The sequence below is a fragment of the Comamonas squillarum genome, assembly GCF_025309455.1.
GTDB classification, from domain to species: domain Bacteria; phylum Pseudomonadota; class Gammaproteobacteria; order Burkholderiales; family Burkholderiaceae_C; genus Comamonas; species Comamonas squillarum.
This window is the reverse complement of sequence record NZ_CP104377.1, coordinates 114,601-170,576: the sequence shown is the minus strand read 5'-3', so window position 1 is coordinate 170,576 and position 55,976 is coordinate 114,601. Positions and strand designations below refer to the sequence as shown.

The following is a 55,976-nucleotide window of genomic DNA, read 5'->3' as shown; positions in this document are numbered from 1 at the left end:
CAGCAAAGCGATGCGATGCGTGCCGTGATCTAAGCCGCGCCCCGCAGACACAAGAACATCGGCCCGCTCATAAGCGGGCCGATGGCTTTTGGTGGGCCACCACCGCCGCGGTGGATGAGGCGGCAGCAGTGTCTGGGGCAGAGCCCTTAGTCGTTATCGGCCACCGTCTTGGCAAACGCAATGCCAATGAGCGAGATGACCGCCGTGCCCACGATGTACCAGGCCACCGGCACCCAGGAGCCGTTGTATTTGTTGAGCAGCCAGGTGGCGAGCAAGGGGGCAGTGCCGCCTGCCAGCGCCGCGCCAATCTGGTAGCCCAGCGTGATGCCGGTGTAGCGCACGCGGGTCGAGAAAATCTCCGAGAACAAGGTGCCCAGCACGGCCGTGATGGGCGCCCAGACGAGACCCAGACCGACGACGGTGGCGATGACCAGGCTGGTCATAGTGCGCTGCTCGAGCAGCATGAAGTACGGGAAGGTGAAGGCGGCCATCACGAAGGTGCCAGCGATAAACATGCGCTTGCGGCCAATGCTGTCGGACAGGCGCCCCATGATGGGAATCATCACGGTCGTCAGCAAGGTGGCAATGGTGACCGCATTGAGCACGGAGATGCGCTCAAAGCCCAAGGTGGCCGTGGCGTAGCTGACGATAAAGGTCGAGAAGATATAGAACGGCGCCGTTTCGACAAACTTGATGGCGACGGCCACCAGCACCGCGCGCCAGTGGTAGCGCAGGGTTTCGACCAGCGGGATCTTGGCGACATTGCCGCTGGCCTTGGCCTGCTTGAACGCAGGGGTCTCATCAATGCCCTTGCGGATCCACAGGCCCAGGAACACCAGGATGGCGCTCAGCAGGAACGGCACGCGCCAGCCCCAGGCCAGAAACTGGTCATCGGGCAGGGTGCTCATCACGGTGATGGCCAAGGTGGCCAGCACCATGCCGATGGTCACGCCCATCTGCGGCACGCTGCCAAACAGACCCTTGCGGTTCTTGGGCGCGTATTCATAGGCCAACAGCAGCGCGCCGCCCCACTCGCCACCAATGCCCAGGCCTTGCACCAGGCGCAGCACGATCAGCAGGATCGGCGCCCATATGCCAATTTGCTCATAGCCCGGCAGCAGGCCGATCAGCACGGTGGCGCCGCCCATCAGCGACAAGGTGATCACCAAGGTCTTCTTGCGCCCGATGCGGTCACCGATGTGCGAGAAAATAAAGCCCCCCAGCGGCCGGATGAAGAAGGTCAGCGAGAAGGTCAGGTAGGACAGCATCAGCCCCACGACCGGGTCGGTGGTTGGGAAGAACACCTTCCCGAACACCAGCGCCGCCGTGGTCGCATAGAGGAAATAGTCAAACCACTCGATGGAGCTACCCATCAGACTGGCAATCAGTACTCGCTTGTTGGTGGCCGCAGACGCTGCTGGCTCGGTCGAAGAGGTGCGCATGGAAGGGATGTGAACAGATAGCAAAAGAAAGGGAGAACACTGGCCCGGCCCGCACTGGGCCAGGCACAGCAGATCAGGTGGCCGAGGCGCCCGAGGTGCCCGCAGCGCTAAAGGCGTCAAAGGCCAGCGATGCGGCGGCCAGGTCCTCCAACGCCGTGCCCACGGCCTTGAACAGCGTGATCTCATCGGCGCTGCTGCGGCCCGCATGCTGGCTGCGGCACAGCTGCTCCAAGGTGGCAGCCAGGCCGCTGGCCTCCCAGGCGCCGCTGGCGATGGGCGCCAGAATATCGCCCGCCTTCATCAGCGCTTCGGGCGTATCGACAAAAACGGTGGCGCGGGCAAAGCAGGCGTCATCGCTCTCGCGCATCGCCGGGGTAAAGCTGCCGATCAGGTCCAGGTGCACACCTGGCTGCAGCCATTCGCCACGCACCAAGGGCGCGTTGGACAAGGTGGCGCAGCTGATGATGTCGGCCTGGCGCGCCGCCTGCTCCAGGTCGGTGGCGACTGCGGCTTGCAGGCCTTGCGCCTGCAGGCGCGCCACCATCGCTTGCGCGGCCTCGGGGCGGATGTCCCAGACCTGCACCTCCTGGATATCCCGCACGCAGCGGTAGGCATCGGGCAGCAGGCTGGCCACGCGGCCGGCGCCCAGCACCAGCAGACGGCGGGCATCGGGGCGGCTGAGCCAGCGCGCGGCCAAGGCCGATGCCGCAGCGGTGCGGCGCGAGGTGATGGCATCACCATCGAGCACCGCCAGCGGGGCGCCGGTGGTCGCGTCGTACAGGATAAAGACCGAATGCAGACCCGGCAGGCCGCGCGCCTGGTTGCCTGGGAAGATGGAGACCGTCTTGACCCCCATGCGCTTGCCGGTTTGCCAGGCGGGCATCAGCAGCAGGATGCCGTCTTCAGCGCTCGTCTGGCCGGCGATCTGGTGGTTGTGGCGCAGTGGCACTTCGCAGCCGGCGATGAACATCTGTTCCAGACAGTCGATCAAGGCCGCCATGGGCAGGTGTTGCGTGGTGTGGGTGGAGTCCAGGATCTGCATGTGGCGCAATAAATCTACTAAAGAGAATTAATTTTCGTATACGAAATTTAATGCAGTTTGAGACAATAAATTTCTTAAATCCGTTCTTTCTGTCTAGGGTTTACCCGAGAATTAGGCCTAAAACGCGGCCGCCACGGCTTCGCTGTGCCACGGGCCAGCGCAGCGCCCCCTACACTGGCGAGCACCACAAGAGCCTGCCATGCCCCACGCCCCACCGCCCCACCACAACGCCGGCGCCGATGCCACCACCGATGTGTTGGCCACCAAGCTGCGCCTGCTGCGGCGCGATGCCGATCTGACCTTGCAGCAGCTGAGCCAGCGCTGCGGCATCTCAGCGTCTGCACTGTCCAAGATCGAACACGGCCAGCTCTCGCCCACCTATGAAAAAATCGCGGCGCTCGCGCGCGGGCTGGAGGTGGACGTGGGCGAGCTCTTCAGCCCGCTGCAGCAAACGGGCCTGCGCGCGCGGCGCAGCATCACCCGCCAGGGCGATGGCCTGGTGCACCGCACGCCGCAATATGTCTATGAGCTGCTGCATGCCGACCTGGCCGACAAGCGCTTTATTCCGCTGCTCACCACCATCAAGGCCCATGAGCGCAGCGCCTTTCCGCAGTTGCTCAGCCACGATGGCGAAGAGATGCTGTATGTGATGCGCGGCAGCGTGGTCATCCATACCGACAGCTACGCGCCGCTGGAGCTGGCCGCCGGCGACTCCTGCTATTTCGACAGCGCCATGGGCCATGCCTGCATCTCGGGCGGCGATGAAGATGCGCAGGTGCTGTGGATCTGCTCGCACACCACGATCAAGCCCTGAACCCGCTGCCCAGCAATCGGTGGCAGACATGAAAAAAGCGCCTTGGTGGCCAAGGCGCTTTTGCGGATGCGGGGACTGTCTGGATCAGACCGCCGCTTCGTCCAGATCGCCGGTACGGATACGGATCACGCGCTCGATCTCGGTGACGAAAATCTTGCCGTCTCCGATCTTGCCGGTGCGGGCCGCGTTGACGATCGCGTCCACACAGCGGTCCACATCCTCGTCTTTCACGGCGACTTCGATCTTCACCTTGGGCAGAAAGTCCACGACATATTCCGCTCCGCGATAGAGCTCGGTATGGCCCTTTTGGCGGCCAAAGCCCTTGACCTCACTGACCGTCAGACCGGTCACACCCACATCCGCCAGAGCTTCACGCACCTCGTCCATCTTGAAAGGTTTGATAACGGCGGTAATCATTTTCATAAAGCTCTCCTGGGATGGGCATATACACGCTGCGCAGGCGATGCGCGCAGCAACTGGGGCTATTGTGCGTCAAGATTCCGGCTTCGGCACCTCCGGGGCCAAATCTCCAGGCAATGGCAGCCCAAGCCATGGCCCATCCGCCCGCTAAACGCCGTCCAGCCGCAGGTCCAGACGGGCAGCCAGCGCCTGGCTCTGGGCGTTGAGCCCTGTCACCTGCACGGCGCTGCCATGCTTGCGCAACCGTGCGCAGACCTTGGCGAGCGCCTGCACGGCCGTGATGTCCCACAGATGCGCCTGCGCCATGTCGATGCGCACCGGCCGGCCCTCGATCTCGCGCACATCAAAGGCATCAACCAGCAGATCGGCCGAGGCAAAGAACAGCTGGCCACGCACGGCGTAGACCAACTCGGCATCGCCGCTGCGCTGCACCTGCAGCAGCCTGGACATCTTGAACATGAAGAACACGCCGCTCAGCAGCACGCCCACCGCCACGCCAGCGGCCAGGTTGTGGGTGGCGATGGTGACCACCACCGTGGCGAGCATCACCAGGCTCGACAGCTTGGGATGTTTGAGCAGCGCGCGGGCCGATCCCCAGTCCAGGGTCGAAGCCGACACCATGACCATGATCGCGACCAGCGCCACCACCGGCACCTGGGCCACCCAGGGCTTGAGCAGCACCATCAAGCCCAGCAAAAAGGCACCGGCAAACAAGGTGGACAGCCGGCCGCGCCCGCCATAGCGCACATTGCTCACGCTCTGGCCGATCATGCCGCAGCCCGCTATGCCACCAAAGCAGCTGGCTGCGATATTGGCCAGGCCCAGCCCGCTGCATTCGCGGTTTTTGGCGCTGGGGGTATCGGTCTGCTCATCGACCACGCTGGCGGTCATCAAGGATTCGAGCAGGCCCACCATCGCAATGGCCAGCGCCGGCAGCGCGATCAGCTGCAGGGTCCGCCAGGACAGCGGCACATCGGGCAGCGCCCAGCTGGGCAAGCTATCGGGCAGGTGGCCCAGGTCAGCCACAGTCTTGAGCGGCAGATCCAGCGCATGGGCTGCGCCCGTCAACACCAGGATGCAGATCAAAGGCGACGGGATGGCCGTACTGATGCGCGGCAGGCCATAGATGACCACCAGGCCCAGCGACAGCATGGCCCAGGTCGCGCCATTGGCGCCCACCAGGTGTGGCAGCTGGGCCGCAAAAATAAGAATGGCCAGCGCATTGACAAAACCGGTGCGCACCGAGCCCGAGACAAAGCGCAGCAGCACCCCCAGGCGCAGCCAACCAAACAGTATCTGCATGGCGCCAGCTAGCAGGCCCGCCGCCAACAGGTACTGCAGGCCATGGGCCTGCACCAAGGGCGCTGCGACCAGCGCCACTGAGCCCGCAGCGGCCGACACCATGGCCGGCCGACCGCCCGCAAAGGCAATCACGATGCTGATGACAAAGGAGGCAAACAGGCCCACCGACGGATCAACTCCCGCGACAAAGGAAAAGGCGATGACCTCGGGGATCAGCGCAAACGTGGCGACCGCGCCGGCCATCAGCTCGCGCGGCACGCTCGGCGCCCACTGGGCGCGGAAATAATGAAGAAAAGGGGACATGGCAAAGCGCGCACCCGGCAGCGCCGTGTACAGCTCCAAAAAGACGAAGGAAATGCGGCGGCGCAGGCGGGCCGCGCGATGCCGCGATCAACGAAAGCGAGGGAAGGCGCGCCGCGCTATGGCGGATTGAGCCGCGAGAAGCCCGACTGGCGCGTGGCGACCTGGCGCGCAATGCGTGCGCGCACAAAGCTCTGAAAGCGCGCAGCCCCCAGCCGCCCCGCGTCAGGCGCGAGGGGTGGGCAGGCACAGCGCATCAAGGGCATCAAGGGCATGGTTTGCAGGCGTGGGTCACAGGCACGGGCAGTGGCCGCCGCCGCTCAGCCGCGAAAACCGTTGGTGATGGGGTAGCGCCAGTCGCGGCCAAAACCCCGGGCCGACAGGCGCGGGCCCACGGCGGCCTGGCGGCGCTTGTATTCGTTGATGCGGATCAGGCGCACCACCCGCTCCACATCGGCGCGGGGGTAGCCGGCACCCACAATGCTATCGATGTCAGCGTCCTGCTCCATGTAGCGCGCGATGATGGCATCCAGCACCTCATAAGGCGGCAGGCTGTCCTGGTCCTTCTGGTCCGGGCGCAGCTCGGCGCTGGGCGGGCGGGTGATGATGCGCTCGGGGATCGGGTTGCGGCCGGTTCCGTAGGGGTCATGGGCATTGCGCCAGCGCGCCAGCTCAAACACACGGGTCTTGGGCACATCGCGCAGCACCGCAAAGCCGCCCGCCATGTCGCCGTACAAGGTGCAGTAGCCAGTGGCCATCTCGCTCTTGTTGCCGGTGGTCAGCACAATGGAGCCGAACTTGTTGGACAGCGCCATCAGCAAGGTGCCCCGGATGCGGGCCTGCAGGTTTTCCTCGGTCGTGTCTTCGGCGCGGCCAGCAAAATCATGCGCCAGCGCGGCCTTGAAGGCTTCGAACTGCGGCGCAATCGAGATCTCTTCATAGGCCACCGACAGGCGCTCGGCCATCTCGCGCGCATCGATCCAGCTGATATCGGCCGTGTAGGGCGAGGGCATCATCACCGTGCGGACCTTGTCAGCCCCCAGCGCATCGACCGCAATCGCCAGCACCAGGGCCGAATCGATACCGCCGGACAAACCCAGCACCGCACCGGGGAAACCGGTCTTGCCCAGGTAGTCGCGCACCGCCACCACCAAGGCCTGCCACAGCTGCTGGTTGGTGTCGCCAGGCTGGGCGATGGGGCCGGACAGCTGCAGGCCTGTGGCCGTGGCCTCGACCTGCACGGTCAGCAGATGCGCGTCAAAACCTGGGGCGCGGGCGGCCACCTGGCCATCGGCATTGAGCGCAAACGAGTGGCCGTCAAACACCAGCTCATCCTGCCCGCCCACCAGGTGGGCATAGACCAGCGGCAGACCGGTCTCGCGTGTGCGCTCGGCCAGCAGGGCCTCGCGGTGGCCGGGCTTGTCCATCTGGAATGGCGAGGCATTGATGACGGCCAGCAGCTGCGCACCGGCCGCCTTGGCCGCCCGCGCGGGCTGGCTGGCCCAGGCGTCTTCGCAGATCAGCAGGCCAATGCGGCTGCCCGCCACCTCGAACACACAGGTCTGCGTGCCTTCGACAAAGTAGCGGGTCTCGTCAAATTCACGGTAGTTGGGCAGCAGCTGCTTGCGGTAGCTGGCCAGCACCTGGCCGGCGCGCAGCACGCTGGCGGCGTTGTAGCAGCGGCCATGGGCCGCATGCTGCGCCGCCTGCGGGTGGCCCAGCACCACCGTCAGATCGGGCCACTGCCGGCTGGCCTCCAGCACCTGCGCCACGGCGGCATCGCAGGCCGCCAGGAACGAGGGGCGCTGGAACAGGTCCTCGGCGGCATAGCCGCAAATGCCCAGCTCGGGGGTCAGCAGCAGCTGGGTGCCCTGGGCCGCGGCCTGCGCCGCCGCATCAATGATCTTGCGGGCATTGCCCGGCATATCGCCCACAACAAAGTTCAGCTGGGCGCTTGCAATGGAAAAATGGGACATGGATGGTTCGATGGCAGTGAGCAGTGCACCAGGGCCACAAGGAGAGTGGGCAGGGCCCGTGCCTGGCGCAGCCAAAGAGTCTAGCCTACAAACCCCAAGGCCTGCGCAGCGGCACGCAAATCCCGCCAGTCCGGGTCCGCTGGCGCGCGGTTTGCGGGCAAAATCGGGCTTTTGCACCACCACCTGCAGCGTCCCATGAACTTTGGCAGCGACAACCAAGCCGGCGTCTCCCCCCGCATCCTGCAAACCCTGGTAGAGGCCGCCAGCGGCATCCAGTCCGCCTACGGCAACGACGAATGGAGCCAGCGCGCCGAGCAGATGCTGGGCGAGGCCTTTGGCGCGCCCGTCAAAGTGTTCTTCGTCACCACCGGCACAGCGGCCAATTGCCTGGCGCTGTCCACCATCGCCCAGCCCTGGAACGCCGTGGTCTGCCACCACATGGCCCATATCGCGGTCGATGAGAACAGCGCCCCGGCGCTCTTCACCGGCGGCGCCAGCCTGCTGCCGATGGCCACGGACAACGGCAAGATCAGCGCCGAGGACCTGCCCGCGTTTGTGGAGCGCACCCCCCACGACGCACCCCACAACATGGTGATCAGCGGCCTGAGCATCTCCCAGGTGACCGAGAACGGCCTGGTCTACCAGCCCCAAGAGATTGCCGCACTGGCCGCCCAGGCCCATGCACTGGGCCTGCGTCTGCACATGGATGGCGCGCGCCTGGCCAATGCCATCGCCGCGCTGCAGTGCCACCCGGGCGACATCACCTGGCGCGCGGGTGTCGATGTGCTGAGCCTGGGCGCCTCCAAGAACGGCGCGCTGATGGCTGAGGCGGTGGTGTTCTTCGACCAGGCGCTGGCCCAGAACTTCTCGCTGCGCATCAAGCGCAGCGGGCAGCTGGTCTCCAAAAGCCGCACCATCGGCGCCCAGTTCTGCGCCTGGCTGGAGGGCGGCCACTGGATGGAGCTGGCCCGCCATGCCAATGCGATGGCAGCCAAGCTGTCGGCCGCACTCGCCGCCACGCCTGGTGTACGCCTGAGCTGGCCCACCCAGGCCAATGAAGTGTTTGTGCGGATGCCCATTGCGCTCTATGAACATCTGCGCGCCCAGGGCGTGCGCTGCTCTGACTGGTACGCCAGCAGCCTGCCGGCAGGTACCCAGCTGCAGGCGGGCGAGGTGGTGGTGCGCTTTGTCGCGTCCTGGTCCAGCAGCGACGAAGAAATCGCCGCGCTGATGGACCTGGTGCACAGCCACCAGCGCCAAGCCGCATAACCTGCCCCGTGCAGCGGCGCAGCAGGCAGACCACAATCGGGCCATGACCTCGCTGCCCGCTGACCCCACGCCCGCACCCCACCCTGGCCCCAGCCTGGAGCTGCGCATCCTGCCCAGCATCGCCGAGTTCGATGCCCTCGCCTGGGATGGACTGCTGGCCTTGCAAGAGCGCCCCACCCCCTTCATGCGCCACGCCTATCTGCAGGCGCTGGAGGACAGCGGCAGCGCCACCGTGGAGAGCGGCTGGCAGCCTTGCCACCTGAGCCTGTGGCAGGGCGACGTGCTGGTGGGCGCTTGCCCTATGTACCTCAAAAGCCATTCCTATGGCGAGTACGTGTTTGACTTTGCCTGGGCGCGGGCCTATGCCGAGCATGGCCTGGACTACTTCCCCAAGGCGGTCATTGCCGTGCCCTTTACCCCGGTGCCCGGCAGCCGCCTGCTGGTGGCCGATGACAGCTTTCGCGCGCCGTTGCTGCATGCCGCCACCCAGTTTTGCGACCAGCAGCAGGTCTCGTCGCTGCACCTACTGTTTGGCGCTGCGCCCGATCTTCAGGCGGCGGATAACATTGCGCTGATGCAGCGCGAGAACGTGCAGTTCCACTGGCGCAACCGCGATGCGGCCGAGACCGGCGACGCCAGGCCCTACGCCGACTTCGATGATTTTCTGGCTGAGCTGCAGCAGGACAAGCGCAAGAAGATTCGCCAGGAGCGGCGCAAGGTGCAGGCCGCTGGCGTCACGTTCCGCCATGCCAGTGGAGCGCAGATCAGCGCAGCCGATTGGGACTTCTTCTACCAGTGCTATGAGCGCACCTATCTGGAGCATGGCAACGCGCCCTACCTGACCCCGGCGTTCTTTGCCGCGATGCGCACGCAGATGGCCGAGCACTGGCTGCTCTTTATCGCCGAGCGCGAGGGCCGCCCCATCGCCGCCAGCCTGATCGCGATCGATGCGCCGGGCACGGGGCCGCGCCACGCCTATGGCCGCTACTGGGGTGCGATGGAGCGGGTGGACTGCCTGCACTTTGAGGCCTGCTACTACCAGCCCATTGCATGGTGCATACGCCATGGCCTGCAGTGCTTTGAAGGCGGCGCGCAGGGCGAGCACAAGATGGCACGCGCCCTCATGCCGGTGCGCACCCCCAGCGCCCACTGGCTGGCCCATGCCGGCTTTGCCCAGGCGGTAGAGCGCTACCTGGCGCGCGAGTCCCAGGGCATGGCCGAGTACCAGCGTTCGCTGCAGGACCACAGCCCGCTCAAACACCGGCCATAAGCCCGGCCCCGGCTGGTTGATCCCCTGCCCAAGTTGTAATTAATCTTGTCGGTGGTTGCGGCGCTGTGACCGCTGTCGGCGATACCGCACAACAAGCACGACTGCGCACTGACAGGCTCTGGCATGGCCGCTGCGCACAATGGCTACACCTCAACCAAGCAAGGAGTGGCACCATGAACAAGGACCAAGTCGTAGGCAAGATCAAGGACCTCGCAGGCGAAGCACAGGCCGGTGTCGGCAAGGCCATCAACAGCCCCAGCCAGATCGCCAAGGGCAAGGCACTGGAGGCCGAAGGCGAAATCCAGAAAAAGGCCGGTGATGTGAAAGAGAGCTTGAAGGACGCCGCTGATGCGGCCAAGAAGCGCCTCTGAGCCTGATCGACCTCCGGGGTGTAACAGCGGCCTTGATGAACGTCACTAACACATACAAATTACCGACATTGAGGCACTCAATTTAAGGCAATATAAGCCTATTGATTCAACCGAACCCCTCCTTGGCCAGCATTCGTTGCTGGCATTTTTTTGCCCGCAGCAAAAGTGCAGGCAGCGCGAAGACCGCCTGCACGAACCGTGCAGAGATGCCAGATATGGACGCGGAAAAAGAGATCAGGCAGGAGCGAATCAGGCCGCTTGCGCTTGCACCGGCGCCAACGATGCCAAGGCACCCAGCAAGGCCCAGCCCAGCGGCCATTCGCCATGGCCCGATTCCACATTGATATGGCCGGCCGAAGGCACGCGCACAAAGGTGCTGCCCCAGCTTTTGGCATAGGCGCTGGCCATGCGGATCGGACAATAGGGGTCGTTGCTGCTGGCAGCCACAATGCTGGCAAAGGGCAGCGGGTTCGCGGGCACGGGTGTGAAGTCTTCAAACAGCGCGCGGCGCTCCGGATCGGCCGGCGCCACCAGCAAGGCCCCGGCAATGCTGCCGCGTTGCTGGTTGCCTAGTTGCTCGACCGCATGCACGCTGGTGATGCAGCCCAGCGAATGGGCCACCAGGATGACCGGGTGCGGCGCGGCCTCAATGGCCTCCTGCACACTGGCTACCCAGGGGCTGCGGTGCGGTTGCAACCAGTCCTCCTGCTCCACGCGCAAGGCGCCGGCAATCCGTTCAGCCCACAGGCTTTGCCAATGGCCGGGGCCGGAGTTGCGCCAGCCCGGCACGATCACCACCGAGACCTGCGCACCCGTCTCGGCTTCTCCACGCCACCCCGGCTGCACAGGCCGCTGGCCATTACGCTGTGCGACCGCAATGGCCGCAGGGCGTGGCGGGGGGGAGGGATTGATCGTGACAAGACAGGCACCGGACATGCATGCATTGTCAAAGCAGGCTTTTAGATCAACAACGACTATTTTTTAGTATTGTTATTTCTAAAATTAATATGAAGCAGCGCCAGGCATTCAGGTCCCATCGGTTTGGCCAATGCGCTGCAACGGCAGGTTCTCGCCCATGAAGTCCAGAAACGCGCGCTGCGCTGGCGCCATATTGCGGCGCGAGACAAAGGCCGCATGCAAGATGCCTTCGGGGATGCTCCAGCCGGCCAGCAGCTCGACCAGGTCGCCATTGGCGACCTCATCGCGCACCATGGCCGCGGGCATCCAGCAGGCGCCAATGCCGTCGAGCACGGCATATTTCAGCGTCACCAGGTCATCAGCCACATAGCGAGCCTGGTGGTGGATGGTCACATGCTCGCCTTCGGGGCCCACCAGCTGCAAGGTGCTGTTGCCATCGGCACTGGTCAGCGACATCGTCGGGATCTTGCTGCCCAGGTCCTGCGGGGTCTGCGGCACGCCATGCACGGCCAGCAGCTCGGGGCTGGCCACCAGGCGCTGGCGCGTCATGCCCAGGCGTTTGACGACCAGGCTGCCGCTGTCATTGAGGTTGGCACGCACCCGCAGCGCCACATCAATGCCCTCTTCGATCAGGTTGATGGTGCGGTTGGTCACCAGCATCTCGATGCGCACCTTGGCATAGGTACGCAAAAAGGCCGGCAGCAGCTTGCCCACCGCGCCCTGGGCCAGGGTGACAGGGCAGGACACGCGCACCGTGCCCGAGGGCTCGCGCTGGGTCTGCTCCATCTCGGCCTGCGCATTCTGCGCCGCCTCGCGCGCTGTTTGCGCATGGCGCAAAAAGGTCTCACCGGCATCGGTCAACGACAGCCTTCGCGTCGTGCGCTGCAGCAGCCGCACGCCCAGCTGCGCCTCCAGATCGGCAATGCGGCGCGACAGGCGCGACTTGGGCACCCCCAGCGCGCGGCCCGCCGCAGCAAAGCCGCCGCGCTCGACCACTTCGGCAAAGTAGTACATGTCGTTGAGGTCGTATTTCATCGTGAGAGGCAGCGTTAGCGCGGTCTGCGCGGGCACAGGCGGCAAAAAAGTCTGCCCATCATAGTTCTAAAAATAGAACAATCCAACCCAATTCCAGCGCTCAATCGGGCCCGCCAGCAGTGACAGAATTCAGCCATTGGCAAAAATGCTGCGACTGCAGCAAAAGCCGTCACCTGATTGAAGGACTGACCATGAAACTGCTGCATATCGATTCGTCCATCCTGGGCGCCAACTCCGTCTCCCGCCAACTCAGCGCCGAAGCCGTCAAGGCCTGGGTTGCGGTGCATCCCAACACCCAGGTCGAGTACCTGGACCTGGCCGTCAACACCCCACCCCACCTGGGCGCTGACGCACTGGGCTTTCGCACCGGCCAGGAAGCCAAGACCGAAGCCGAGCGCGAGCAAAATGCGATCTCCGAGGCCCTCGTGAGCCAGCTGCTCGAAGCCGATGTGCTGGTCATCGGCGCGCCTTTGTACAACTTCAGCATCCCCACCCAGCTGCGCAGCTGGATTGACCGTGTGCTGCAAAGCGGCCGCACCTTCCGCTACACCGCCAACGGCCCAGAAGGCCTGGCCGGTGGCAAGAAGGTGATCGTGGTCGAATCGCGCGGCGGCATCTACTCGACCAGTGAAGGCGGCCGTGCGATGGAGCACCAGGAAACCTACCTGCAAACCATCTTCGGCTTTATCGGCATCACCGATGTGCACTTTGCCCGCGCCGAAGGCCTGGCCATGGGCCCTGAAGCCCGCGCCGCTGCCATCAGCAAGGCCCAAGCCGAGATCGCCCAGGCCGTGGCCACGCCGATGCAGCAGGCCGTCGCGGCCTGATTGCCGCGCACCTGAACAGCAGGAGGCCGGGAGCCCAACGCCCCCTCCGACTGCGGCCTGGCACCCACCACCCAGTGCCGAGCTTTATCGCCGATCTGAAGAAGAGCCTTCCGATCGGCTTTTTTGCGTCTGCATGACAAGGCAAGCCACTGAATCAGCCTATTGATGCGGCGACTGAAAAGTGCTCAACCCGTGGTTACAATCGGCCGCCTCTGCTGCGCTAAAACTGCCTCCCATGAGCCAACTCGGTATCGCCTTGCATGTCTGCGGGCTGTGGATTCTCTCTAGCCTGGACGCCAGCGGCAAGCTGCTGGTCCTGGCGGGGGTGCCGGTGCTGATGGTGGCCTGGTTCCGTTATGTCGGCCATGTGGTGCTGATGGGGGTGTTTGTGCTGCCCAAGCGGGGGCTGGGGCTGTTTCGCACGCAGTCGCTGTCGCGCCAGGTCCAGCGCTCGGTGCTGATGATTGCCACCACCTTGCTGTTCTTCCATGTGCTGAGCATGGTGCCACTGGCCGAGGGCACGGCGATGAACTTCATGGCGCCGCTGTTGGTGATGGGGCTGGCGCCCTGGCTGCTGGGCGAGCGCCCGGGTTGGCACCGCTGGGCGGGCGTGCTGCTGGGCTTTGTCGGCATGCTGGTGGTCATCCGCCCGGGCGGGCAGCTGTCCACCGAAGGGGCCATCTGGGGCGTGGTGACGGCCAGCACCTTTGCGCTGTTCCAGATCAGCACGCGCCGCGTGGCGGCAGACGACCCGCTCACCAGCAACCTCTACGGGGGCCTGTTTGGTGCACTGGTACTGAGCGCCTTGCTGCCCTTTTTCTGGAAGCAGCTCGATCTGACGGTGTGGCAATGGCTGCTGCTGGCCTCCACCGGCCTGTCCGGCTTTGTCGGTCACTGGCTGCAGATCACTGCCTACAGCAAGACCAGTGCGACCTTGCTGGCGCCGTTCAACTACCTGCAAATCGTCTCGGCCACCACCTTGGGCTGGTTGATTTTTGGCCAGTTGCCCGATGCGGCGACGGCTGCCGGCATGGCCTTGATCTGCTGCGCGGGCCTGGGTGTGGTGCTGGTGGAAGTGTGGCAACAGCGCCTGCGCCAGCGCCTGTCAGCCTAAAAAGCCAGCGGAAACAAGAGGGAAAGCGCGCAGAGCCTCTGCCCAATACCCCAGCATTTAAGACCAGCTTCACCATTGAAGAAGTACCCCTTCGTCATTCGCGCACACCGGGGAAACCCAAATATCAAATTGATAGCGATATATGCAAACCCAATGAGCATATAGCGCCTATTCCTTGCTGCTGCTCAGGTTGCAAAAACGGACAACTTGGATTGCCGCACGCCTGAGGGGCTCGGGTGACAATTAACAATTTGGCGGCAATGCTATACATTCGGTGATGACCGTCGCACAAGCGACAAAATTCATAATTCCAGTCACCGAGACGACATGCCATGGACGATCCAATCCTGACCCCCGAAGAGCGCGAAGCCATCAACACAGGGCGCTGGTTCAGCACCCTCTCGCCGACTTTGCGCCATGACATTCTGCGCTGTGCCTATGTCAAGCGTTTCAAGGATGGCGGGTTGATCTTCTCCCGTGGCGATGAGCCCGAAGAGTGGGTGTCCGTGGCCCGGGGCTCGGCCCGCGTGAGTTCGGCGTCGCTCACGGGCAAGCAGATCACCTTGACCTATGTCGAGCCAGGCACCTGGTTTGGCGATGTGGGCCTGTTCGATGACGACAGCCGCACCCATGATGTCTATGCCCATGGCGAGACCACGCTGGTCTGCGTCAGCAAGGCCGACTTCCAGCGCATCTTGCAGACGCATGTGGAGTTCTACCAGGCGCTGGCACGCATGCATGCGCGCCGCATCCGCAGCCTCTACGGCATGGTGGAAGACCTCAACACCTTGCCGCTGCGCGCGCGCCTGGCCAAGCAGCTGCTGCACCTCTCGCGCAGCTACGGCGTGCCCGGCAAGGAAAGCAGCGAAACCCGCATCGGCCTGCAACTGGCCCAAGAAGAGCTGGCCCAGTTGCTGGGCGCCTCGCGACAGCGGGTGAACCAGGAGCTCAAATCGATGGAGCGCGAGTCCTCCATCCGCATCGAGCCCTCGGGCCTGACGGTGCGTGACAGCAATGCGCTGCGCCGCATCGCCGCTTCCGAGTAAAAAGATGCGCATTCGCCCACCACCCGCACTGGCTGGTGGGCCTTGTACAGCACGGGCGCAACGCCCGGCTTAAAACACCCCGTAGCGGTAGGCCACATACAAAGCGGCCAGCACACCGACCACTGCCAAAATCCCCATGATGCGTCCCATAGCTCGCGCTCCCTGGTTGTATTGCTAAATTGCCTCAGCCTCGGCCCAGCGCCATCGCCACACCCCGGTTGGCCAGTGCGTCTGCGCGCTCATTGCCTGGGTCGCCGGCATGGCCCTTGACCCAGTGCCAGGTGATGCGGTGCTCGCCGCCATGCACCAGTGCATCGAGGCGCTGCCACAGATCGACATTCTTGACTGGCTCCTTGCTGGCCGTGCGCCAACCCTTGGCCTTCCAGCCAGAGATCCATTCAGTGATGCCTTTGCGAACGTACTGGCTGTCCAGATACAGCTGCACATCACAGGGGCGCTTCAAGGCTTCGAGCGCCTGGATCACCGCCATCAGCTCCATGCGGTTGTTGGTCGTGCCCAGCTCGCCACCAAACAGCTCCTTTTGCGCAGTGCCAGCGCTGAGCAAAGCGCCCCAGCCGCCAGGGCCAGGGTTGCCCTTGCAGGCACCGTCCGTATAAATCACCACTTGGTTCACACCCACTCCTTGGCACTTGCCGCGATTACAGAGGGCCACTATAAGCGCATTTGCTGGCTATTTTTGGGCCCCTGTGCGCGGCGGACTGCAGCCGCTTACGGCCGTGTCATTCCACACGGCGCTGCGTTTCGCTCAGCCGCTCACGGGCGGCCACCGCAGGGCGCGCCACGCCACTGGGCGCCGCTGCCTTCCACGGTGCGGCCAATTTGTGCACGCTGGGCATTTTTTTCACCGCCTCGGCAAAATACACGCCGCCCAGTACCGGCCAGGCCGTAGGCCCGACCCTGTCCATCCATTCCCAGCGGCGCAGCCAGGCATCGCTGCGCATCGCAGGGCGAAAGCAGCCAAAGCTGGCGCTTTGCAGCTCCAGCCCCAGTAGCTTGAGCCAGTCGCGCAAACGCCCGTAGCCGATCAGGTTGTGGTCATCGGGCATCGGCGGGAGCTTTTGCAGTCCCGGAATGCGGCGGCTCCAGGTGTGCATGCCCCAGAGGCTGGCCGGGTTGATGCCGCTGATCAGCACCCGGCCTTCGGGCACCAGCACACGGGCCACCTCGCGCAGCACCGCATGGGGGTCGGCGCTCAGCTCCAAGGTATGGGGCAGCAGCACCAGGTCCAGGGTATCGGGGCCAAAGGGCAGTGCATGGGCATCACACAGCAAGCTCGCGGTGACAGGCTCTGTCCGCGTTGCGGGCAGACCCGGCTCGCTTTGTAAAGGCAGTGCAAAGCTCTGTACATCTGCCAGGCGGCTTTGTTGCCACTGCGCGGCCTGCTCGGTCGAGTCGAGCGCGAGCCAACGATGGGGCGTGCGATTGTTGCGCAGCCCCTGCAGCGGGAAAAGCCCGATCTGCAGGCTATGGAAGCCAAAAATATCGGCCACGGCATCGTCGTAACATGTTTGCTCCCAAGACAGCATGTAGCTGCCCAGCGGCGTCTGCCACCAATTTTGCGTGCCTATAATTTGGTCATTCATGCATCTGTTACCTCTGCCCGCTTTCAACGACAACTACATCTGGCTGCTGCACGACGGACAGCGCGCGCTGGTCGTCGACCCAGGCCAGGCTGCGCCCGCGCTGGACGCGCTGCGCCGCCTGGGTCTGCAGCTGCAAGCCATTGTAGTGACCCACCACCATGGCGACCATACCGGCGGCGTGGCCGAGCTGCGCGAGGCCACTGGCGCTCGTGTGTACGGCCCGGCCACCGAGGACATTCCCCAGCCTTGCCAGCCCATGCAGGGCGGCAACACGCTGGAGCTGCTGGGCCTGCAGTGGCAGGTGATCGATGTGCCCGGCCATACCGCCGGGCATATCGCTTATTACTGCGCCGATGTGGCCGGGCAGCCGGTGCTGTTCTGTGGCGATACCTTGTTCTCAGGCGGCTGCGGCCGCCTTTTTGAAGGCACACCCGCGCAGATGCATGCATCGCTGTCGGCGCTCGCTGCGCTGCCCGCCCAAACGCGGGTCTGCGCCGCCCATGAGTACACGCTGTCCAACCTGCGCTTTGCGCAGGCAGTGGAGCCCCACAACCCGGACATCGCCCGCTACCTGGCGCACTGCGAGCAGCTGCGTGAGCGCGGCGCGCCCACCTTGCCCGCGCAACTTGGCAACGAGCTGCGCATCAACCCTTTCCTGCGCTGCAGCCTGGCCACCGTGGCCCGCGCTGCGCAGCAGTTTGATCCCTCCACCCCTGGCAGCGACCCGGTCGCCGTTTTTGCCGCGCTGCGTCGCTGGAAGAACCAATTCTGATGAAGTATCTGTACCTGTGGAGCCTCAGCGCCCTGCTCGCCCTGACTGGCTGCGCCACGACCGAGACCGGCGGCCCGCCCACCGCAGCAGGCGATGCACCGAAGATCAGCTCGGTACCGCACACCCCCAACTACCCCAGCGGCCCCTTGAGCCCCATCAATGCGGCCAGCCTGCAGGGCAATGGCGCCGTCACCAGCTTGGCCGTGCCCGATGATCTCTGGGACCGCATCCGCCGGGGCTTTGCGATGCCCGATCTGGAAAACGACCTGGTGGGCAACCAGGAGCAGTGGTATTCCAGCCGCCCCGATTACATACAGCGCATGACCCAGCGCTCCTCCAAGTACATGTTCCACATCGTCGAGGAGCTCGAGCGCCGGGGCATGCCCACCGAGCTGGCCCTGCTGCCCTACATCGAGAGCGCCTACAACCCGCAGGCGGTCTCCAGCGCCAAGGCGGCCGGTATGTGGCAGTTCATGCCCGCCACCGGCACCTATTTCGACCTCAAGCAGAACATGTTCCGCGACGACCGGCGCGACGTGCTGGCCTCGACCCGCGCGGCGCTGGACTACCTGCAAAAGCTCTACAACATGTTTGGCGACTGGCACCTGGCACTGGCCGCCTACAACTGGGGCGAAGGCAGCGTGGGCCGCGCCATTGCACGCAACCAAAAGCAGGGCCTGGGCGGCGCCTACACCGACCTGAGCATGCCCGATGAGACGCGCAACTACGTGCCCAAGCTGCAGGCGGTCAAGAACATCATTGCCCACCCCGAGCGCTTCCAGGCCGAGCTGCCGCTCATCGAGAACCACCCCTACTTCCAGGCCGTGACCCTGGACCGTGACATCGACACCGCCCAGGTAGCCGAGATGGCCGGCGTCACGATGGATGAGTTGAAGTCGCTCAACCCCTCGTTCAACCGCCCGGTGATCTTCAAGGCCGGCACGCCCCAGGTGCTGCTGCCCTGGGACAACGCCAATGTGTTCCGCCGCAACCTGCAGGCCCATGAAAAAGGCCAGTACGCGAGCTGGACGGTCTGGACCGTGCCCAGCACCATGACCGTGGCCACGGCCGCTGGCATGGTCGGCATGAGCGAGAACGACCTGCGCGCGGTCAACAATATTCCGCCGCGCATGATGGTCAAGGGCGGCTCGTCGCTGATGGTGCCGCGCTCGGCCGCTGTCAAGCAGGATGTCTCCAGCCACCTGGCCGACAACGCCCACATCGCGCTGACCCCGGAAGTGGTCACCCGCCGCACCACCGTCAAAGCCCGCAAGGGCGACACCGTCGCGCGCGTGGCCCAGCGCTACCGCGTCACCGCCGCACAGGTGGCCGACTGGAACGATATCGGCGTCAAGAGCGCCTTCAAGGTGGGCCACCAGGTCGTTTTGTACATGCCTGTGCGCGTAGGCGCAGCACCCGCCCCCAGCGGCGGCCATGCAGCCCGTGGCAGCCGCAGCAGCAACGCCAAAAAGCCCGCGGTGCGGCAGACGGCCACCAAGAAGGCCCCGTCCAAGCGCAGCACCAGCACCACGAAGAAAAAGCGCTGAGGCAGCCCGCGCCACGCCAGCAAAAGACGCTCCCCGGAGCGTCTTTTTTTATGCGCACAGACTTTGCGGACAAAGGCCTCGCACTATGCTGGGCGCAACACAGAGGAGATGGCATGCGCGAAGGATTGGAAAAACTGCTGGCCAAGGGGCAAGACAGCGCGGTGCTGCGCTTTGGCCTGGGCCAGGCCTGCTTGAAGGAAGAGGACTATGCGGCCGCCGCGCTGCACCTGGCGCAGGCCGTCGCCCAGAATCCGCAGTACTCGGCCGCCTGGAAGCTGCTGGGCAAGGCCCAGCTGGAATCGGGCGTGCCCGATGCCCGCATGCAAGCGCAGGCGAGCTGGCAGCAAGGCCTGCAGGTGGCGGAGCAGCACGGCGACACGCAGACCGTCAAGGAGCTCACGGTGTTCTTGAAACGCCTGCAAAAAGCCGCTGGCTGAGCAGCCTCAGCGGCAAGGACCACCGATAAAAAAACGGCAAGGCCGCCAAGGCGCTTGCCGTTTCTTTGTTTTACCTTGCTTGCACCCTGCCAGGTGCCGAAGGTCAGTTGTCCAGCTTGGGGTCCAGCGCATCGCGCAGGCCATCGCCCAGCAGGTTGAAGGCCAGCACGGTCACAAAGATCGCCAGGCTCGGGAACAGCGCCACATGCGGGGCATTGAGCATGTCGCTGCGCGCCTCGTTCAGCATCGCGCCCCACTCCGGCGTCGGCGGCTGCGCGCCCATGCCCAGAAAGGACAGGCTGGCGGCCGTGATGATCGAGGTGCCGATACGCATCGTCAGGTAGACGACCACCGACGAGACGGTGCCCGGCAGCAGGTGGCGCAGCATGATGACCCGGTCGGGCGCGCCGATGGAGCGCACCGCCTCGATATAGGTCTGCTGCTTGAGCGCCAGCACATTGCCGCGCACCAGGCGGGCAAAAGCGGGCACGCTGAACACGGCGACGGCCATGATCACATTGATCATGCCGTTGCCCAGGATGGCAACGATACCGATGGCCAGCAAGATGCCGGGGAAAGCGAACAGCACGTCGGACATGCGCATCACGCAGCGGTCCCACCAACCTTCGTAATAGCCGGCCAGCAACCCCAGGATGGCACCGATCACCGCGCCGATGGCGACCGACACAAAACCCGCCGCCAGCGAGATGCGCGCGCCCACCAGGATGCGGCTGAAGATGTCGCGGCCCAGCGAATCGACACCAAACCAATGCTTGGCCGTGGGGGGCGAATTCAGCGCGTCGTAGTCGAAGAAGTTCTCGGCATCGTAGGGCACGATCCAGGGCGCCAGGACGGCCACCAGCACCAGTGCGATGATGAAGACGCCAGCAAACAAGGCCAGCTTCTGGCGTTTGAACTTGCGCCAGAACTCGGCCATCGGCGTGCGCATGCGCGTCGATGCGGCCGGGTTGGCAGGCAGGGACGGCGCAGCAGCGCCGGCGGTAGAGACCGTGTGGGCCGCCGCCACAGCGCGGTCGGCAGATTCAGGAGCGTTCGGAGTAGTCATGGCCAAAGCACCTGCTTAGCGGTAACGGATGGTGGGGTTGATCCAGGCATAAAGCAGGTCGACCACCAGATTGATCAGGATGAATTCCAGCGAGAACAGCAGCACCAGGGCCTGGATGATGGGGTAGTCGCGCATCTCGACGGCGTCGACCAGCAAGCGGCCCATGCCCGGCCAGTTGAACACCACCTCGACAACGATGGAGCCGCCCAGCAAAAAGCCGAACTGCAGACCCATCATGGTCACCACCGGAATCATCGCATTGCGCAGGCCATGCTTGATGACGACCACGGTCTCCTTCAAGCCCTTGGCACGCGCGGTGCGCACATAGTCCTCTTTGAGGATGTCGATGAAGGAGCTGCGGGTAAAGCGCGCCATCACGGCCGCCACGGCTGCGCCCAGGGTCAGCGACGGCAGCACATAGTGCTTCCAGCTGTCCGCACCCACGGTGGGCAGCCAACCGAGCTTGACCGAGAAATACTGCATCAGCAGCATGCCCAGCGCAAACGACGGGAACGAGATGCCCGACACCGCCAGGGTCATGCCCAGCCGGTCAGGCCACTGGTTGCGCCAGACGGCCGAGACAATGCCCAAAAACATGCCCAGCACCACCGACCAGGCCATGGCCATCACGGTGAGCCAGAAGGTCGGGCCAAAGCGCTCGGCAATCTCTTGCGAGACCGGGCGCTTGGTCCGGATGGATTTTCCAAAATCGCCCTGCAACGCATTGCTAAAGAAACGCACGAACTGCTGGTGCAGGGGCAGGTCCAGCCCCAGGTCCTTGCGGACCAGTTCGATCGTCTCCGGGCCGGCTTCGGGGCCAGCAGCCAGGCGCGCGGGGTCACCGGGCAGCATGTGCACGAAACCGAACACCAGCACCGCCACGATGAGCAGTGTCGGTATCAGCCCGAGCAAGCGTTTGAGCAGGTAGCGATACATGGATTACTTCAGGTCCAGGTCAACAAAGTTGAAGTTGCCGTCAGGGATGACGTAGAAGCCAGACAGGTTCTTGGCACGCACAGACACCAGTTGCTCGGTGTTCAGGAAGATCCAGGGCGCATCCTTCCAGATCTTTTGCTGGGCATCGGCGTAGATCTTGCCGCGTGCCGCGGTGTCGGTGGTCACCAGCGCCTTGGCAATGTCGGCATTGACTTCGGCGTTGTTGTAGTAGGCGGTGTTAAAGCCCCGTGGAGGCGCGCTCTCACCGGCCAGCAGCGGACGCATCGCCCAGTCTGCCTCGCCGGTGGACGAGGACCAACCCACGTAGTACATGCGCACTGCGGCCTTGGCTGGATCCTGCACCGATTCCACTTCAGCGACGCGCTGGCCCGCTTCGAGCGCACGCACCGTCACCTTCACCCCCACCTGCGCGAGTTGCTGCTGGGCAAACTGGATGACCTTCTGGGCGGTGGAGTGGTTGTAGGCCGACCACAGGGTGCTCTCAAAGCCATTGGGGTAGCCGGCTTCCTTCAGCAAGGCCTTGGCCTTGGCAGGATCGTAGGGCCAGGGGCCCAGCTTGGTGGCAAATTCCACGCCCTTGGGCAGCACGCCTTCGGCAGGAATGGCCGAGCCGGCAAACGCCACCTTGGACAGCGCTTCCTTGTTGATCGCGTAGTTCAGCGCCTCACGCACCTTGGGGTTGTCAAACGGCTTTTGCGTCACATTCATCGAGATGTAGCGATGGATGATGGACGGGGCCTTGGTGACTTCCAGGCTTGGCTTCTTTTCCAGATTGGCCACGGCTTCGGGTGGCACCGGGAACGCGAAATGCGCTTCGTTGGTCTGCATCATCGAGGCACGGGTGTTGTTGTCCACCACTGGGCGCCAGGTGATCGAATCGACCTTGGGCAGGCCCTTTTGCCAGTAACCATCAAACTTGGCAACCTTCATGTAGTCGGATGGCTTCCACTCGACAAACTTGAAGGGGCCCGTGCCCACGGGGTGCTGCACGATGTCCTTGCCATACTGCTTGAGCGCAGCGGGCGAGATGATCACGCCCGAGGGGTGGGCGAGCGAGTTGACGAAAGGCGCAAACGGCTCCTTGAGCGTGAACTTGGCGGTGAGATCGTCCACCGCTTCGATCTTGGAGATGTTCTTGTACAGGTTGTAGCGCTTGAGCTTGTTGTCCGGGTTGATCACGCGCTCGAAGGTCTGCTTGACCGCTTCTGCGTTGAAGGGCGTGCCGTCGTGGAACTTCACGCCGCTGCGCAGCTTGAAGGTGTAGACCAGGCCGTCCTTGCTCACCTCAAAACCGGTGGCCAGCACGGGGACCATCTTCATGTCCTTGTCGAAGCCGTACAGGCCTTCGTAGAAGGACTTGGCCACGGCCTGCGACAAGGTGTCGTTGGCGTCATAGGGGTCGGTGGTCGTGAAGGTGGAAGCCACCGCTACCACCACGTCCTTGGCCGCATGGGCCGAAAACGCAGTACCCGCCAGCAGCATGGCGGCGGCGATCGAAGTCAAACGTCGTTGCATATCAACTCTCCTCTTCAGGTTTTGCATCGGCTGGCCCACCACGGCGGCGACCAGACCCACTACATTCTTGGCGTTACTCAGCTTGGCAATCCTGCGCGGGCTCAAGCCGGCTGCAGATCCTGCACCTGGCCGGCGGGCACCGCGGGCTGCGGCATCTCTTGGGCCACCCAGTGGCCCGGGCCCACCTCGCGCATCGGCAGCACGCGCGGCGGGTCGTCCACCCCGCGCACGGGGCTGGGGATCTCGGCCACATTCAAGGTGTGCTGGCGGCGCTGCGTGGGGTCGGCAATCGGCACGGCCGCCATCAGGCGCTTGGTATAGGGGTGCTGCGGGTTCTCGAACACCGCGCGGCGCGGCCCGATCTCGACGATCTGGCCCAGGTACATGACGGCCACGCGGTGGCTGACGCGCTCGACCACGGCCATATCGTGCGAGATGAACAAAAAGGCAATGCCAAACTCCCGCTGCAGGTCCATCATCAGGTTGATGATCTGCGCGCGGATCGACACATCGAGCGCAGAGACCGCTTCATCGGCAATCACCACCTTGGGGTTCAGGGCCAGCGCGCGGGCAATGGCGATGCGCTGGCGCTGGCCGCCCGAGAATTCATGCGGGTAGCGGTTAGCGGCAACCGGGGGCAGGCCGACCTTCTCCAGCAGCCACTCCACCTTTTTCTCGGCCTGCTCGCGCGGCAGCAGCTTGTGGATCAGCATGGGCTCCAGAATGCTGTAGCCCACGGTCAGGCGCGGATCGAGCGAGGCAAACGGGTCCTGGAAAATGAACTGGATATCACGGCGCAGCGCCTGCAGCTGCGCGCCTTGCAGCTTGGCAATATCGCGCCCGGCCACCTGCACATCGCCGGACTGGAAATCGATCAAACGGGCCAGCGCGCGGCCCGTGGTGGATTTGCCGCAACCGGATTCGCCCACCACCGCCAAGGTCTCGCCCGGCTGCAGGCTCAGGCTCACCTGCTCGACCGCATAGACCTGGCGCTTGACGCCGCCAAACAGGCCTTCCTTGATCGGAAAACGCGTGACGAGCTTGTTAACCTGCAGCACCGGCTCACCGGCTTGCACGGTCGATGTCTCGGGCGCAGTGGTCTCGGCCTGCGCGCTCTGGCCCAGCAGACTGAAGCGCTCGGGCAAATCCTTGCCGCGCATGGCGCCCAGCTGCGGCACGGCGGCCAGCAGGTTGCGGGTATAGGTCTGCTGCGGGTTGGCAAACAGCTGCACGCAGTCCTGCTCTTCGACCTTGTCGCCGCGGTACATCACCAACACGCGGTCGGCCACCTCGGCCACCACGCCCATATCGTGGGTGATGAAGATCACCCCCATGGACATCTCGCGCTGCAGCTCCTGCACCAGCGCCAGAATCTGGGCCTGGATGGTCACATCCAGCGCCGTCGTCGGTTCATCGGCAATCAGCAGCGAGGGCTTGCAGGACAGCGCCATCGCGATCATCACGCGCTGGCGCATGCCGCCAGACAGCTGGTGCGGGTGGCGCGTGAGCACATTGCGGGCCTCGGGAATGCGCACCAGCTCCATCATGCGCAGCGCCTCGGCCATCGCGGCGCTGTTGGGCTTGCCCTGGTGCAAGCGAATCGATTCGGCAATCTGCTCGCCCACGGTGAACACCGGGTTGAGCGAGGTCATCGGCTCCTGGAACACCATCGCCATATCGGCCCCGCGCACCTGGCGCATCTGGGCGGAGGTGGCCTTGGCCAGGTCGATCGTGCCGGCATGGCGGCCGCGCAGCAGCATCGAGCCGCTGTCGATCTGGCCCCCGCCGGTCTCCACCAGCCGCATCAGCGCCAGCGACGTGACCGACTTGCCCGAGCCCGACTCGCCCACCACTGCCAGGGTCTGGCCGGCGTAGACATCGAGGTTCAGGTTTTTGACCACCTGCACCCGCCCCTGCTCGGTCTTGAAGCTCACGGACAGATCGCGCACCTGCAAAACGGGCGGCGTCAGGTCATCGTGGACGGGAGTAGAACTGGGGTTGGACATAGGTAGAAGGGGCAGTGCGGGGCTTCGCGAAGAAGGCACAAGCCGTAAAGCAGGACAGGCACCCGGGTTGGGACAAATCCTTGAGAAAAATCCCCGTGTTGGCAAGAACACTGAGGCATAGATATTCACCTGGGTGACAGTGTTTGCAATTGTAGAAAGCCGGGGGGCGGGTTTGGAGGCAAAACGGCCTATGGTTTTCACCTACGCAATTGCCGCAGAGGCGCGCACCATCGTGGTGCGGCGGCTTGCCCGTTGCAGGCAAGCCACCCCGTCATCGCCGGGGTCGGGTCAGGGCCCGTTGGTGGCCCCCTGCCTCAGCGATGCACGATCACGCTGGAGCCAAGGCGTCGTTGGCATAAATGGCCACGAGCGCCTCGCCATCGATGCCGATCTGGCCCCGGTACATGCCTTCGGAGTTGAAGCACAGCGAGACTTCGCCATCGGCGCCCACCGCAATCAGGCCGCCGTCGCCGCCCAGCGGTGGCAGCACGCGGTGGATGACCTCGGCCGTGGCCTGGGCCACCGACTCGCCCAGCAGCTCCACGCGCGCGGCCACCGTGTGGGCGGCCGAGCCCCGGATAAAGGCCTCGCCCACGCCGGTGCAGGACACAGCCACCACGCCATGCTTGGCATAGGTGCCCGCGCCCACCACGGGCGAGTCACCGACGCGCCCGGGCTTTTTGTTGGTCAGGCCACCGGTCGAGGTGGCGGCAGCCAGCTGGCCATGCACATCCAGCACCACCGCACCGACGGTGCCCATCTTCTTGCGCTCATCGAGCGGCGCGGCCTGGGTCTGGGTCTGGCTTTGCGCGGTGTGGTCCAGCGCCACCTGCTCGCGGCCGGAGGCCAGCGCTGCGGCCTGCACCGTGCGCAGCTGGGTCAGGCGCTGCTCGGTCGAGAACCAGTCGCGCGCCACCATCTCGCAGCCCTGGGCCTGGGCAAAGCGCTCGGCCGCTTCGCCAATCATGAACACGGGCCCGCCCGCCTCCATCAGCGCCAAGGCGGCACGCACCGGGTTGCGCACGGTGCTGACCCCGGCGAGCGAGCCGCAGGCCAGGTCGCGCCCGCGCATCACACAGGCATCCATCTCATGCGTGGCGTCGGCCGTGAACACGGCGCCGCGCCCGGCGTTGAACAGCGGGCATTCTTCGAGCAGGCGCACGGCCTCCACGGCCACGGCTTCGGCAGGGGCACCGGCGGCCAGTTTTTGCTGCGCGCCTTGCAGCACATCGCGCAAGGCCTCCCGGTAGGCCTGATGCTGCGCGGGGGTGATGGAGGCGCGGGTGATGGTGCCGGCGCCGCCATGGATGGCGATCACGGGGCGAAAGGAGGAGGTAGAGATGGTCATAGTGCTTGGGCCGCTCGCGTCGTTGCGCGGCCAGCCGGTTCCAGGTGGTTCAATCAGGAAGAGAGCAGCGGCAGCAGCGTGGCGATAAAGGCCTCGGGCTGCTCATACTGCACCCAATGGCCGCTGTCGGGCAGCCGCACAAAGGCCTGCAGATGGGGCGTGACCGCGCGGTATTGGTGCTCCAGCGCGGGCATATAGCTTTTGTACAGGGCGTCATAGACGCCATAGATCGCAGCGACCGGGCAGGCGATCTGCGGCAACGACTGCGCCAGGATATCGGTGTTGGCCAGGCGCCGGCGCGGCAGGCGGTCCCGCACGACATTGTGCTGGTGCACGGCCAGGGCCTGGTCGTCGATCTTGGCGGCATCCCAGAGCATCAACGCACCCAGGTTGTAGCGGTGCATCTCCAGCTGCTCGGCAGGGTCGCTCAGATGGCGCCAGCCCTTCAAGCTGAACTGCTTCTCCGGCACCACGCCCATGGCAGGGGCCCCCACCAGCACCAGGCGCTCGACCGCCTGCGGGTAGGCGGCGGTCAGCATGGCCGCCGTCATACCGCCAAAGGAGAAACCCATCAGCTGGCAAGGCAGCAGATCCAGCTGCGCCATGCCGGCATGCAAGGGCGCGAGCATCGCATCGGCGTCGGTACCCACCGCTGGCGGGTCGGAGTCGCCAAAGCCCGGCAGATCGGGCAGCCAGAGTTCATAGCCTTGGGCGAGCAGCGCATCGATATTGCGGATCCAGTGGGTCCAGCTGCCGCTGCCGCCATGGAGCATCACCAAGGGCAGCGTGCCAGGTCGGCGCTCGCCCCAGCTATGCCAGACCACAGTCTGGCCTTCAAAAACAGTGGTCCGCCGTGTCGCCTGGGCCAACAGCGTCTCGTAGAGCGCCGGCAGCGGCAGCAAGCCCGCAGTGCGGGTGTCCAGAACATCCGACATCGCAACGCTCACGCGGTCTGTCCGAGCAGTACCTGGGCCACCGCATCGATCGCAATGCTGTAGCCCTGCACCCCCAGGCCGCAGATGACCGCCTTGGCCACCGGCGCAATATAGGAATGGTGGCGGAAGGCCTCGCGGGCATGGACGTTGCTGATATGCAGCTCGATCACCGGCAGCGCCGCGCCCTTGATCGCATCCATCAAGGCCACGCTGGTGTGGGTGTAGGCCGCGGCATTGAGCACCACGCCGGCCAGTTGGCCCTCGCGCTGCAGCTGGCCCGCCTCGTGCAGCCAGTCGATCAACGCGCCTTCATGGTTGCTCTGGTGAAAACGCAGCGCCAGCTGGTTGCGGGCGGCCGCCTGGGCACACAGCTGCTCGACATCGGCCAAGGTGTGGGCACCATAGATGGTGGGCTCGCGCAGGCCCAGCAGGTTCAGGTTCGGGCCGTTCAGTACAAAAACAGTTTTCATCTCAGCTTCCACAACGGACAACAGCTGTGGATTATCCGAGCATTCGGCGCCCCAGCGCACAGCCCAAGCGACAGCTGGGCGGTTGGGCCCCCCGGCAAGCACCCATAAAAAAGCCCTGGCGGGCCAGGGCATCGGTTGCGCAAGCTGCCATGCAGCTCAATAGCGGTAGTAATCGCGGTCGTGGCGATGGTGGCGGTAGTAGCGGCCGGGAGGTGGGCCGTAGTACACGGGCGCTGGGCGGTACACGGGTGCGGGGCGGTAGACCACGGCAGGGGGTGGCGGCGCCACATAGACCGGCTGGGGTGCATACACAGGGGGAGGCGCCACATAGACGGGCTGGGGTGCGTACACCGGCGCGGGGGCCACGTACACCGGTGCGGGCACGTTGATACCCACCGACCAGGACACCCGGCTGGCATGGGCGCCAGCGCTCATCAGCGCCAAGCCAGTCAGCACCGCAGCGGCGGCCCAGCGAGAGCCTTGTTTCAGCATCGAATTGCGCATATTGATCTCCTTGCGAGAATCCCTGAAAAATGTCATTGAACTTTCAACGCGGCAAGCAGGCAGAAAGATACCAAAGGCTCTGCAAATTATGGTTTCAAGACAAGATATCCTGTTGCAAAGCGTAAATGGCATGCCCAAGTTCGGGTCAGAGCCCCAGAAACCGCAATACGTTCCAGCCATCAGGGTACTCCCTTAGAATACACAACTATGAATGCACCTGCCCCGAGCGCTTCGCACAACGGTAGTGACGAAGTGGTCAAACCCACCAATTTCCTGCGACAAATCATCGAGTCCGATCTCGAAAAAGGCAGCTACGCCCAGCGCCACTGGGGTGGTACGCCTGGCGATGCCCAGCACCACCAGCAGGGCCCCATCGACCAGGCCAAGATCCGCACCCGCTTTCCGCCTGAGCCCAACGGCTACCTGCACGTGGGCCACGCCAAGTCGATCTGCCTGAACTTTGGTCTCGCACGCGACTTTGGCGGCGTCTGCCACCTGCGCTTTGACGACACCAACCCGGAAAAGGAAGACCAGGAGTATGTGGACGGCATCATCGATGCCGTGCGCTGGCTGGGCTTTGACTGGAAGGACCCGAGCGGCGAGCAAAACCTCTACTACGCCAGCAACTACTTCGACTTCATGTACCGTTGCGCGGTCTACCTGATCGAGCAAGGCCTGGCCTATGTCGACGAGCAGTCGGCCGACGAGATGCGCGCCAACCGGGGCGACTTCACGCGCCCGGGCGTCAACAGCCCGTTCCGCGACCGCAGCGTGGCCGAGAACCTCGAGCGCTTTGCCGACATGAAGGATGGCAAGCTGCCCGATGGCGCGGCCGTGCTGCGCGCCAAGATCGACATGACGGCGCCCAATATCAACCTGCGCGATCCTGCGATCTACCGGGTGCGCCATGCCGAGCACCACAATACCGGCAACCAATGGTGCATCTACCCGATGTACACCTTTGCGCACCCGATCGAGGACGCCTACGAGCACATCACCCACTCGATCTGCACCTTGGAGTTCGAGGACCAGCGCCCCTTCTACGACTGGTTGCTGGACCACCTGCGCAGCGGCGGCCTGATCGATGCGCCCCAGCCGCGCCAGTACGAATTCTCGCGCCTGAACCTGACCTATGTGATCACCAGCAAGCGCAAGCTCAAGCACCTGGTGGACAACCAATTGGTCAGCGGCTGGGACGACCCACGCATGCCCACCGTCGTCGGCCTGCGCCGCCGTGGCTACACGCCCGCGTCCATCCGCAATTTCTGCGAGCGCATTGGTGTCACCAAGGACTACGCCTGGATCGACTACGCCACCTTGGACGGCTGCCTGCGCGAAGACCTGGAGAACCAGGCCCACCGTGCGATGGTGGTGCTGGACCCGGTCAAGCTGGAGCTGAGCAACTGGGCCGAGGTGTTTGGCAGTGCCGAGCACCTCGAAGCCTGCAGCCTGCCCGCCCTGCCCCACCCGGCAGAAGGCCAGGCCGCGCCTGAGCGCCACTTCAGCCTGGGCCGCGAGGTCTGGATCGAGCGCGAAGATTTTGCCGAAGTGCCCCCCAAGGGCTACAAGCGCCTCTTCCCCGGCAACAAGGTGCGCCTCAAGGGCGGCTATGTGATCGAGTGCACCGGCTGCGAGAAGGATGCCGATGGCGTGATCACCAAGGTGCTGGCCACCGTGGTGCCCGACACCAAGAGCGGCACCCCTGGTGCGGACAGCGTCAAGGTCAAGGCCGCCATCACCTGGGTGGGCGTGGCCGATGGCGTGCAAGCCGAAGTGCGCCTCTATGACCGCCTGTTCACCGATCCGCAGCCCGATGCCGGCGGCAAGGACTTCCTGGCCCTGCTCAACCCGGATAGCCTCAAGGTCGTGACCGCCTATGTCGAGCCCTCGCTCAAGGCTGCGCAGCCCGATGACAAGTTCCAGTTCGAGCGCTTTGGCTACTTTGTGGCCGACCGCCATGACCACCGCAGCGACAAGCCGGTGTTCAACAAGATCACCGGTTTGAAGGATTCCTGGGGCAAGTAAGCGCCAGGCCTGATCCGCTGAACCCCAACTCGCCCCAGCAAGCTGCGGCGGGTTTTTTCATGGGTGTTCAGGCCGGATCAGCTGTCTATCGCGTCTGCAGACCCCGCCTGCTTGCGCAGCTCGAACTTCTGGATCTTGCCGGTGCTGGTCTTGGGCAGCTCGCCAAACACCACCGCACGCGGGATCTTGAAGCCGGCCAAATGCTTTTTGCAGTGGGCAACGATGTCCTCGGCGCTCACCTGGGCGCCAGGCTTGAGCTCGACAAAGGCGCAAGGCGTCTCGCCCCAGCGCGCATCGGGCTTGGCCACGACGGCCGCAGCCAGCACGGCGGGGTGGCGGTAGAGGACATCCTCGACCTCGATCGACGAGATGTTCTCGCCGCCCGAGATGATGATGTCCTTGCTGCGGTCCTTGATCTTGATATAGCCATCGGGGTCCTGCACCGCCAGGTCACCGGTGTGGAACCAGCCACCGCGAAACGCCTCCTGCGTGGCTTCGGGGTTTTTCAGGTAACCCTTCATCGCGATATTGCCGCGCAGCATGATCTCGCCCATGGTCTGGCCATCCTGCGGCACCGGCGCCAGCGTCTCCGGGTCGCGCACCTGGGCATCGCGCTGCAGGTGGTAGCGCAGGCCCTGGCGGGCGTTGAGACGGGCACGCTCACCCACATCCATGCCCTGCCAGTCGGGCTGCTGGGCGCAGACCATCACCGGGCCATAGACCTCCGTCAGCCCATAGACATGGGTCAGGTCAAAGCCCAGCTGCTCCATGCCCTCGATCATGGCCGCAGGCGGCGCAGCACCGGCCACCATGCATTTGACGCCAGCGGGCACGCCTTCCTTCAAGGCCGCCGGCGCATTGACCAGCAGGCTGTGCACAATCGGCGCGCCGCAGTAATGGCTCACGCCATGGTGCTTGATCGCCGCAAAAATGGCCTGTGCATCGACCCGGCGCAGGCAGACATTGACGCCGGCGCGCAGCGCCACCGTCCAGGGAAAGCACCAGCCATTGCAGTGGAACATCGGCAGGGTCCACAGGTAGACCGCAAACTTGGGCATGTCCCATTCCAGCACATTGCTGATGGCATTCACCGCCGCGCCCCGGTGGTGGTAGACAACGCCCTTGGGGTTGCCCGTGGTGCCGCTGGTGTAGTTGAGCGCAATCGCGTCCCACTCATCGCCGGGCAGCTGCCAGTCAAAACCGGCATCGCCCTGGGCCAGCAAGGCCTCGTAGCTGAGGTTCCCCAGCCGCTCGCTGGCCTCGCCGTAGAGCGCATCCTCCACATCCACCAGCAGGATGGGCGCCTGCGATTGGCGCAGCGCCAAGGCCTTGGCCACGACGCTGGCGTATTCCGGGTCCACGATCAGCGCCTTGGCCTCGCCATGCTCGAGCATGAAGGCAATCGTCTGCGGATCGAGCCGGGTGTTGAGGGTGTTGAGCACGGCCCCTGCCATCGGCACGCCAAAATGCGCCTCCACCATCGGCGGCGTGTTGGGCAGCATCACCGCCACCGTGTCGTTCTTGCCAATGCCATGCTGCTGCAAGGCGCTGGCCAGCTGGCGGCAGCGCGCATAGGTCTGCGCCCACGTCTGGCGCAGCTCGCCATGGATGATGGCGAGGCGCTCGGGGTAGACCTCGGCGCTGCGGGCGATAAAGCCCAGCGGGGTCATGGGGGTGTAGTTGGCCCCGTTTTGCTCGAGCCCGGTGTCAAAAATGCTGTTCATCAGTGCGTGTCTCCTCGGCAAACACTGTGCCACAAGCGGCTGACACGAACATTGCACGCTGTCACGTGACCGATAGCCGGGATTTGCCATTGACCCGGGGGCAGATTGGGGTGGCGCTGCGGCGGCGCAGCCCGGCATGCGCGACAATAGCCGGGTGTCCATCCCCCAGTCATTTATCCAGGAGCTGCTCTCCCGCGTCGACGTTGTCGATGTGGTCGGCCGCTATGTGCAGCTGAAAAAAGGCGGCGCCAACCTCATGGGGCTGTGCCCCTTCCATGGCGAGAAATCGCCCTCCTTCAGCGTCAGCCCCTCCAAGCAGTTCTACCACTGCTTTGGCTGCGGCAAAAACGGCAATGCCATCGGTTTTCTGATGGATCACACCGGCATGGGCTTTCGCGAAGCGGTGACCGACCTGGCCCAGAGCGTGGGCCTGCCGGTGCCCGAGGACGATGTCTCGCCTCAGCAGCGCGAGCGCGCGGCGCAGGCGCGCGAAAAGCAGGCCTCGCTCACCGACCTGCTCGAAAAAGCGGGTGACGCCTACCGCAAGCAGCTGTCGCAGTCGCCCAAGGCTATTGCCTACCTTAAAGGCCGGGGCGTCAGCGGCGTCACCGCCAAGCGCTTTGGCCTGGGCTATGCGCCCGAGGGCTGGCGCAGCCTGGCGAGTATCTTCCCCGCCTATGACGATCCCAAGCTGGTCGAAGCGGGCCTGGTGATTGAATCGGACGACGGCGAAGGCAAGCGCTACGACCGCTTTCGCGACCGGGTGATGTTCCCCATCCGCAATATCAAGGGCGAATGCATCGGCTTTGGCGGCCGTGTGTTTGGCGATGAAAAGCCCAAATACCTGAACTCGCCCGAAACCCCGGTCTTCCACAAGGGCCGCGAGCTCTATGGCCTGTTTGAGGCCCGCACCGCCATCCGCGAGCATGGCTATGTGCTGGTGACCGAGGGCTATATGGATGTCGTGGCGTTGGCCCAACTCGGCTTTCCGAATGCGGTGGCCACCCTGGGCACCGCCTGCACGCCCGACCATGTGCACAAGCTGTTCCGCTTTACCGACACCGTCGTCTTCAGCTTTGACGGCGATGCCGCCGGCCGCCGCGCGGCCCGCAAGGCGCTCGATGGCGCGCTGGCCTATGCCAGCGACACCCGTAGCATCAAGTTTCTCTTCTTGCCCGCCGAGCACGACCCGGACAGCTTTGTGCGCGAATATGGCGCCGACGCCTTTGCCCGCCATGTGCATGACGCCACGCCGCTGTCGCGCTTCTTGCTCGAAGCGGCCAGCGAGCTGTGCGACCTGGGCCAGGCCGAAGGCCGGGCCCGCATGTCCAGCAACGCCCGCCCGCTGTGGAACCTGCTGCCCGATGGCGCCCTCAAGCGCCAGTTGCTCGGTGAGATCGCCGACAAGGCCCAGTTGCCCGCCGCCGAGCTGGAAGGCCTGTGGCAAAAGGCCACTGCGCAAGAGCAGGCGCGCCAAAGCGGCGCTGGCCAGGCTGCGGCCAGCAGCGGCCCGCGCCACGCGCCCTCCTGGGATGCCCCGCCGGTGGGCGCTGACAGCATGCCCGCCTATGGCGATGCGCCGCCCTGGGGCAGCGACACGGCCATGGACCGCTACCCCGGCCAGCGCAACGACAGCTTTGGCGAGCCGCGCGGCGCCCATGGCAGCGGCAACGGCTACACCAAGCGAAGTGGCGAGTGGCGCCCCGGCCAGGGGGGCCGCAAAGGCGGCTGGCAGCCCCGCCCCGAGCCGCAACCGCCAATGCCCAGCGTAGCGGTGACCCGCGAAGACCAGGCCGCGCGCCTGCTGCTGTCGCACATGGCATTTTTGGAGAATTTCTCGCCCGAAGACGCCGCCACCCTTGCCCAGCTGCCCGCCCCCCATGGGCCGCTGTTCGCCTGGGTCGAGCAGCAGTTCCTCAGCCACGGCGCCCAGTCCTGGGCCGTGCTGCGCGAGCACCTGCGAGGCCATGCGGTCGAGGCCTTTGCCACCGCGCTGATGCGGGGCCAGCATGCCCAGATTGATGGCCCGCTCGATGAGATCCGCGCCGAGCTGCGCGACTCCCTCAGCCGCATCGTGCTCGACCAGCTCGAGGAGCAAAACCGCCAGCTGGTTACCCAGGCCTCCGATCCGCAGGCGCTGCGCCGCTACCAGAGCAATTTCCACCGCATCGGCCTGCTCAAGCGCCAGGTCAATAAATAGGCGCGGCTCCAAATTGCCAGGGGGCATATAAAAATATTTGCCCCGATTGCCGTACAGGCCCTTGACATTGGCCAAAAAGGTATAATATTTGACACATCGGCAAGAGCGACAGCAGCACCTCCGGACCGGGCCCGTATGAAGAATCATGCGATTTGCCACCAGCGCAAGTGCCCAAAATACCGCAAGGACTGCATTCCAAATGTTCGCCCCCACATCTTGCCTTGAGGCTTAGCGCCTCGTGCAGCCGCGTTATTCGCCACATTTTGTTGCGTTTTACCGCTGCAGTTTCAATGCGCCGGTGATGGCGCTTGCCAGTTTTCTTTGTGTGTTCTCTTTGCTCTGAGGGTGTCCATGCCAGCTACAAAGTCCGCGAAGTCGTCCGTCAAGTCGTCCACTACCACCAGCGCGGCCAAAAGTGCCAAAGCTACAGCAGCCAGCCCTGCCGCCCAACCGGCGGCCAAACGCGCGACTGCTGCAGCAGGCAAAACCGTAAAAGCCAGTGCTGCGCCCACCCCAGCCAAGGCAGCGACGAAGAAGGTTAGCTCCGTGTCCGAAAAACAACGCCTGTCCCAGGCCGAACTGCTCAAGGCAGCCGATGCCCTGCTCAATGCAGGCGCCCCCAAAAAGCGTGCCGCCAAGAAAAGCGAAGCCGCCGAAGAAGATACCCCGGTGAAGGCCAAGGCCGCCACCAAGACTGCGACCAAGGCCAAGACCGCCAAGGCCGAAGACGACAAGCCCAAGGCGCCGCGCAAGACCGCCGCCAAGACCACCAAGGCCAAAGCCAAGGACAAGGGCGATGAAGATATCGACGATACCGATTTCTCGGACATCGAAGAGGACATCGCGGGCGACAGCGAAGAGGTCGTAGAGGTCTCCGCATCGCCAGACGCGCCGACCGAAAAGGTCAAGCCGCTGCGCATGAAGGTCTCCAAGGCCAAGGAACGCGCCTTGATGAAGGAGTTCGGCCTCGACGAAGCCGTGCTGACCGAAGAGGAAATGTCCACCCGCCGCCAGCGCCTCAAAGCGCTGATCAAGCTGGGCAAGACGCGCGGCTACCTGACCAACGCCGAAATCTCCGACCACTTGCCCGACAAGCTGGTCGATGCCGAGACGCTGGAAGTGGTGATCTCCATGTTGAACGACATGGGCGTGGCCGTCTACGAACAGACGCCCGACGCAGAGACCCTGCTGCTGAACAACACCGGTCAATCGGCCACCACCGAAGAAGAAGCCGAAGAAGAAGCCGAAGCGGCTTTGTCGACGGTCGATTCCGAATTCGGCCGCACGACCGACCCGGTTCGCATGTACATGCGTGAAATGGGCACGGTCGAGCTGTTGACGCGCGAAGGCGAAATTGAAATCGCCAAGCGCATCGAAGGCGGCCTGCAGGACATGATGCTGGCCATCAGCGCATCGCCCGCGACCATTGCCGAGATTCTGGCAATGGGCGAAGAGATCCGCGAAGGCAAGGTGGTCATCTCCACCGTGGTGGACGGCTTCTCCGACGCCGACGAAAACGACGACTACGTGGCCGAAGAAGACTTCGACGAATACGACGAAGAGGACGACGACGACGGCAAGGGCGGCTCCAAGGCGCTGACCAAGAAGCTCGAAGAGCTCAAGAACGAGGCGCTGTCGCGCTTTGCCAAGCTGCAGTCGCTGTTCGAGCAACTGCACGCGGCCTATGACAAGAGCGGCTACGGCTCGTCCCAGTACACCAAGGTGCAGGACCAGCTGTCGGCCGAGCTGATGACCATCCGCTTTACAGCCAAGACCATTGAAAAGCTCTGCGACATGCTGCGCGAGCAGGTCGACAGCGTGCGCCAGAAAGAGCGTGCCCTGCGCAAGATCATTGTCGAGAAGTGCGGTCTGCCCCAGGAGAAGTTCATCCAGCTGTTCCCTGCCAACCTGCTCAACCTGCAATGGATCGAGAAGGAAGCGCAAGCGGGCAACAGCTGGAGCGCCATCATGGGCCGCAATATCCCGCCGGTGCAAGAGCTGCAGCAGAACCTGATCGATCTGCAAGCCCGCGTCGTTGTGCCGCTCGATGAGCTCAAGCTCATCAACAAGCGCATGAACGACGGCGAGCGCGCATCGCGCAATGCCAAGAAGGAAATGATCGAGGCGAACTTGCGCCTGGTGATCTCGATTGCCAAGAAGTACACCAACCGGGGTCTGCAGTTCCTGGATCTGATCCAGGAAGGCAACATCGGCTTGATGAAGGCCGTGGACAAGTTTGAATACCGCCGCGGCTACAAGTTCTCGACCTATGCGACCTGGTGGATTCGCCAGGCGATCACGCGCTCGATTGCGGACCAGGCCCGTACCATCCGTATTCCGGTGCACATGATCGAGACGATCAACAAGATGAACCGCATCAGCCGCCAGCACTTGCAGGAGTTCGGCTTTGAGCCCGATGCCTCCATCCTGGCCGAGAAGATGGAGATCCCGGAAGACAAGATCCGCAAGATCATGAAGATCGCCAAAGAGCCGATCTCGATGGAAACGCCGATCGGTGATGATGACGACAGCCACCTGGGTGACTTCATCGAAGACAGCGCCAACACGGCGCCGGTCGATGCAGCGATGCAGGCCGGTCTGCGCGATGTGGTCAAGGACATCCTCGATGGCCTGACCCCGCGCGAAGCCAAGGTGCTGCGCATGCGCTTCGGTATCGAGATGTCCACCGACCACACCTTGGAAGAAGTGGGCAAGCAATTTGACGTGACGCGTGAGCGCATCCGCCAGATCGAAGCCAAGGCGCTGCGCAAGCTCAAGCACCCCAGCCGCTCGGACAAGCTGCGCAGCTTCATCTAAGCGCTTGCCCAGCCCTGCAAGACCTGCGGATCGCAAGATCCGGATCTTCCCACCCAACCCCGCCTCTGAACTGACCCCAAGAAGTTGGACAGTTGGAAGCTAGGGACTGAAGGCCTGAATCCGGTATTGCACTGGACTCAGGCCTTTTAGTTTTAGCTTGATGCGTTGGTGATTGTAGTAATGGATGTAGTGGTGAAGACCTTCTTGAAGCTGCGCCACACTGCTGAACTTGTTGAGGTGGAAGAACTCGGACTTCAAGGTTCCGAAGAAGCTCTCCATCGCTGCGTTATCCAAGCAATTGCCCCGACGTGACATGCTTTGCACCAGGCCATGATCGGCCAGCAAGCGGCGATAGGCACGACTTTGGTACTGCCAGCCCTGGTCGGAATGCAGCAATGGTTTTTCCTCCCTGCCCAGCTTGCCTAGCGCCTTGCGCAACATGTCACCCACCATCTTCAAGCGCGGTTGCGTATTCATCTGATAGCTCACCACCTCGCCGTTGAATAGATCCATGACAGGCGACAGGTATAGCTTTTTACCCAAGACGTTGAACTCTGTCACGTCCGTCACCCATTTCTGGTTAGGCTGCTCGGCCATGAACTGGCGCTGCAACACATTGGCCACGCCCGCGTGCTGCCCGGCGCGATAGGAGCGATATTTCTTGGGCCGAACCAGGGACTTCATCCCCATTACCTGCATCAGGCGCTGCACGCTCTTGTGGTTCACATGACAGCCATTGCGCTTGAGTTCAAGCGCAATGCGCCGATAGCCATAGCGTCCTTTGTGAAGCTCGTAGACAGATCGGATCTGAGCCTTGAGCTCAGCGTATTTGTCGCCTCTCCTGTGCACTTGAGCCTGGTAATAGAAGGTGCTGCGCGCCAGCTTACCTGCCCGCAGCAAGTCCTTGAGGTCGTGATCTGGCCTTAGCTCAAGCACTATCCGCGCTTTTTCTGCGCAGCTTGTTTTTTCGCCTGAACCAAGGCCTCCAATTTTTTTAGGTACGCCACCTCCGCGCGCAGGTACTTCACCTCTTTGAGCAAATCTGCGTGCGAACGCGTGTCGTCCGCAGACATAACTGCTTGTGCCTGTGCGGGCTTGGCTGTGGGTGGGTTTGGCATCTTCTTGGAGCGTCCTCTTGGCCGGGGTGCAAGTGCTTGCGGCCCACCGTCATGATATTGCAGCTCCCAGGCGCTGATGACACCCGTGCCACCCCGGATATCAAACAAGGTAATCGTCTCTCGTGCAGACAGATCATCTCGCCACATCCGCTGCAACACTGCCAGTTTGAAGTCAGCGCTGTAGCGACTGAACTTCTTGCGCAACCCTGATAGGCCATGCTGCTGGTAGCTCTTTACCCAACGTCGCACTGTCGCTTGGTCGAGACCGTGAGCATGGGCCAGTGCTCTGAACCCATGCTGCCCCTGCACGTAGCCCTGGACAACTTCCAGCTTGTAACTCTCGTCGTACTTCGCCATGAAAAACACCCCAAAGGTTGGATGGATGTCCAACTTTTGGGGTGCAGTTCACTCGGCGGGGTTTGTTTTTGGGCGCAGACTGCCCACGGCGCAGACGCCGTCATTCGCTTTGCGTCACAATCAGCGCCATGCCTTCCGATCTGCCCCGCGCCGTCCAGCCCCTGCCCGCCACCGTGATCACGCCTGAGGGCGCGCTTTTGCGGCTGGATGCGGTTGCGGCCGAAGTGCCGGTGGCGCTGGTGTTCAATGGCATCTCGCATGCGGTGATGATGTGCAGCCCGCAGGACCTGGAGGTGTTTGCGCTGGGCTTTGCGCTGTCCGAGGGCATCATCGACCAGGCAGCCGACTGCTATGGCATCGAGGTGCAGTCGCTGGCGCCCTGCGGCACGGACCCGGAAGCACCGGGCATCAGCGTGGAGATGCAGATCGCCAGCCGCTGCTTTGTGCGCCTCAAGGAGCGGCGCCGCGCCCTCACCGGCCGCACTGGCTGCGGCATCTGCGGCATCGATTCGATGGACGCCCTCGATCTGGTGCCCGAGCCCCTGCCGCAGCTGCCCGACTGGGCCCAGCACCTGGACCTGGCGGCCTTGCAGACGGCGTTTTCTCAGCTGCCCCAGCTGCAGCTGCTCAACCAGCAGGCCGGCGCCGTCCATGCCGCTGGCTGGGCCACGCCGGCCGGGCAATTGCAGGTCGCCCTGGAGGACGTAGGCCGCCACAATGCGCTGGACAAGCTGCTGGGCCATATGGCGCACCAGCAGATGCTGGGCCAGCCCGGCTTGGTGGTGATGACCAGCCGCGCCAGCTACGAACTGGTGCGCAAATGCGCCCGCATGGGCCTGCCGGTGCTGGCCACCATCTCCGCGCCCACCACGCTCGCCATCCAGGTGGCCAACCAGGCCGGTATGCGCCTGTTTGGCCTGTGCCGGGGCCCGCGTGTGGTGCGCTACAGCACCCTCTGACAAGTTCCAGACAGGTACCAAACAGGCACCAGACGGGTGCCAGACAGCGGCAAAACCGGGCGCTGGCCCGGCGGCGCACCGGTGCCACTTCGGCGCTGCAGCGCCTTGCGGACGGCCTTTGCACACTCAAAAACCGTAGCAATTGAACAACACTTCCGCCGCCGCCTGGGTCCAATCGTCAGCTGCGCCTATACATCTTGGCTGAAGAGCTATTAAACTTGTAGCAGATGTTGCCGCGACGCCGATCGCACCCTCTCAGTGGATTTGCATGCGAAGGCCTGGGCCTCGCTCCTCAACACAGCGCAAGGAGACCCTTACATGAGCGCCAAGGAAAACACCGCCATCAACCAGCTCTTCGAGCGGTTGGAGTGCCGCTACGCTTTGCGTGTGCTCTGGGCATTGCGGGACGGACATCCCCAGACCTTCCGCTTGCTGCAAGACAGCGTGGGCGGCATCACGCCCAACACGCTCAACACCCGCATCAAGGAGCTGCGCGAGGCCGGCTTTCTCGACCACAACAGCGATGGCTACACGGTCACCCCCTCCGGGCAAGACCTGCTCAAGCGCCTGTCCGACGTGCAGGCCTTTGCCACGCGCTGGGTGGCGGCGCAGACCAAGAAGTAAATTCCCGCCCGCCGAAGCCCTTTTTTGCCCCCTGGAGCCCGCCTTGTGCGGGCTCTGTGTTTGGCAGGCGGGTATGATCGCTGCTGGTAGCAAAGCACTCACAAAGGATTTACATGACCACCGTCACCACCCCCTCCGGCCTGCAGTACGAAGACACGGAAGTTGGCACCGGCGCCGAAGCGGCCAAGGGCCAACAAGTCACCGTGCACTACACCGGCTGGCTCTTCAACAATGGCGAGCAAGGCGCCAAGTTCGACTCCAGCAAGGACCGCAATGACCCCTTCGTGTTCCCCCTGGGCGCCGGCATGGTCATCAAGGGCTGGGACGAAGGCGTGCAGGGCATGAAGGTGGGCGGCAAGCGCACGCTGATCATCCCCGCTGAACTGGGCTATGGTGCACGCGGCGCAGGCGGCGTGATTCCTCCCAACGCCACGCTCAAGTTCGATGTGGAACTGCTGAAGGTCTAAGCGACGCAGGCCCCCTGGCCTGTGATCCACACCTTCCCAAAAACTGCACATGGCGCCCAGCCTGTGCAGTTTTTTCATATCCGGGCCCGCCTGGTGGAGGCTATTTGGCGAGGGGCTCGGACTGGCTGGTGCAGCAGCTCACCGCCCAGGTCACGAACACGCCCAATGGCACGCCAAACACCGCGGCCAACGTGGGCTGGATGCCCCACCACAGATGGGCCGAGGCCTGCGCCCCGGGCGCCAGGCTGTTGATCGGCATGTTGACGACCATGTAGTACAAGGTGATGCCCAGGCCCGCAGCCATGCCGCAGACAGCGCCCCGCCGCGTAGCGCCGCGCCAGTACAGGCCCAGCAGCATGGCCGGCACAAAGGCCGCAGCAGCGATCGAGAACGAGGCCGACACCAACACCAAAATGCCCGAGCTGCGCACCGAGGCGACGGCCGCGGCCGCAAGCGCCACCAGCAGCAAGGTGAACTTGGACAGAATCACGCGCTGCTGCGGCGTGACCGACTTGCCCCGCTCGACCAGGTAGAGATCGCGCACCAGCGCATTGCTGATGGTCAACAGCAGACCATCGGCTGTCGATAGCGCAGCGGCCAGCCCGCCGGCCGCCACCAGGCCCGAGACCACAAATGGCAGGCCGCCCAGCTCGGGCGTGGCCAGCATGATCAGGTCGGCGCCCAGATGGATCTCGCCCCACTGCACAATGCCGTCGCCGTTCACATCCTCGATCGACAGCAAGGCGTTGTCCATGCGTGTCCACTGCGCAATCCAGGCCGGCAGCGCATCGAAATGGCTGCCCACCAGGCCTTGCATCACCTCCAGCTTGACCAGGGCGGCGAGCGCGGGCGCACTGGTGTAGAGCAGCACCACAAAGAACAAGGTCCAGACCACCGAGCTGCGCGCGGCAGCCGGGCTGGGCAAGGTGTAGTAGCGGGTGAGCAAATGCGGCAGGCCGGCGGTGCCCAGCATCAGGCAGAACATCAGCGCCATGAAGTTGCGCCGCGACAGGCTCTCTTGCTCCTGCGCGCTTTGCTCCGAGCCCAGCATCGGCGCATAGGGCAAGGTGTGCTGCGGCATGCCGCCCAGCGGCTGGGCGCGGGCATAGTTCTCGCGCATCGCCGCCGTCCACAGCTCGCGCGCGCTGGTCTCGTCCTGCGGCAGCGCCGCCAGCTCGCGCCCGGCGGCCAGCACCTGGTTCAGATCGGCATTGCTGATGCGCAGCTGCTGCACCTTCTCCTGCAGGCGCGTGCGCTCGGCCTCCAGTGCGGCGGGAATATTGCGCAGCCGCGATTCATACAGCATGCCCTTTTGCAAAAACACCAGCTCCACATCGCGCTCGGCCGAATCGCTCAGCAGCCCCTTCTCGTACTCGGCGATCTTGCTCAGATCCTGGGTGTAGGCCACGGCGGCGACCGGGCTGCCCAGGCGCTGGTAGGCCAGCCAGGAGACCGGAATCAGAAAGGCCAGCAGGATCATCACATACTGCGCGACCTGGGTCCAGGTGATGGCACGCATGCCGCCCAGAAAGGAGCAGACCAGCACGCCGCCCAGCCCCAGCATGATGCCGATCTCGAACTGCACGCCGGTCAGCCGCGAGGCGATCAGGCCCACCGCATAGATCTGCGCCACCACATAGGAAAACGAGCACATCACCGCAGCGACAGCGGCAATCACGCGCGGCCAGCGCCCGCCATAACGCAGCTGGAAAAAATCGGGCAAGGTGTAGAGATTGAGCGCACGCAGCTGCGGCGCAATCAGCAGCGCCACCAGCACAAAGCCGCCGCTCCAGCCCAGCAGGTAGGCCAACCCCCCGGCTTGCTGGCTGGTGCCGGCAAAGCCCTGCAAATACAGCGCGCCCGACAGCGATAAAAAGGACGCCGCGCTCATCCAGTCGGCCGCAGTGGCCATGCCGTTGTAGAGCGGCGGAATGCGGCGCCCCGCGACGTAGTACTCCTCCGAATCGGCCGTGCGCCCCCAGACGCCAATGGCCGCATACATCATCACCGGCACAAACAGAAAGAGCGGGCCGATCCACTGGCGCGACAGACCGGCGCGCTCGGCCCAGGCCACCAGGCCGATGAAGCAGCCCAGGCCCAGCAGGTACAGCACAAAGAACTTATGGTTTCGTGCCATGGTGACTGCGGGCAACCTGCACGTCTTTATCCGGATGGCGGTGCATGTACAAGGCGTAGCCGGCAACCAGCAGCACATACAGCACCGGCAGCACCGATGCCCCATAGAGGTAGGCCGTGCCATTGCCCCAGATCGCATCGATCTCGGGCGCCCAGTACAGGCCGCCAAAGGTGCTGAGCACCAGCACCAGCAAGACCAGCAGCTTCATCGCGTTGAGTGGCATGGGTTCAAAAGGGGCAGGGTTGGGGTGCGAGGAATCCATCGGGGCCTTTCAAGCCGAATGACTGAGACAGCAGCAGGCTGCAGCCAGCATTCTTGCATTTTGTCGCAGATGGGACTGGTTTGCCCAGCGCCTTAGGGGAAGCACCGTGATCGCCCGCGACATCGCTTTTGATAATGCCTGCACAGGCTTGGGCCGCGCTGCAGCAAAGCCGGGCACTGCCAACGACGACAAAAAACAGACAGGAGACAAGCATGACCCTTCGCACATCCACCGCTGCTGCCAGCTTGCTGGCATGCGCCACCTTGGCCGTCCAGGCCGCCGGCATCTCCGATGACAAGGTCAGGATCGGCGTGCTCAGCGACATGTCGGGCCAGTACGCAGACTCGGGCGGCAAAGGCTCGGTCGAGGCGGCCAAGATGGCGGTCGAAGACTTTGGCGCCAAGGTACTTGGCAAGCCGGTGGAAGTGGTCTTTGCCGACCACCAGAACAAGGCCGATATCGGCGGCACCAAGGCACGCCAGTGGTGGGATGCCGAAGGTGTGGACATGATCGTCGACATCAACAACTCGGCCATCGCCGGCGCGGTGTTCACGATGGCCAAGGAGCGCGGCAAGGTCGCCATCAGCACGGGCGCACTGTCCACCGGGCTGACCAATGAATTCTGCGGCCCCACCTCGATCCACTACACGGTCGATTCGTACTCGCTGGGCAAGTCGGCGGTGCAAAGTATCCTGGCCCAGGGTAAGAAGGACTGGTACATCGTGGCCGTCGATTACGCCTACGGCAAGGTGACGGCAGCCACGGTCACCGACTTCGTCAAGGAAGGAGGCGGCAAGGTGCTGGGCACCGTCTACCACCCCTTCAATGCCAGCGATTTCTCGTCCTTCATGATGCAGGCCCAGGCCAGCAAGGCGCAGGTGATCGCGCTGGCCAATGCCACGCAGGACACCGTCAACTCCATCAAGACGGCGCGTGAGTTTGGCATGACCAAGAACCTCACCTTTGTGCCCCAGCTGATCTACATCAACGATGCCCATGCGATGGGGCTGGAGCTGGGCCAGGGCCTGACCTTTGCGACCGCTTTCTACTGGGACCGCAACGATGCCTCGCGCGAATGGGCCAAAAAATACCAGGCCCGCATGAAGAAGATGCCCTCGATGAACCAGGCCAGTGTCTACTCGGCCGTCACCCAGTACCTCAAGGCCATCGAGGCGGCGGGCACCGACGACGGCCTGGCCGTGACCAAGCAGCTCAAGACCATGAAGATCAACGACATGTTCTCGCAAAACGGCTATGTGCGCGAGGATGGCCGCATGGTGCATGACATGTTCCTGGTGCAGATGAAGACCCCCAAGGAATCCAAGGGCCCCTGGGACTACTACAAGATCCTCGACACCATCCCGGGCGAACAGGCCTTCCAGCCGCTGTCCAAGAGCACCTGCTCGCTGGTCACGCAGAAGTAAGCGCGGTTGCAGCGCAGGCGCCGTGGGAGCGCCTGCGAAAGCACCTGCCAAGGCGACTTACAAATAAATACGATTGCGGGCGGGGCCTTTTAACCCCTTGCGGGCGGGCAGCGCGATTCAGGGCAGACCACCACTTCTGCAGCGCCCTGCCATGCACACCATCCTCCCCCCCGCCCCTGCTTCGTGCCGCGCACGCAAGCCCCGTACCCTCCACGCACTGGCCGCATGGGCCCTGCTTGCCAGCATCCTGCTGGGCAGCCTGCCCGCACAGGCCAGCCAGCTGGCCGATGTGCAGATCATTGACCGCAGCAGCGGCCAGCGCCTGCCGCTGTACTACCACCAGGGCGAATACTGGGTGGCGGGCCAGCCGGGCAGCAGCTATGCGGTCGATATCAACAACCGCAGCCGGGGCCGCATCCTGGCCGTGCTCAGCATTGATGGCATCAACGCCATCAGCGGCCAGGCCGCCGCAGCCGTGCCCGACGATGGCTATGTGCTGGGCAGCGGCCAGCAATGGGCCATTGCAGGCTGGCGCAAGAGCGAACAGCAGGTGGCGGCCTTCTATTTCTCGCACAGCGAAGACGCTTATGCCGCACGCACCGGCCGGCCGCGAGATATCGGCGTGATCGGCGTCGCGGTGTTCCGCGAGCGCGCCCCCCTGCCCCAGCCCCCGATCGCACGCAACAGTGCCGCGCAAAAAAGCACGGCACCGGCTGCCGAAGCCAGCATCGCCGATAGTGCAGCGCCTGCGATGCCCAGCGCCTCGGTGCAGCCGCCCACAGCCGCTCCTGCGGCATCTGCGGCCCTCAGTGCCTCGGCCGCCGCAGAATCGCGCCAGGCCAGCGCGCCGGCCGCCGCGCCCACGCCGGTGGCACCGCGCCTGGGCACCGGCCATGGCGCGCTGGAGCGCTCCGCCACACGGACCACCGAGTTCCACAGCGCCAGCAGCAGCCCGGCGCAGATCATCCGCATACGCTACGACAGCTATGCCAACCTGGTGGCCCAGGGCGTCATCCGCGCGCCACAGCCCGCCGTGCAGCCGGCGCCCCGCCCCTTTCCGGCATCGCCCTCTGGCTATGTACCTGATCCGCCTGCCTATTGAGGGCCAGCAGCCGCAGGCATCGCCGTGCTGCGGCGTGCGATTTTCTCCACATGGGCCACCAGCGGGCGCAGGCTTTTGCATAATCTGCCGCATGGTAGATGCACTGCAAGACGACCAAGCGCTGATGCTGGCCTACGCCGGCGGCCAAGTCGCGGCGTTTGAGCAGCTCTACCAACGCCACAGCCAGCGCCTGTGGCGCTATTTTTTCCGCAATACCGGCAATGCTGCGCTCGCCGATGACCTGGCGCAGGAGACCTGGTTTGCCGTGGTCGATGGCGCCCAGCGCTACCAACCCCAGGCCCAGTTCATGACCTGGGCGTTTACCCTGGCCCACCACAAACTGGTGGACCACTGGCGCCGCCACAAAGCCCACCGCAGCCTCGATGAAGAGGACAGCGAAGGCATGCGCCTGGCCGAGACCTTGTTTGCCAACTCCGGCTTTGACCCCGAGCGCCTGCAAGGCCGCAAGGACCTGGCGCGTGCTTTGCTCGCTGCCCTGGCCCAGTTGCCGCCCGAACAGCGCGAGGCCTTTTTGCTGCAGGCTGAGGCCGATATGTCGGTGGCCGACATTGCCGCGGCTACGCAGGTGACCCAGGAAACCGCCAAAAGCCGCTTGCGCTATGCCCGCGCCAAACTGCGCCAGGCCATCGAGGTGACCGCATGAACACACCGCAAGACCCCAAGCGGCCCGATGCCCTGGTCGACCTGTACCGCGAGGCCAGCGCGCAGGACGCCGGCCCGAGTGACGCCAGCACGGCGCAGATCCTGGCCCATGCGCGCGCCAAAGCCGCACAGGGCCCCGGGCCAGCCGCTACGCCTACCGATCTGGACAGCCCCGGTCAGCCAGGCCAGCACTTCCGGGGCGAGGCCGCCAATGACCGCCGCTGGTGGCTGCAGGCCCTGGGCAGCCTGGCTGCCATTGGCCTGGTCAGCTGGCTGGCGCTGCAGCACCTGAATGAGCCCGGCGCGCCGCAGCTGGAGGCGCCGCAGATGGACAGCGCGCCCAGCGCTGCATCGGCACCGCCTCCACCACCTAGCGCACCCGCCGCACCCACCGCCGCCGACAGGGCGGCGAGCCCCGACAGCGCCAAGATGCGCAGCGAAGTGGCGCCCATGGGCCAAGCAGCAAGCTCTGCCGCCGATGCAGCGCCCCCGCCTGCCCCCGCTTCTGCTGGCGCAGGCGCGAGCAGCGCCAATACCGCACCCGCGCCAGCCATCGCACCCGCCCCGCAGGCAGAGCCCCGCATGCCGCCGGCAGCCGCGCCTACGCCAGTAGCGCCGCCGATGCCAGCACCTGCGGCACCCGCTACAGCCGCCGTTGCACCCGCATACCCTGCTGTCTCACCCGCTGCCAGAAAGCAGGCCGCCGAAGAAAAACGCGCGGCTGAGCGGCCAGCGCCACCGATAGCCGCAGCACCGGCTGCATCAGAAGCTGCCTCCGCGCTGGCCGCTGCGCCCACCCTGCCCCCATGCAGCGCCGATCTGGACCCCCAGGCCCTGGCCGAGCAGCGCCGCCGCATCCCTGCCTATGACAAGGCCTTGGCCGCTGGCTTGCCAGCACCTGCACCGCTGCCGGTATGCCGCCCCGCGCCCGCCCATGAGGCAGAGCCTGCACAGCCAGTGGACAGCCGCTGAGTCCCCGCCAAGCAGTGTGCAGACATAAAAAAACAGGCCTGCATGTAGCAGGCCTGTTGGCTTGGTATCAGCGAAGAAGTGGTGCAGGATTTAGGCAGACCTAAGCCAGCAGGTCATAGAGCCCATAGCCCAACCCGGCAACGCCAATGGCCAGCAGCAGGCAGGAGGCCACCAGCAAGATGCGCTTTTCGCGGGCGGGCGAAATCAAGCTGCGCACCAGGAGCGCAATGAGGCCCAGCATGCTGAAATCCAGCACCACCCAGACAACGGTCAGCACCGCCAGGCTGTGGTCGGGCGCAGGCAACACGCCCATGAACTGAGGCAAGAACGAGGCAAAGAAAATGATGTCCTTGGGGTTGGAGACACCAAGGATAAAGCCCTGGCTGAAGCCGCCTTGCTGGCTGCCGGTGGCCGGTTCCGCAGTCATGGCCCCGCCGGGCTGGGCATCCATCACCCAGGCGTCGCGGATCATGCCCCAGGCAATCCAGACAATGTAGAGGCAGCCGGCCACGCGCACCAGCTTGAACGCAGATTCATCGATAACCAGCAAGCCCTTGATCAGCAGCGCCGACAGAAAAATCAGCACCAGCGATGCCAGGTTGGTGCCACAAATGGTGGCAAACGCATGGCGCATGCCGCCCACGAGGCCCGCTCGGGCCACCAGCAAGGTCACGGAGCCCGGGGTGATCAGCAAGGTAATGACCGACAGCGCAAACAGAAACACCAGCGAAAGATTGAGTTCAGACATGGGCAGCAGAGAGCGGGAAGAACGCGCGCCTGCAGTGCAGGGCAAAAAGCGCGATTGTGCCGCGAAGCACCGCGCAATTCAATGTATTGGGCAGTCACTTGCCAAGCAGCGCCAGCGCCCATCCGCCGATAAAAAACCGGGCCGCTCGCCCGGTGGGTGAATGCGGCTGGCGCGTGCTTACATCGCCCTGGCGTTAAATCGCAATCCCCAGGTCATCCCAGTCCGCCAGCTTGCCGCCAGCGGCGGTGAATTTTTGGTACGCGCTTTGGCGTTCGGCATCGATTTCGGTATTGCTCGCGCCACGCTTCCAGTATCCAGCAATCGACACATCGGCCTTGTCCATGCCCAGCTCCGACTGGAAGTATTTGCGCATCGCGCGCATCTCATCGCGCTCACCCGCGCCCCAGATCACATGGCCAGCTGCGCCCGCCAACTGGCGCGCCTGCTGCAGCAACGGGTCGCGCCCATGCCCTGGCAAGCGCTGCAGCTGCAGGCCAGCCACCCGTGGCAGCTCTGCAATCCCATGCAGATCGTCGCTGGCAATCCAGCCTACGCCGCCCAGCCCTGCGGGCCAGCGTTGCAAGATCGAGTAGAGCGCGGGCAGGCCCGAATCATCACAAAACAGCGCCACAGGCCGGCCCTTGGCGTCGGGCAGCACGATGTTGACGCGGGGGCCTGTCAGCCGTACCTGCTGGCCAATGGCAGCCTGCGCGGCCCAGCGCATCATGGGGCTGTCGCCGCCATGCATCACCACATCAAACTCGGCGCAGCGGCTGTGCGGCGCAAAGCTTCGCACGGTATAGACGCGCGAGACCGCAGGTGCCTGAAGATCCGGGTACACACGGAAAGCCACATTCGCCTCATCCCAGACCGGGTCGTTGCCGACATCGCCCAGATGCATGCCCACCCGCAAGGTGTGGGGCGACGGGCGCTGCAGCGAGACGATGGTGGCATCGATCTGGTGCAGTCCGCGCTGGTGCTCCTGGTCGCGAGGCGCCTGCGCGGCGACTGGGCTGGAAGATGGGTTGGAAGAAGCGGAGGAATGGGACATCGATACACAGACCGCATGGGCCATCGAGTGCGTGGAGAAAAGAGCTTGGCTGGCTGACAGACCGCAAGGGCCTGCCGGTGGCTAGCAAAAACGACCTTGGAGACGCTGAGGTCCCGGGTCGCCCCACGATGAAACGGATGCAAAGAGCCGCGCTGTGGCTGACGCTCTCGATGGCGGGATCATAAACCAGTTGAGAATGAATATCATTTAATACCCATACCTTTCACGCAGCCTTTGCAGCCAGCTATGCACTGATCTTACGCCGCCTTGCTGCTCTCGACCATCTCCAGCGCCGCGCCATGCGGCACCCGGATCAGCCGATGGGCATCGACCCCATTGCTGGCGGCGATGGCCACCAGGCGTGTGTAGGTAGCTTCATCGATGCTCGGCGTGCGCGACAGAATCCAGGCGTACTTGGCCGCATCACCGACCACCACGGCGTGTCCTGCATCATGGTCGACATAGACCACATGGTAGCCGGCATATAAAGGGCGAAAGAACGACACCTTCAGCGAGCCCAGTTCCGGGCCGGACAGCAGCTTGGCCACCGCAGTTGCCGACTTCCATTGGCCACGCTCCGGGTCAAAACCGCGATTGGTGACCTGCACCGTGCCATTGTCTTGCAACAAGTAGTCTGCGGTGCAGGAGGTCAGTCCGCGCTCAAACACATAGTCAATCCGTGCCAGCTCATACCAGTGGCCCATGTACTGCCGGACATCGAAGTCCTGCACAGGGCGAACATTCTTGGGCACCCTCACCCGCTGGCCGGTGTACCACAGCGCAGACACTGCAGCCGTCAAGGCCATGGCCAGCGGCAAGGAGGAGGTTCTGGAGGAGGCCGATGCCTCAGGTGTGCGGCGCATAAGAGGGTTCCTTCCAACAAAACCCTTTTGTACCGCCGATGGCAAGCGGCCTGCGTAGGCCTTGCCACGGCAGCGGCCTAGGTGCATTCCGACAAGGCGTCAGGGTCTGCACCGCGCGCCCTGCAGCGGCGCATCAATTGCCTTTTTTGGGCACCACATTCTTGGGCAGCACCATCAGCACAAAGAGCGCAAACAAGGTGCACAAAATGGCAGCGGCCTCTTCACCTGCGCCCACCGCCATGCCTATCGCTGCGGTGAACCAGATGCCTGCGGCGGTGGTCAGGCCCTTCACATCCTCGGTGTTTTCCTTGGCGGGTTTCAAGATGGCGCCCGCTCCCAAAAAGCCCACGCCAGCAATCAGCCCCTGGATCACCCGGCTGGAGTCCATCGGCGTCATGCCCATCAGTTGCGCCACGGCCAAAAAGGTGGCCGCCCCCATGGCCACCAGCATGTGCGTGCGCAGGCCGGCAGCCTTGCCGCTGGCCTCTCTTTCATAGCCCAGCATGCCACCCAGCAGGGCCGCAAGCAGCAGCTTGAAAATGATGCGCGTGGCCTGCGCCAGATCGGTCAGATCAGACAGCTCGCCAGCGATGGTGTGAATGATGGTTTGGAACGCGGAGTCAGAAGCATTCATGGCTCGGGCCTTGGTGCATCACGCAGCAAGGCGGCCACGTTCCATGGCCGCCTGCATGCAGAAAGTAAAAAGACCTCCCTCGCAAAAGCCAGGGAGGCTGCTTGAATTACCAGCGGTAATTGTTCTTGGTTTCCCAATCCTTGACCTGCTGCTCGGCAGCATCTTTCGCAATACCTTCACGCTCTTGGATGCGGCCCACCAGCTGCTCGCGCTTGCCGTCGACCACGTCCAGATCATCATTGGTCAGCTTGCCCCACTGCTCTTGGACCTTGCCCTTGAATTGCTTCCAGTTGCCTTTGATCGTGTCTTCGTTCATCTGTCACTCCTTGCGGGTTTGCGGGTTAATCGGCTTGTGTGGTTCCAGTGTCACACCCTCACGGCCCCCGCATTGCAGTCGTGCAAGCAGCATTACCGTAGGGACTCTCCCACAGCGTGGCGAACACGGCGGATTTGCGCCCCCTATACAACAGAGCATGGCTTTGTCTATGGCCATTCCATACCCAGTACATCTTGTAAAGCGCATACTGGGGGTGGCGACGAGGAGCGGCCTCGCATAGAACCGGCATTCCAGCGATATTCAAGGAGTTGAAAGCCATGACTTATGCATCCAAACCCCTTCCGGCTCAGGCACTGAGCCAAGAAGAGATTCAAGCCCGTTATGAAAAGGACCGAATTTCTTACCCCGACGGTGTTCCCCACTCCCGTATCACCTGGATAGAAAGGCCAGAGTACAAAGGCAATGAACTCAGTTACCGGGGCCAAAAGCCCAAGACGATCGTGACCTTGGCCAGCTCGGCAAGTCCGACCATCCCCTCTTAGAACCTGTTCAAAGTCTCCTCGCGCCGCGACAGTGTCTTTGCGAGATGGGATGCGAGGGGGGCGCCCAGCCGCGCAATACCGCAGCAATAGCCATGATGCTATTGCGAGGATTTGCAACGACGCAGACCCGCTCCCTAGCCGGGCGCCCCTTCCCGGGCAGCGCAAAGCCACTGTCCCTACGGGTTGGAGTGAAATCGGGCGATTTCTGCGCGCTGGCCCTTGCTTGCACCCCGGTGCAAGCTGCGTTCCATCCCTTCGAACTCATCCCGATTGCACTCCAACGCGGCTGCGTAGAGACTTTGAACAGGTTCTTAGCGCCATGCCTTTGGTGCACTAAACCTTGGCCCGTTGACGGGTGATTCTCCACCCACCCTTGCCACTTTTGCAAGCCCTCTTGTGAACTGACCCCAAGAAGTTGGACAGTTGGAAGCTAGGGACTGAAGGCCTGAATCCGGTATTGCACTGGACTCAGGCCTTTTAGTTTTAGCTTGATGCGTTGGTGATTGTAGTAATGGATGTAGTGGTGAAGACCTTCTTGAAGCTGCGCCACACTGCTGAACTTGTTGAGGTGGAAGAACTCGGACTTCAAGGTTCCGAAGAAGCTCTCCATCGCTGCGTTATCCAAGCAATTGCCCCGACGTGACATGCTTTGCACCAGGCCATGATCGGCCAGCAAGCGGCGATAGGCACGACTTTGGTACTGCCAGCCCTGGTCGGAATGCAGCAATGGTTTTTCCTCCCTGCCCAGCTTGCCTAGCGCCTTGCGCAACATGTCACCCACCATCTTCAAGCGCGGTTGCGTATTCATCTGATAGCTCACCACCTCGCCGTTGAATAGATCCATGACAGGCGACAGGTATAGCTTTTTACCCAAGACGTTGAACTCTGTCACGTCCGTCACCCATTTCTGGTTAGGCTGCTCGGCCATGAACTGGCGCTGCAACACATTGGCCACGCCCGCGTGCTGCCCGGCGCGATAGGAGCGATATTTCTTGGGCCGAACCAGGGACTTCATCCCCATTACCTGCATCAGGCGCTGCACGCTCTTGTGGTTCACATGACAGCCATTGCGCTTGAGTTCAAGCGCAATGCGCCGATAGCCATAGCGTCCTTTGTGAAGCTCGTAGACAGATCGGATCTGAGCCTTGAGCTCAGCGTATTTGTCGCCTCTCCTGTGCACTTGAGCCTGGTAATAGAAGGTGCTGCGCGCCAGCTTACCTGCCCGCAGCAAGTCCTTGAGGTCGTGATCTGGCCTTAGCTCAAGCACTATCCGCGCTTTTTCTGCGCAGCTTGTTTTTTCGCCTGAACCAAGGCCTCCAATTTTTTTAGGTACGCCACCTCCGCGCGCAGGTACTTCACCTCTTTGAGCAAATCTGCGTGCGAACGCGTGTCGTCCGCAGACATAACTGCTTGTGCCTGTGCGGGCTTGGCTGTGGGTGGGTTTGGCATCTTCTTGGAGCGTCCTCTTGGCCGGGGTGCAAGTGCTTGCGGCCCACCGTCATGATATTGCAGCTCCCAGGCGCTGATGACACCCGTGCCACCCCGGATATCAAACAAGGTAATCGTCTCTCGTGCAGACAGATCATCTCGCCACATCCGCTGCAACACTGCCAGTTTGAAGTCAGCGCTGTAGCGACTGAACTTCTTGCGCAACCCTGATAGGCCATGCTGCTGGTAGCTCTTTACCCAACGTCGCACTGTCGCTTGGTCGAGACCGTGAGCATGGGCCAGTGCTCTGAACCCATGCTGCCCCTGCACGTAGCCCTGGACAACTTCCAGCTTGTAACTCTCGTCGTACTTCGCCATGAAAAACACCCCAAAGGTTGGATGGATGTCCAACTTTTGGGGTGCAGTTCATTGGAGGGCTTTTTTCTTGCACAGCGCGGCATGCGCCGCTTCTCGCAGCAGCCCGCGGGGTTGTAAGCTTGTATGAGGACTCGGGTGCTAGGATTGCGACTCGCAACACAACCCTGTCTCTATCTGATGTCTCCGCTGAACGGTGCGCAAGCCGCGCACGCCACTCCGCTTGCAGGAAAGCTCTCCAACCGCGCATTCAACGCCCTGGCCCGCCACAACATCACGACCGTGGAAGAAGTCATCGCCGCCTATCCCGAGCGGCTGCTCAAACTGGCCGGCTTTGGCCTGCAGTCCCTGCGCGAGGTGGAGGCCGTTTTCTTTCCAGGTCAGTGCTATCTGGCTGAACTCAAAGATGGGCAACGCCCCACCAAGAAGATGCATGGCGCCCCGCTGGCTGCCTTGGGCCTGGCCACGGCGGCCTGAGCCGCTGACGGGCCGATATGCGATCCCCATATCGCCATCGCCAGCGCCAGCGTGTGCAGCATGCCCCAGGCCAAGCTGACCTGCTCAACAACGAAGCGGCCATCTCGCAAGGAGACAGCGCCTTGTAACGCATGCGGCCCATAGCCCCGCACCGCCGACGCCAGCGCAGCCTCAGCATGTACATGCGCCCAGCGATCAACAGGCCGCCCACTCTGGGGCTATTTCGCTGCAGCAAAACGCACCAAACGCTGAATATGCGCCCCCTTGATGGCTGCGGTATTCGGATGCGGTCGGGGAAGTATTTATGGCGCGCGATGAAACCATCAGCATATCGTGCTCTGTAAGATACTGCGATAAACACATCTGCATGGAGCTAGAGCATGGCAGCACCGCAATGGTTGAATCGCGCATCACGCCTTGTCGCCGCATCGCTTTTGGGGGCGGTCAACGCCGTTGCGGCTCCCGCTTCGCCTCCGCAACCCTATCCCGACGCTGCAGACAGCGACCCCGTCAAACTGGGCTGGATGGTGGGGTCGCCGCCGCCTGCAGACCGCATTCTGCGGTTTGACGACGGCTCGTATTTCCAATTCCCGGCGATGCGCTGGAGTGTCTCGCACTTTCGCGAGCTGATGCCGACCGTCAATATCTCGCGAGGACTGCGGCCTGCCGCTACGCTGCGCAGCGCCTTGCGCGATGATATTGACGGCGTGGAATTCAAGCGCCTCGATACCGGTGAAACAATGCGCTGGCGGGACTCACTGGCCGCCAACTACACCGACGGCATCGTCGTGCTGCACAAGGGCCGCATTGTTTACGAGCGCTATGCCGGCGCACTCCGGCCCGATGGCCAGCATGCGGCGATGTCGGTCACCAAGTCCTTTGTCGGCACCTTGGCAGCGATGCTGGTCGCAGAGGGGACACTGGACCCCAACCGCAAGGCCGCAGACTATGTGCCCGAACTCGCCATGTCTGCCTTTGGCAGCGCCACGGTGCGCCAGGTGATGGACATGACCACCGGCATCCGGTTCAGCGAAGACTATGCCGACCCCCAGGCAGAGGTCTGGGCCCATGCGACCGCAGGCAATCCACTGCCCAAGCCCAAAGACTTCACGGGCCCGCGCAGCTACTATGAGTTTTTACAAACGGTCCAGCCGCAAGGCATGCACGGTGAGGCATTTGGCTACCGCACCGCCAATACCGATGCGCTGGGTTGGATCATTGCGCGCATCAGCGGCCAGTCCGTCGCGCAGCTCTTGTCCAGCCGCATCTGGAGCCGCCTGGGCGCCGAGCAGGATGCCTATATGTCCGTCGACGCGACCGGTACCCCATTTGCCGGCGGCGGCTTGAACACGGGCCTGCGAGACCTGGCGCGCTTTGGCGAGATGGTGCGCAACAACGGCTTTTTCAATGGCCAGCAAATCATCCCTGCAGCCGCGATCGCCGACATCCGCCAAGGCGGCAAGCCTGCCGACTTTGCCAAAGCCGGCTACGCCCTCTTGCCGGGTTGGAGCTACCGCAATATGTGGTGGGTCACGCACAATGCCCACGGCGCCATTGCCGCACGCGGCGTGCATGGGCAGGCGCTCTATATCGATCCGACAGCAGAGATGGTCATTGCAAGATACGGCTCGCACCCGGTGGCTGCTAATGCGGCAAATGATCCGACGTCATTGCCTGCGTTTGAAGCGCTGGCGCGGCATTTGAAGAAACACCCGCGTTAGGAATATTGAGATTTCGTGGCGAAAACCTTGCCACCCTCTGCAAAAAGAGGCCAGGAATGAAAAAACCGCCCAGAAGGCGGTTTGTTCAAAATAGAAACCTTGGAGAGGTTTCATACCAAATCCCTGTTATCCTGAAGTCTGGTTCTCTTCAGAGGGAAAATTTGGTAGGCGCGATTGGACTCGAACCAACGACCCCCACCATGTCAAGGTGGTGCTCTAACCAGCTGAGCTACGCGCCTGTCGTTGAAGACTCAAATTATAGCCAGAAAAAACGGCCCAAATGGAAAGTTGAGGCTTTTTTTGAAAATAGTGCTTTTCGGCCCTATTTGCGGCGCACCGAGCGCACGCCCGATACCGTCGCCACAGAGGCCAGCACCTTGGCCAGCTTGCCCGAGTCCGACACCTCTACAGTGAACGTCATCCAGGCAGTGCCTTTGACAGACTGGGTCTGCACACCGATCACATTGGTCTTGTCACGCGCGAACAGCTCAGAGATGTCACGCAGCAGGCCCTGGCGGTCGTGGGCCTCCACGGCCACATCGACGGGGTAGACCGCTTCGGTCGAGCGCTGGCCATGGGTGGGCAGGCCCCACTCCACATCAATGCTGCGCTCGGGATTGCGGGCGCACATCTCGCGGAAGTTGCTGCAGTCGTGGCGGTGCACGCTCACGCCCTTGCCCCGCGTCACAAAGCCCCCGATGC

At 63.7% G+C, this 55,976-nt stretch carries 52 protein-coding genes and 1 tRNA gene (2 of these 53 only partly in view); 23 read left to right on the top strand and 30 right to left on the bottom strand.

Annotated elements, in window-relative coordinates; genetic code table 11:
• On the top strand, positions 1–33 hold the end of the coding sequence (locus N4T19_RS00780) for an LOG family protein (protein ID WP_116925031.1). The gene continues 564 nt to the left of window position 1, outside the view; only the last 33 of its 597 coding nucleotides appear in the window; its start codon lies off the left edge, out of view; its stop codon occupies positions 31–33.
• 113 nt (positions 34–146) lie between these two features.
• Here the strand turns inward: N4T19_RS00780 and N4T19_RS00775 are convergent, their stop codons facing one another.
• Complete coding sequence (locus N4T19_RS00775) at positions 147–1,442, bottom strand: MFS transporter (RefSeq protein WP_260719192.1); 1,296 nt, start codon at positions 1,440–1,442, stop codon at positions 147–149.
• 73 nt (positions 1,443–1,515) lie between these two features.
• Positions 1,516–2,484 (bottom strand): bifunctional Delta(1)-pyrroline-2-carboxylate/Delta(1)-piperideine-2-carboxylate reductase, encoded by a 969-nt coding sequence (lhpI, locus tag N4T19_RS00770; protein ID WP_116925029.1) that lies wholly within the window; start codon positions 2,482–2,484, stop codon positions 1,516–1,518.
• A gap of 199 nt (positions 2,485–2,683) precedes the next feature.
• Between lhpI and N4T19_RS00765 the strand changes: the two genes are divergently transcribed.
• The gene (locus N4T19_RS00765) at positions 2,684–3,298 is read left to right on the top strand and encodes a helix-turn-helix domain-containing protein (protein WP_116925028.1); all 615 of its coding nucleotides are present in this window, start codon (positions 2,684–2,686) and stop codon (positions 3,296–3,298) included.
• 84 nt (positions 3,299–3,382) lie between these two features.
• Here the strand turns inward: N4T19_RS00765 and glnK are convergent, their stop codons facing one another.
• The 4 genes from glnK to N4T19_RS00745 all read right to left on the bottom strand — a co-directional run bounded on the left by glnK (position 3,383) and on the right by N4T19_RS00745 (position 7,296).
• Entirely contained in the window at positions 3,383–3,721 is a 339-nt protein-coding gene (gene glnK, locus N4T19_RS00760) for a P-II family nitrogen regulator (protein WP_116925027.1), read from the bottom strand.
• A 144-nt stretch (positions 3,722–3,865) separates the two neighbouring features.
• Positions 3,866–5,323, bottom strand: coding sequence for a SulP family inorganic anion transporter (locus N4T19_RS00755; protein WP_260719191.1), 1,458 nt, complete (start codon positions 5,321–5,323; stop codon positions 3,866–3,868).
• 116 nt (positions 5,324–5,439) lie between these two features.
• Positions 5,440–5,595 (bottom strand): hypothetical protein, encoded by a 156-nt coding sequence (locus N4T19_RS00750; RefSeq protein WP_260719190.1) that lies wholly within the window; start codon positions 5,593–5,595, stop codon positions 5,440–5,442.
• Between the two features lie 45 nt (positions 5,596–5,640).
• A complete protein-coding gene (locus tag N4T19_RS00745; protein WP_260719189.1) occupies positions 5,641–7,296 on the bottom strand; it encodes an NAD+ synthase in 1,656 nt (551 codons plus the stop codon).
• 195 nt (positions 7,297–7,491) lie between these two features.
• On the opposite strand from N4T19_RS00745, the gene N4T19_RS00740 reads away from it, so the two are divergent.
• The 3 genes from N4T19_RS00740 to N4T19_RS00730 all read left to right on the top strand — a co-directional run bounded on the left by N4T19_RS00740 (position 7,492) and on the right by N4T19_RS00730 (position 10,206).
• Entirely contained in the window at positions 7,492–8,565 is a 1,074-nt protein-coding gene (locus N4T19_RS00740) for a threonine aldolase family protein (RefSeq protein ID WP_260719188.1), read from the top strand.
• A gap of 43 nt (positions 8,566–8,608) precedes the next feature.
• Complete coding sequence (locus N4T19_RS00735) at positions 8,609–9,835, top strand: GNAT family N-acetyltransferase (RefSeq protein ID WP_116925024.1); 1,227 nt, start codon at positions 8,609–8,611, stop codon at positions 9,833–9,835.
• Positions 9,836–10,008: 173 nt separating this feature from the next.
• The gene (locus N4T19_RS00730; RefSeq protein ID WP_021025136.1) at positions 10,009–10,206 is read left to right on the top strand and encodes a CsbD family protein; all 198 of its coding nucleotides are present in this window, start codon (positions 10,009–10,011) and stop codon (positions 10,204–10,206) included.
• A gap of 249 nt (positions 10,207–10,455) precedes the next feature.
• On the opposite strand, the gene N4T19_RS00725 is transcribed toward N4T19_RS00730, so the two are convergent.
• Together N4T19_RS00725 and N4T19_RS00720 are read right to left on the bottom strand one after the other, a co-directional pair.
• A complete protein-coding gene (locus N4T19_RS00725; RefSeq protein WP_260719187.1) occupies positions 10,456–11,052 on the bottom strand; it encodes an RBBP9/YdeN family alpha/beta hydrolase in 597 nt (198 codons plus the stop codon).
• A 180-nt stretch (positions 11,053–11,232) separates the two neighbouring features.
• Positions 11,233–12,159, bottom strand: a complete 927-nt coding sequence (locus tag N4T19_RS00720; RefSeq protein WP_021025134.1) for a LysR family transcriptional regulator — start codon at positions 12,157–12,159, stop codon at positions 11,233–11,235.
• A 191-nt stretch (positions 12,160–12,350) separates the two neighbouring features.
• Between N4T19_RS00720 and N4T19_RS00715 the strand changes: the two genes are divergently transcribed.
• The 3 genes from N4T19_RS00715 (at position 12,351) to N4T19_RS00705 (ending at position 15,146) form a co-directional block, all read left to right on the top strand.
• Positions 12,351–12,986, top strand: a complete 636-nt coding sequence (locus N4T19_RS00715; RefSeq protein WP_116925022.1) for an FMN-dependent NADH-azoreductase — start codon at positions 12,351–12,353, stop codon at positions 12,984–12,986.
• Positions 12,987–13,221: 235 nt separating this feature from the next.
• Positions 13,222–14,100 carry a DMT family transporter gene (locus tag N4T19_RS00710; RefSeq protein ID WP_116925021.1) on the top strand — a complete coding sequence of 293 codons (879 nt, stop codon included), beginning with the start codon at positions 13,222–13,224 and terminating at the stop codon, positions 14,098–14,100.
• A 332-nt stretch (positions 14,101–14,432) separates the two neighbouring features.
• Complete coding sequence (locus tag N4T19_RS00705; protein ID WP_021025131.1) at positions 14,433–15,146, top strand: Crp/Fnr family transcriptional regulator; 714 nt, start codon at positions 14,433–14,435, stop codon at positions 15,144–15,146.
• Positions 15,147–15,330: 184 nt separating this feature from the next.
• Here the strand turns inward: N4T19_RS00705 and rnhA are convergent, their stop codons facing one another.
• Together rnhA and N4T19_RS00695 are read right to left on the bottom strand one after the other, a co-directional pair.
• On the bottom strand, positions 15,331–15,780 hold the full coding sequence (gene rnhA / locus N4T19_RS00700) for a ribonuclease HI (protein ID WP_116925247.1): 450 nt from the start codon (positions 15,778–15,780) through the stop codon (positions 15,331–15,333).
• 106 nt (positions 15,781–15,886) lie between these two features.
• Positions 15,887–16,750: a class I SAM-dependent methyltransferase gene (locus N4T19_RS00695; RefSeq protein ID WP_260719186.1), complete on the bottom strand. Its 864-nt coding sequence runs from the start codon at positions 16,748–16,750 to the stop codon at positions 15,887–15,889.
• On the opposite strand from N4T19_RS00695, the gene gloB reads away from it, so the two are divergent.
• The 3 genes from gloB to N4T19_RS00680 all read left to right on the top strand — a co-directional run bounded on the left by gloB (position 16,749) and on the right by N4T19_RS00680 (position 19,506).
• Complete coding sequence (gene gloB, locus N4T19_RS00690) at positions 16,749–17,522, top strand: hydroxyacylglutathione hydrolase (protein WP_260719185.1); 774 nt, start codon at positions 16,749–16,751, stop codon at positions 17,520–17,522. The genes N4T19_RS00695 and gloB overlap by 2 nt on opposite strands.
• Positions 17,522–19,069 (top strand): transglycosylase SLT domain-containing protein, encoded by a 1,548-nt coding sequence (locus tag N4T19_RS00685; protein ID WP_116925018.1) that lies wholly within the window; start codon positions 17,522–17,524, stop codon positions 19,067–19,069. Before gloB ends, N4T19_RS00685 begins: the two co-directional genes overlap by 1 nt.
• Positions 19,070–19,182: 113 nt before the next feature.
• Complete coding sequence (locus N4T19_RS00680; RefSeq protein WP_260719184.1) at positions 19,183–19,506, top strand: tetratricopeptide repeat protein; 324 nt, start codon at positions 19,183–19,185, stop codon at positions 19,504–19,506.
• A 103-nt stretch (positions 19,507–19,609) separates the two neighbouring features.
• Here the strand turns inward: N4T19_RS00680 and gsiD are convergent, their stop codons facing one another.
• The 8 genes from gsiD to N4T19_RS00640 form a co-directional block, all read right to left on the bottom strand.
• On the bottom strand, positions 19,610–20,572 hold the full coding sequence (gene gsiD / locus N4T19_RS00675) for a glutathione ABC transporter permease GsiD (RefSeq protein ID WP_260719183.1): 963 nt from the start codon (positions 20,570–20,572) through the stop codon (positions 19,610–19,612).
• A gap of 15 nt (positions 20,573–20,587) precedes the next feature.
• Positions 20,588–21,508 (bottom strand): glutathione ABC transporter permease GsiC, encoded by a 921-nt coding sequence (gene gsiC / locus N4T19_RS00670; RefSeq protein ID WP_116925015.1) that lies wholly within the window; start codon positions 21,506–21,508, stop codon positions 20,588–20,590.
• A gap of 3 nt (positions 21,509–21,511) precedes the next feature.
• Entirely contained in the window at positions 21,512–23,044 is a 1,533-nt protein-coding gene (gene gsiB / locus N4T19_RS00665; protein ID WP_260719182.1) for a glutathione ABC transporter substrate-binding protein GsiB, read from the bottom strand.
• A 101-nt stretch (positions 23,045–23,145) separates the two neighbouring features.
• On the bottom strand, positions 23,146–25,050 hold the full coding sequence (locus N4T19_RS00660) for a dipeptide ABC transporter ATP-binding protein (protein WP_260719181.1): 1,905 nt from the start codon (positions 25,048–25,050) through the stop codon (positions 23,146–23,148).
• Positions 25,051–25,378: 328 nt separating this feature from the next.
• Positions 25,379–26,398: an isoaspartyl peptidase/L-asparaginase family protein gene (locus N4T19_RS00655; RefSeq protein ID WP_116925012.1), complete on the bottom strand. Its 1,020-nt coding sequence runs from the start codon at positions 26,396–26,398 to the stop codon at positions 25,379–25,381.
• A 53-nt stretch (positions 26,399–26,451) separates the two neighbouring features.
• Positions 26,452–27,333 carry an alpha/beta fold hydrolase gene (locus tag N4T19_RS00650; protein WP_260719180.1) on the bottom strand — a complete coding sequence of 294 codons (882 nt, stop codon included), beginning with the start codon at positions 27,331–27,333 and terminating at the stop codon, positions 26,452–26,454.
• 8 nt (positions 27,334–27,341) lie between these two features.
• Entirely contained in the window at positions 27,342–27,803 is a 462-nt protein-coding gene (gene aroQ / locus N4T19_RS00645; RefSeq protein WP_260719179.1) for a type II 3-dehydroquinate dehydratase, read from the bottom strand.
• Positions 27,804–27,959: 156 nt separating this feature from the next.
• The gene (locus N4T19_RS00640) at positions 27,960–28,307 is read right to left on the bottom strand and encodes a hypothetical protein (protein WP_027010469.1); all 348 of its coding nucleotides are present in this window, start codon (positions 28,305–28,307) and stop codon (positions 27,960–27,962) included.
• Positions 28,308–28,514: 207 nt separating this feature from the next.
• Between N4T19_RS00640 and N4T19_RS00635 the strand changes: the two genes are divergently transcribed.
• Positions 28,515–30,332, top strand: coding sequence for a glutamine--tRNA ligase/YqeY domain fusion protein (locus N4T19_RS00635; RefSeq protein WP_260719178.1), 1,818 nt, complete (start codon positions 28,515–28,517; stop codon positions 30,330–30,332).
• 77 nt (positions 30,333–30,409) lie between these two features.
• Here N4T19_RS00635 and N4T19_RS00630 read toward each other — a convergent pair whose 3' ends face one another.
• Positions 30,410–32,056, bottom strand: a complete 1,647-nt coding sequence (locus N4T19_RS00630; protein ID WP_260719177.1) for an acyl-CoA synthetase — start codon at positions 32,054–32,056, stop codon at positions 30,410–30,412.
• Positions 32,057–32,192: 136 nt separating this feature from the next.
• Between N4T19_RS00630 and dnaG the strand changes: the two genes are divergently transcribed.
• Positions 32,193–34,256, top strand: a complete 2,064-nt coding sequence (dnaG, locus tag N4T19_RS00625; protein ID WP_232539571.1) for a DNA primase — start codon at positions 32,193–32,195, stop codon at positions 34,254–34,256.
• Positions 34,257–34,607: 351 nt separating this feature from the next.
• Entirely contained in the window at positions 34,608–37,073 is a 2,466-nt protein-coding gene (gene rpoD, locus N4T19_RS00620) for an RNA polymerase sigma factor RpoD (RefSeq protein WP_116925006.1), read from the top strand.
• Between the two features lie 99 nt (positions 37,074–37,172).
• Here rpoD and N4T19_RS00615 read toward each other — a convergent pair.
• Positions 37,173–38,548, bottom strand: a protein-coding gene (locus tag N4T19_RS00615; RefSeq protein ID WP_260718296.1) for an IS3 family transposase whose coding sequence is annotated in 2 segments (ribosomal slippage) — positions 37,173–38,059 and positions 38,059–38,548 — 1,377 coding nt in all. Because the reading frame shifts where the segments join, the coding sequence is not laid out codon by codon here.
• Positions 38,549–38,676: 128 nt separating this feature from the next.
• On the opposite strand from N4T19_RS00615, the gene fdhD reads away from it, so the two are divergent.
• The 3 genes from fdhD to N4T19_RS00600 all read left to right on the top strand — a co-directional run bounded on the left by fdhD (position 38,677) and on the right by N4T19_RS00600 (position 40,598).
• On the top strand, positions 38,677–39,507 hold the full coding sequence (gene fdhD, locus N4T19_RS00610) for a formate dehydrogenase accessory sulfurtransferase FdhD (RefSeq protein WP_116925005.1): 831 nt from the start codon (positions 38,677–38,679) through the stop codon (positions 39,505–39,507).
• A gap of 318 nt (positions 39,508–39,825) precedes the next feature.
• On the top strand, positions 39,826–40,131 hold the full coding sequence (locus N4T19_RS00605) for a winged helix-turn-helix transcriptional regulator (protein WP_027010615.1): 306 nt from the start codon (positions 39,826–39,828) through the stop codon (positions 40,129–40,131).
• Positions 40,132–40,244: 113 nt separating this feature from the next.
• Positions 40,245–40,598, top strand: coding sequence for an FKBP-type peptidyl-prolyl cis-trans isomerase (locus N4T19_RS00600; RefSeq protein ID WP_116925004.1), 354 nt, complete (start codon positions 40,245–40,247; stop codon positions 40,596–40,598).
• Positions 40,599–40,698: 100 nt separating this feature from the next.
• Here the strand turns inward: N4T19_RS00600 and N4T19_RS00595 are convergent, their stop codons facing one another.
• Entirely contained in the window at positions 40,699–42,735 is a 2,037-nt protein-coding gene (locus N4T19_RS00595) for a VC_2705 family sodium/solute symporter (RefSeq protein WP_260719176.1), read from the bottom strand.
• Entirely contained in the window at positions 42,719–42,997 is a 279-nt protein-coding gene (locus N4T19_RS00590; RefSeq protein ID WP_260719175.1) for a hypothetical protein, read from the bottom strand. Before N4T19_RS00590 ends, N4T19_RS00595 begins: the two co-directional genes overlap by 17 nt.
• A gap of 212 nt (positions 42,998–43,209) precedes the next feature.
• On the opposite strand from N4T19_RS00590, the gene N4T19_RS00585 reads away from it, so the two are divergent.
• The 4 genes from N4T19_RS00585 to N4T19_RS00570 all read left to right on the top strand — a co-directional run bounded on the left by N4T19_RS00585 (position 43,210) and on the right by N4T19_RS00570 (position 47,158).
• A complete protein-coding gene (locus N4T19_RS00585) occupies positions 43,210–44,421 on the top strand; it encodes an ABC transporter substrate-binding protein (protein WP_027010617.1) in 1,212 nt (403 codons plus the stop codon).
• Between the two features lie 151 nt (positions 44,422–44,572).
• The gene (locus N4T19_RS00580) at positions 44,573–45,523 is read left to right on the top strand and encodes a hypothetical protein (RefSeq protein ID WP_260719174.1); all 951 of its coding nucleotides are present in this window, start codon (positions 44,573–44,575) and stop codon (positions 45,521–45,523) included.
• A gap of 91 nt (positions 45,524–45,614) precedes the next feature.
• Complete coding sequence (locus N4T19_RS00575) at positions 45,615–46,187, top strand: sigma-70 family RNA polymerase sigma factor (RefSeq protein WP_260719173.1); 573 nt, start codon at positions 45,615–45,617, stop codon at positions 46,185–46,187.
• Positions 46,184–47,158 (top strand): hypothetical protein, encoded by a 975-nt coding sequence (locus N4T19_RS00570; RefSeq protein WP_260719172.1) that lies wholly within the window; start codon positions 46,184–46,186, stop codon positions 47,156–47,158. Before N4T19_RS00575 ends, N4T19_RS00570 begins: the two co-directional genes overlap by 4 nt.
• Before the next feature lie 100 nt (positions 47,159–47,258).
• Here N4T19_RS00570 and N4T19_RS00565 read toward each other — a convergent pair whose 3' ends face one another.
• From N4T19_RS00565 to N4T19_RS00540, 6 genes are all read right to left on the bottom strand, one after another.
• On the bottom strand, positions 47,259–47,906 hold the full coding sequence (locus N4T19_RS00565) for a LysE family translocator (protein ID WP_260719171.1): 648 nt from the start codon (positions 47,904–47,906) through the stop codon (positions 47,259–47,261).
• Positions 47,907–48,099: 193 nt separating this feature from the next.
• Positions 48,100–48,957 carry a siderophore-interacting protein gene (locus tag N4T19_RS00560; RefSeq protein WP_260719170.1) on the bottom strand — a complete coding sequence of 286 codons (858 nt, stop codon included), beginning with the start codon at positions 48,955–48,957 and terminating at the stop codon, positions 48,100–48,102.
• A gap of 257 nt (positions 48,958–49,214) precedes the next feature.
• A complete protein-coding gene (locus tag N4T19_RS00555; RefSeq protein ID WP_260719169.1) occupies positions 49,215–49,820 on the bottom strand; it encodes a lipocalin family protein in 606 nt (201 codons plus the stop codon).
• 133 nt (positions 49,821–49,953) lie between these two features.
• Positions 49,954–50,454 carry an MgtC/SapB family protein gene (locus N4T19_RS00550; protein WP_116924996.1) on the bottom strand — a complete coding sequence of 167 codons (501 nt, stop codon included), beginning with the start codon at positions 50,452–50,454 and terminating at the stop codon, positions 49,954–49,956.
• 106 nt (positions 50,455–50,560) lie between these two features.
• Complete coding sequence (locus N4T19_RS00545; protein WP_116924995.1) at positions 50,561–50,770, bottom strand: CsbD family protein; 210 nt, start codon at positions 50,768–50,770, stop codon at positions 50,561–50,563.
• Between the two features lie 933 nt (positions 50,771–51,703).
• Positions 51,704–53,079, bottom strand: a protein-coding gene (locus tag N4T19_RS00540) for an IS3 family transposase (RefSeq protein WP_260718296.1) whose coding sequence is annotated in 2 segments (ribosomal slippage) — positions 51,704–52,590 and positions 52,590–53,079 — 1,377 coding nt in all. Because the reading frame shifts where the segments join, the coding sequence is not laid out codon by codon here.
• A gap of 177 nt (positions 53,080–53,256) precedes the next feature.
• Between N4T19_RS00540 and N4T19_RS00535 the strand changes: the two genes are divergently transcribed.
• Positions 53,257–53,553, top strand: a complete 297-nt coding sequence (locus N4T19_RS00535) for a DNA-directed RNA polymerase subunit alpha C-terminal domain-containing protein (protein WP_165841128.1) — start codon at positions 53,257–53,259, stop codon at positions 53,551–53,553.
• A 380-nt stretch (positions 53,554–53,933) separates the two neighbouring features.
• A complete protein-coding gene (locus tag N4T19_RS00530; protein ID WP_409935142.1) occupies positions 53,934–55,274 on the top strand; it encodes a serine hydrolase domain-containing protein in 1,341 nt (446 codons plus the stop codon).
• A gap of 162 nt (positions 55,275–55,436) precedes the next feature.
• Here the strand turns inward: N4T19_RS00530 and N4T19_RS00525 are convergent.
• Positions 55,437–55,513 (bottom strand) — tRNA-Val (locus N4T19_RS00525).
• A gap of 83 nt (positions 55,514–55,596) precedes the next feature.
• Positions 55,597–55,976, bottom strand: partial view of a RelA/SpoT family protein gene (locus N4T19_RS00520; protein ID WP_409935141.1) — the final stretch only. 1,861 nt of this gene lie beyond the right edge of the window; only the last 380 of its 2,241 coding nucleotides appear in the window; its start codon lies off the right edge, out of view; its stop codon occupies positions 55,597–55,599.

What these genes read in the sequence shown, in the direction of transcription:
- N4T19_RS00775 (WP_260719192.1), bottom strand. Translation starts at nt 1,442, where the DNA reads ATGCGCACCTCTTCGACCGAGCCAGCAGCGTCTGCGGCCACCAACAAG.
- lhpI (WP_116925029.1), bottom strand. Translation starts at nt 2,484, where the DNA reads ATGCAGATCCTGGACTCCACCCACACCACGCAACACCTGCCCATGGCG.
- N4T19_RS00765 (WP_116925028.1), top strand. Translation starts at nt 2,684, where the DNA reads ATGCCCCACGCCCCACCGCCCCACCACAACGCCGGCGCCGATGCCACC.
- glnK (WP_116925027.1), bottom strand. Translation starts at nt 3,721, where the DNA reads ATGAAAATGATTACCGCCGTTATCAAACCTTTCAAGATGGACGAGGTG.
- N4T19_RS00755 (WP_260719191.1), bottom strand. Translation starts at nt 5,323, where the DNA reads ATGTCCCCTTTTCTTCATTATTTCCGCGCCCAGTGGGCGCCGAGCGTG.
- N4T19_RS00750 (WP_260719190.1), bottom strand. Translation starts at nt 5,595, where the DNA reads ATGCCCTTGATGCCCTTGATGCGCTGTGCCTGCCCACCCCTCGCGCCT.
- N4T19_RS00745 (WP_260719189.1), bottom strand. Translation starts at nt 7,296, where the DNA reads ATGTCCCATTTTTCCATTGCAAGCGCCCAGCTGAACTTTGTTGTGGGC.
- N4T19_RS00740 (WP_260719188.1), top strand. Translation starts at nt 7,492, where the DNA reads ATGAACTTTGGCAGCGACAACCAAGCCGGCGTCTCCCCCCGCATCCTG.
- N4T19_RS00735 (WP_116925024.1), top strand. Translation starts at nt 8,609, where the DNA reads ATGACCTCGCTGCCCGCTGACCCCACGCCCGCACCCCACCCTGGCCCC.
- N4T19_RS00730 (WP_021025136.1), top strand. Translation starts at nt 10,009, where the DNA reads ATGAACAAGGACCAAGTCGTAGGCAAGATCAAGGACCTCGCAGGCGAA.
- N4T19_RS00720 (WP_021025134.1), bottom strand. Translation starts at nt 12,159, where the DNA reads ATGAAATACGACCTCAACGACATGTACTACTTTGCCGAAGTGGTCGAG.
- N4T19_RS00715 (WP_116925022.1), top strand. Translation starts at nt 12,351, where the DNA reads ATGAAACTGCTGCATATCGATTCGTCCATCCTGGGCGCCAACTCCGTC.
- N4T19_RS00710 (WP_116925021.1), top strand. Translation starts at nt 13,222, where the DNA reads ATGAGCCAACTCGGTATCGCCTTGCATGTCTGCGGGCTGTGGATTCTC.
- N4T19_RS00705 (WP_021025131.1), top strand. Translation starts at nt 14,433, where the DNA reads ATGGACGATCCAATCCTGACCCCCGAAGAGCGCGAAGCCATCAACACA.
- gloB (WP_260719185.1), top strand. Translation starts at nt 16,749, where the DNA reads ATGCATCTGTTACCTCTGCCCGCTTTCAACGACAACTACATCTGGCTG.
- N4T19_RS00695 (WP_260719186.1), bottom strand. Translation starts at nt 16,750, where the DNA reads ATGAATGACCAAATTATAGGCACGCAAAATTGGTGGCAGACGCCGCTG.
- N4T19_RS00685 (WP_116925018.1), top strand. Translation starts at nt 17,522, where the DNA reads ATGAAGTATCTGTACCTGTGGAGCCTCAGCGCCCTGCTCGCCCTGACT.
- N4T19_RS00680 (WP_260719184.1), top strand. Translation starts at nt 19,183, where the DNA reads ATGCGCGAAGGATTGGAAAAACTGCTGGCCAAGGGGCAAGACAGCGCG.
- gsiD (WP_260719183.1), bottom strand. Translation starts at nt 20,572, where the DNA reads ATGACTACTCCGAACGCTCCTGAATCTGCCGACCGCGCTGTGGCGGCG.
- gsiC (WP_116925015.1), bottom strand. Translation starts at nt 21,508, where the DNA reads ATGTATCGCTACCTGCTCAAACGCTTGCTCGGGCTGATACCGACACTG.
- gsiB (WP_260719182.1), bottom strand. Translation starts at nt 23,044, where the DNA reads ATGCAACGACGTTTGACTTCGATCGCCGCCGCCATGCTGCTGGCGGGT.
- N4T19_RS00660 (WP_260719181.1), bottom strand. Translation starts at nt 25,050, where the DNA reads ATGTCCAACCCCAGTTCTACTCCCGTCCACGATGACCTGACGCCGCCC.
- N4T19_RS00655 (WP_116925012.1), bottom strand. Translation starts at nt 26,398, where the DNA reads ATGACCATCTCTACCTCCTCCTTTCGCCCCGTGATCGCCATCCATGGC.
- N4T19_RS00650 (WP_260719180.1), bottom strand. Translation starts at nt 27,333, where the DNA reads ATGTCGGATGTTCTGGACACCCGCACTGCGGGCTTGCTGCCGCTGCCG.
- aroQ (WP_260719179.1), bottom strand. Translation starts at nt 27,803, where the DNA reads ATGAAAACTGTTTTTGTACTGAACGGCCCGAACCTGAACCTGCTGGGC.
- N4T19_RS00640 (WP_027010469.1), bottom strand. Translation starts at nt 28,307, where the DNA reads ATGCGCAATTCGATGCTGAAACAAGGCTCTCGCTGGGCCGCCGCTGCG.
- N4T19_RS00635 (WP_260719178.1), top strand. Translation starts at nt 28,515, where the DNA reads ATGAATGCACCTGCCCCGAGCGCTTCGCACAACGGTAGTGACGAAGTG.
- N4T19_RS00630 (WP_260719177.1), bottom strand. Translation starts at nt 32,056, where the DNA reads ATGAACAGCATTTTTGACACCGGGCTCGAGCAAAACGGGGCCAACTAC.
- dnaG (WP_232539571.1), top strand. Translation starts at nt 32,193, where the DNA reads ATGCGCGACAATAGCCGGGTGTCCATCCCCCAGTCATTTATCCAGGAG.
- rpoD (WP_116925006.1), top strand. Translation starts at nt 34,608, where the DNA reads ATGCCAGCTACAAAGTCCGCGAAGTCGTCCGTCAAGTCGTCCACTACC.
- fdhD (WP_116925005.1), top strand. Translation starts at nt 38,677, where the DNA reads ATGCCTTCCGATCTGCCCCGCGCCGTCCAGCCCCTGCCCGCCACCGTG.
- N4T19_RS00605 (WP_027010615.1), top strand. Translation starts at nt 39,826, where the DNA reads ATGAGCGCCAAGGAAAACACCGCCATCAACCAGCTCTTCGAGCGGTTG.
- N4T19_RS00600 (WP_116925004.1), top strand. Translation starts at nt 40,245, where the DNA reads ATGACCACCGTCACCACCCCCTCCGGCCTGCAGTACGAAGACACGGAA.
- N4T19_RS00595 (WP_260719176.1), bottom strand. Translation starts at nt 42,735, where the DNA reads ATGGCACGAAACCATAAGTTCTTTGTGCTGTACCTGCTGGGCCTGGGC.
- N4T19_RS00590 (WP_260719175.1), bottom strand. Translation starts at nt 42,997, where the DNA reads ATGGATTCCTCGCACCCCAACCCTGCCCCTTTTGAACCCATGCCACTC.
- N4T19_RS00585 (WP_027010617.1), top strand. Translation starts at nt 43,210, where the DNA reads ATGACCCTTCGCACATCCACCGCTGCTGCCAGCTTGCTGGCATGCGCC.
- N4T19_RS00580 (WP_260719174.1), top strand. Translation starts at nt 44,573, where the DNA reads ATGCACACCATCCTCCCCCCCGCCCCTGCTTCGTGCCGCGCACGCAAG.
- N4T19_RS00575 (WP_260719173.1), top strand. Translation starts at nt 45,615, where the DNA reads ATGGTAGATGCACTGCAAGACGACCAAGCGCTGATGCTGGCCTACGCC.
- N4T19_RS00570 (WP_260719172.1), top strand. Translation starts at nt 46,184, where the DNA reads ATGAACACACCGCAAGACCCCAAGCGGCCCGATGCCCTGGTCGACCTG.
- N4T19_RS00565 (WP_260719171.1), bottom strand. Translation starts at nt 47,906, where the DNA reads ATGTCTGAACTCAATCTTTCGCTGGTGTTTCTGTTTGCGCTGTCGGTC.
- N4T19_RS00560 (WP_260719170.1), bottom strand. Translation starts at nt 48,957, where the DNA reads ATGTCCCATTCCTCCGCTTCTTCCAACCCATCTTCCAGCCCAGTCGCC.
- N4T19_RS00555 (WP_260719169.1), bottom strand. Translation starts at nt 49,820, where the DNA reads ATGCGCCGCACACCTGAGGCATCGGCCTCCTCCAGAACCTCCTCCTTG.
- N4T19_RS00550 (WP_116924996.1), bottom strand. Translation starts at nt 50,454, where the DNA reads ATGAATGCTTCTGACTCCGCGTTCCAAACCATCATTCACACCATCGCT.
- N4T19_RS00545 (WP_116924995.1), bottom strand. Translation starts at nt 50,770, where the DNA reads ATGAACGAAGACACGATCAAAGGCAACTGGAAGCAATTCAAGGGCAAG.
- N4T19_RS00535 (WP_165841128.1), top strand. Translation starts at nt 53,257, where the DNA reads ATGTCTCCGCTGAACGGTGCGCAAGCCGCGCACGCCACTCCGCTTGCA.
- N4T19_RS00530 (WP_409935142.1), top strand. Translation starts at nt 53,934, where the DNA reads ATGGCAGCACCGCAATGGTTGAATCGCGCATCACGCCTTGTCGCCGCA.